This is a genomic window from Cupriavidus sp. NPDC089707, assembly GCF_044748965.1.
Classification (GTDB): Bacteria; Pseudomonadota; Gammaproteobacteria; order Burkholderiales; family Burkholderiaceae; genus Cupriavidus.
In genome coordinates, this window is the sequence record NZ_JBIVHB010000014.1 from 57,104 (window position 1) to 114,774 (window position 57,671).

Here is a 57,671-nt window from a genome sequence, read left to right on the forward strand (position 1 = left end):
GTCGGCGACGCCCTGTTTGGCCTCAAGGCGCTCGCCAGTGGCTGTGGCATGGACCTTGACGCCAACGGCCGCCAGCGCGCGGCCCGCCTGGCCGACGTCGTGCGCAGCCTGATCGACCAGATCTGAACGGCTTAGCTACAGCATCGACTCGATCGGCAGGATCGACAGGAACCAGATGCCGAGCCGGCGCCACCAGCTGGTGTTGGGTTCGGTGTCGTAGCGCACCACCTCGTCGCCGCGCCGCTCCAGCCAGTACAGCTTGCCCTGCTCGTCGAGCTTGACCTGGTAGGCCGCTTCCGGCACCACCGTGGCGAAGGTCGATTCGATGCGGCCGGCCAGTGTCGGGCTGTCGATCACGAAGCCCAGTTCGGTATTGAGGTTGGCCGAGCGCGGGTCGAAATTGAACGAGCCCACGAACACGCGGCTGGCATCGACGCCAAAGGTCTTGGCATGGAGGCTTGAGCCGGAACTGCCGAACGGGCCGGCGCGCTCCCCTTTCTTGGCCGGTGCCGCCGACCGCCGCAGTTCGTACAGGTCCACGCCTGCCTCCAGCAGCGCCTTGCGGCGCTTGGCATAGCCCGAATGGACGGCGGCGACGTCGGTTGCCTCCAGCGCGTTGGTCAGCACGCGCACGGCAACGCCCTTTTCGGCCAGCTGCGAGAAGTAGGCGGTGCCGGCGGTGGAGGGCACGAAGTAGGGCGAGACCAGGTCCAGTTCGCGCTGGGGCTCGCCCAGGATCTCGCGCAACTGGTGCGCGACCAGCGTGTCGCGCGAAGCCTGGCCGAGGGCCTTGGCCGGATCGTCGCTGACGATGCGTGTCGCGGCCCACTCGAACGCCAGCGTGCCATTGAGCATGTGCTGCACGTCAGGCACCTCGCGCAGGGCCGCCATGTAGGCGGCAGCGGCCGGGTTCTGCTCAACCGCGCGTGCGCTTCCGGCCAGCTCGTGCAGGCGCTCCACGCTGACCGGCGGCACCAGCCGGTCCACGGGGTACGCCGAAGCGCTGTTCCAGTAGCGGTCGAAGTCGTGCGTCACGTCGGCGGCGGCGGGGCCGATCGCAATCACGTCGAGGTCGGCGAACAGCACGCCGTCCGTGGCGCCGAAGTATTCGTCGCCGACATTGCGCCCGCCAATGATCGTGGCGACGCCGTCGGCGGTGAACGACTTGTTGTGCATGCGCCGGTTCAGGCGCCGGAAATCCGTCAGGAAATTGAGCGCCTTGGGCTGGCGCAGCACGAACGGGTTGAAGATCCGCACTTCGACCTGCGGATGCGCGTCCATGGCCGCGAGCAGCTCATCCATGCCGGAAAGTCCGTTGTCATCGAGCAGCAGCCGCACGCGCACGCCGCGGTCCGCGGCCTCGTGCAGCGCCTCTAGCAACAGCGTGCCGGTCAGGTCGTTGCGCCAGATGTAGTACTGCACGTCGAGCGTGCGCTGGGCCGTTCGCGCCAGGTGCATGCGCGCGGCGAAGGCTGCGTGCGCGTTGTTCAGCGGGTGGATGCCGCTGAGTCCGGGATGGCCGGCCAGCGCGGCCGCGACCGCGCGGCCCAGCGGCGTGGCTGCGGCTTCGGCGGACGTGATGGCGGTGGATTCAGTGCGGTGGTCCACCGGCGGCAGCGCGCAGCCACCCAGCAGGGCGGCGCAGCACAGCAACAGCGAACTGGCGTGCAGGCGGTGGTGGGGCACAAACGCAGCGTCTGTCGGCAATGGCATGGTGATGGTCGGCGCGGCCCGCGGGCGGGGGCCGCGCGTGGCGGCAATGTCCGCCATGTTGCCATGCCGGCGCGGCGTCTGGCGTGTCCGGGCCGTCGCTACGCCGGCACGCGGACTTCGTTGACACACCGGCCCGCATCCCGTCCCTCTCCCGCGAGCCGGAGAGGGAGAACATCAGCAGGGCCCGAAACGCTTGCGGCTTACGAAGCTGCCACCACCCCGCAAGCAATGCGCCCACCCGCATTGCCGGTCGGCTGCGTCTTGTAGTCGTCCGGATCCTTGTGCACCACCACCGAGCGCCCGATCACGCTGTTGGCGCCGGTGCCGACCGACAACGACGGCAGCAGCATCCCGACGCGCACGTTGCCGTTGGCGTCGGCGGTGATGTTGTTCATGTCGCCGGCGTGGTGATCCGGCATGGTCATCTGGCCATGTGGCTTGCCGCCTGGATTGAAATGGCCGCCGGCGCTCATCGCGTCGGGCGCGGAGCAGTCGCCCTTTTCATGGACATGGAAGCCGTGGACGGTATTCGGCGGAAGTCCCGTGATCGAGGCGCTCATCAGCACGCCGCCCGGCTGCTGCTGGAAAGTCACGGTGCCGGCGGTGTTGGTGCCGCTCTTGGGCTGCAGCGTGGCCGTGGCGCGGGCACCGCTGGTGATGGACGACGATGCGGCGGAAGCGCTGGCGCCGGTGGCGCTGGATGAGGCCGAGGCGCTCGTGCCGGAACCGGCGCAGCCGGCCAGCACCACGGTCGCGGCAACGCAGGCGGCCAGGGGGATAAGCACTTGTTTCATCGGAATCCTCTTCTCGTCGTGATTTCGGATGAAACAGTATAGGTCGCCCAACGCGCTCGCGGCTTCCGGTTTTGTCCTATGAGGCACGCTTCGGATGCTCCCGGCGCTTGCAGCTTGCGCCAGAGCGTGGATCAGGCCGCCACCGCGAGGCGCTGCTGTACCGCACCAAAGTGCGGATGGCGCGAGAACAGGTCCGCCGCCCAGTTGACGAACACCCGCACCTTGGCCGAAAGGTGCCGGTTCTGCGGATACATCGCCGAGATCGGCAGCTCGTCGGTCTGCCAGTCGGCCAGGATCTCCACCAGCCGGCCGCTGGCCACGTAAGGATCGGCCATCGCGCGCGAGATGCGGGCGACGCCATGGCCCTCCAGCGTGCAGCCCACGTAGACCTCGGCATCGTTGGTCGAAATCGCCGAAGGCAGCAGCACCTCGCCGCGTTCCATGCCGCGCGCCATCGGCCACGGCATCTCGCGCCCGTTACGGTTGGACAGGTAGTTCACTGCCTTGTGCTGCGCGAGCTCGGCCAGGTCGCGCGGCGTGCCGGCGCGGTTCAGGTAGATCGGCGAGGCGTAGAACGCCAGCTTTACGTGGCCGATGCGGCGGGCCACCATCGATTCGTCCAGCGGAATCCCCACGCGCAACACCACGTCGACACCTTCCTGCAGCAGGTCGATGGGCTTGCCGTTGATGGTCAGCTCGAGCTTCAGGTCGGGGTAGGCCTGCAGGAAATCATTCAATGCAGGGACGAGGACCATGTTGGCCAGTGGCGCTGTGGTGTCGACCGACAATGTGCCGCGCGGCGAATTGTTCTGCCGCGTGAGCGACTGCTCGGCTTCTTCCACGTCCGCCAGGATGCGCACGCAGCGTTCGTAGTAGGCCGCGCCGTCGTTGGTCACGCTGATGCGGCGCGTGGTCCGGTGCAGCAGCTTGACGCCGAGGTGCGTCTCCAGGTTCTGGATCAGGCGGGTCAGCGTGGCCTTGGGCAGGTCCAGCGATTCGGCGGCGCGCGCAAAGCTGCCGACGTCCACGACCCGTGTGAATGCCTGCATTGATACGAGACGGTCCATGATGAGGTTCCGACGATAGATCCGAACGGCGTGCCGCGCGCGCTCGTGACGCGCACGGCGTGGCTGGTTGTTGTGATTGGGGGAGTGCTGCCGGCTGGCTGGCGCCGGGTGCGCGGGGGCGCGGGGCCGGCGTGGGTTTGTCAGGGCATGCAGCGCCCGCAACGAATAAAGCAGAGAAGCAGCGTCGCGGATCGCCATGCGTGCCAAGAGCCGGAGTGAATCACATTTTCGATGACCTTGTCACGCGTGGGGTTTCGGTCATTCCGGCGTTCCGCTGCAATGCTCCCGATTATTCCAATCCCGGAACAGTGCATTGGCGATCTCTCGCTTTATCCCATCCTCGTCAATCACCATAATTCGTTGCATCGCAACACTCAAGCGCATTGTTTTTCCCGTGCGCCGGACGCCATGCCAAACAAGCCAGGCCAACGCCAGAATGCCGCTCCCGCCGCCACCGGCCAGGGCGAGGCGCGCGTGGCCGAGCATACGGTAACGAGCGACGGCCGCGAGATTGCGGTGTGCGTGTGCTACCCGCCCGGCTATCCCGCGCCGGGCGCCGAGGCGGCCACGTGGTTGCCGTGGCTGGTGTACCTGCATGCCGGCGGCTTTGTCGATGGCGGCCTGGAGCATGCGCGCAAGCTGGTGCAGGACCTGGCCAGGGCGGTGCCGGCCGTGGTGGTGACGCCGGCCTATTCGCTGGCGCCCGAAAACCCGTTCCCGGCTGCGCCCGAAGACGCGCACAGCACGGTGCAGTGGGTGCTGCGCAATGCCCGGCGCCTGAAGCTGGACAAGACCCGCTTCGCATTGGTGGGCGAGGAAGCCGGCGGCAACCTGGCGATCGCGCTGGCGCAGATGCTGCGCGACCGCGGCACCGCGCAGCCGCGCGGCCAGTGGCTGATCCGCCCGGTGACCGACCCGTGCCTGCAGCATGCGTCGTGCGCGGGCTTCGGCAGCGGGCAGGTGCTGATGGAAACGTTGCGGCGCATGGCCTGCAACTATCGCGATTACTTGCCGACGCCGGCGGACAGCGTGCATCCCTATGCCGCGCCGGCGATGGCCTCGCGCCTGGCCGGGCTGCCGCCCACACTGGTCCAGGTCGCGGAACAGGATACGCTGCGTGCCGAAGGCGAGGCCTTCGCGCAGCGGCTGGGCAAGGCCGGTGTGCCGGCCCAGGCCATGATCATGCCCGGCGCCTGTGGCGACGGCGTGGAAGAGGCCCATGACGCGTGTCAGGCATGGGTCGACGAAGGTGCGCGGTTCTTGCAGCGATGTCTGGCTGCGACCGACGATACCTCACCCCTGACCGAACGCCAGGCTGGCGCATTTGCAAATGCAGGCGCCAGCCGGCCTGGAGCCAAGCCCGCCGGCTGAGCCGCTCCAGCCAATCGCCAGCCGGCTCTGTATCGGCCAGAGCCAGGTCCGCCGTTGGCATGGGCGGCCCTAAGTCCGACCATCCAATCTGAATCGGTTCCGATCCGCCTTTCGCGGACCGGCAGGCGGCGTTCGGCCATTTGCTTTTCCGGTTGAAGAAAACCCGAACAGGAGTTTGAGAAATGCAGCAGCAGAAGCGACGTACCCTGATTGCCCTTGCCATCGTCGTGGTGCTCGGTGCCGGCGTGGCCGGTTCGGTCCTGCGCCCGTGGCACAGCGGCGAGGCCCATGCCAACACCCCGCCGCCGGCCCCGTCGATCGAAGTGGCCGCCGCGGTGGGTCAGACCATCACGGAGTGGGACGAGTTTTCCGGCCGCCTGGAGGCGGTAGACCGCGTGGAGATCCGCCCGCGCGTGGGCGGCACCATCGATGCCGTCCATTTCCGCGAGGGCGCGCTGGTGAAGAAGGGCGATCCGCTCTTCACGATCGACCCGCGCCCCTACGCGGCGGAAGTCGCACGCGCCGAGGCCGCGCTGGGCGCCGCGCAGGTTCGCGCCGCGCACGCCAAGAGCGAGGGCGAACGCGCACAGCGGCTGCTGGACGACAACGCCATCTCGCGCCGCGAGTTCGACGAGCGCATCCACGCCGCGCGCGAAACCAGCGCCAACGTGCGCGCCGCGCAAGCGCAGCTGGAAACCGCGCGCCTGAACCTGGCCTATACGCGCATCACCGCGCCAGTGTCTGGCCGCGTATCGCGCGCGGAGATCACGGTGGGCAACCTCGTGGCCCCGGGCGTGGCGACGCCGCCGCTGACCACGGTGGTGTCGGTGTCGCCAATGTACGCGAGCTTTGAGATCGACGAGCAGAGCTACCTGCGCTACACCGCTCCCGGTGCCGGCGGCGGGCAGGCCAACCTGCCGGTCTACCTCGGCCTGGCCAATGAAGACGGTCATCCGCACCAGGGCAAGATCCAGTCGGTCGACAACCGGCTCGATACGCGCAGCGGCACCATCCGCGTGCGCGCCGTGTTCGACAACGACGACGGCCGCCTGCTGCCGGGCCTGTATGCCAAGGTCAAGATGGGCGGCGGCGCGCCGCATGCGGCGGTGCTGGTGAACGACCGTGCCGTCGGCACCGACCAGGGCAAGAAGTTCGTGCTGGTGGTCGACAAGGCCAACAAGCTGGTCTATCGCGAAGTCGAGCTCGGGCCCAACTATGAAGGGCTGCGCGTGATCCGCAAGGGGCTGAAGCCGGGCGAGAGCATCGTCGTCAACGGCCTGCAGCGGGTGCGGCCGGGCGATACGGTGCAGCCCAAGGCGGTGGCCATGGCCTACCGCAGCGAGCTGGAGCCGCGCCAGGCAGCGCCTGACCGCAAGCAGGCCGCTGCCGAGAAAGCCGATGCGGACGCCAAGCCGGTGAGCTGATCCGCCTACCGACAGCAGAAAACCTCTAGCGCTCCCCCGTAGATGTGGATGGCGCCCGCCATGGCGGGCCGCCAGGGGGCGCGCTACGCCAAAGCAAGCCAACGCAGGCAGAGACCAAGATGAATCTCTCTAAATTCTTTATCGACCGCCCCATCTTCGCGGGGGTGCTGTCGGTGCTGATCTTCCTGATTGGCGCCATCTCGATGTTCAAGTTGCCGATCTCGGAGTACCCGGAAGTGGTGCCGCCGTCAGTGGTGGTGCGCGCGCAGTACCCGGGCGCCAACCCCAAGGTGATCGCCGAAACCGTGGCTTCGCCGCTGGAGGAGCAGATCAACGGCGTCGAGGACATGCTGTACATGTCGTCGCAGTCCAACAGCGATGGCCTGCTCACGCTGACCGTGACCTTCAAGCTGGGCACCGACCCGGACAAGGCGCAGCAGCTGGTGCAGAACCGCGTCTCGCAGGCCGAGCCGCGCCTGCCGGAAGACGTGCGCCGGCTGGGCATCACCACCGTCAAGAGCTCGCCGGACCTGACCATGGTGGTCCACCTGGTCTCGCCCAACGACCGCTACGACATGACGTACCTGCGCAACTACGCGGTGATCAACGTCAAGGACCGCCTGGCGCGGATCCAGGGCGTGGGCCAGGTGCAGCTGTTCGGCTCGGGCGACTACGCCATGCGCGTGTGGCTCAACCCCGAGAAGATGGCCGAGCGCCAGCTCGCCACCAGCGACGTCATCAAGGCCATCCGCGAGCAGAACGTGCAGGTGGCGGCCGGCGTGATCGGTCAGTCGCCGTCGCTGCCGGGCGCTGACTTGCAGCTGTCGGTCAATGCGCAGGGCCGCCTGGGCACGGTGGAAGAGTTCGGCGATATCGTCGTGCGCACCTCGGCCGACGGCGCCGTGACCTACCTGAAGGATGTTGCCCGCATCGAGCTGGGCGCATCCGAATATGCGCTGCGCTCGCTGCTGGACAACAAGCCGGCAGTGGCGATCCCGATCTTCCAGGCGCCGGGCTCCAACGCCATCCAGATCTCGGATGACGTGCGCAAGACCATGGAAGAGCTGAAGCAGAACTTCCCGGACGGCATCGACTACAGCATCGTCTATGACCCCACGCAGTTCGTGCGCCACTCGATCGAGGCGGTGACGCATACGCTGTTCGAGGCCATTGCGCTGGTGGTGCTGGTGGTGATCCTGTTCCTGCAGACGTGGCGCGCGTCGATCATCCCGCTGCTGGCGGTGCCGGTGTCGATCGTCGGTACCTTCGGGCTGATGCATGCGTTCGGCTTCTCGATCAACGCGCTGTCGCTGTTCGGCCTGGTGCTGGCCATCGGTATCGTGGTTGACGATGCCATCGTGGTGGTGGAAAACGTCGAGCGCAATATCGAGGAAGGGCTGACGCCGAAGGAGGCCACCTACAAGGCTATGCGCGAAGTCAGCGGCCCTATCATCGCCATCGCGTTGACGCTGATCGCCGTGTTCGTGCCGCTGGCCTTCATGACCGGGCTGACCGGGCAGTTCTACAAGCAGTTCGCGCTGACGATCTCGATCTCGACGATCATCTCCGCATTCAACTCGCTGACGCTGTCGCCGGCACTGTCGGCCCTGCTGCTGAAGAGTCATGACGCGCCCAAGGACTGGCTGTCGCGCGGCATGGACCGCGTGTTCGGCGGCTTCTTCAAGCGCTTCAACAACTTCTTCGGCCGCAGCGCGGAAAGCTATGGCCGTGGCGTGAAGGGCGTGATCCGTCGCAAGGGTTCGGTGTTCGGCGTCTATGCGGTGATGCTGGCGCTGACCTGGGGTGTGTTCCAGCTGGTGCCCAAGGGCTTCGTGCCGGCGCAGGACAAGCAGTACCTGGTGAGCTTCGCCAAGCTGCCTGACGGCGCCACGCTGGACCGCACCGAGGACGTGATCCGCAAGATGAGCGATATTGCGCTGAAGCATCCGGGCGTGGAATCGGCGGTGGCTTTCCCGGGCCTGTCGATCAACGGCTTTACCAACAGCCCGAGCGCCGGCATCGTGTTCGCCACGCTCAAGCCGTTTGACGAGCGCAAGAGCGCCGAGTTGTCTGGCGCCGCCATTGCCGCGGACCTCAACCAGAAGTACGCGGCCATCCAGGATGCCTTTATCGCGGTGTTCCCGCCGCCGCCCGTGCAGGGCCTCGGCACCATCGGTGGCTTCAAGCTGATGATCGAGGACCGTGCGGCGCTGGGCTATGACGCGCTGTTCGAGGCGACCAATGCGTTTGCCAACAAGGCGCGCGCCACGCCCGAGCTGACCGGCATCTTCAGCAACTACCAGGTCAACGTGCCGCAGCTCGACGTCAAGCTGGACCGCGTCAAGGCCAAGCAGCTGGGCGTGCCGGTGACGGAGGTGTTCGATACGCTGCAGACCTACCTGGGCTCGGCGTACGTCAACGACTTCAACAAGTTCGGGCGGACCTACCAGGTCAAGGTGCAGGCGGATGCGCCGTTCCGCGCCCATGCCGAAGACATCCTGCAGCTGAAGACGCGCAACGCCGCCGGCGACATGGTTCCGTTGTCGTCGCTGGTGCAGGTGAAGCAGAGCTTCGGTCCGGACAGCGTGGTGCGCTACAACGGCTTTACCGCCGCCGACATGAACGGCGGGCCCGCGCCCGGCTTTTCGTCGGGGCAGGCGCAGGCCGCTGCCGAGCGCATCGCCGCGGAAACGCTGCCGAAGGGCATCAAGTTCGAATGGACCGAGCTGACCTACCAGGACATCCTGGCCGGCAATGCGGGTGTGTGGATTTTCCCGCTGTGCGTGCTGCTGGTGTTCCTGGTGCTGGCTGCCCAGTATGAAAGCCTGACGCTGCCGCTGGCGGTGATCCTGATTGTGCCGATGAGCCTGCTGGCGGCGATGACGGGGGTGTGGCTGACGCAAGGCGACAACAACATCTTCACGCAGATCGGTTTCATCGTGCTGGTGGGGCTATCCGCGAAGAACGCGATCCTGATCGTGGAGTTTGCGCGAGAGCTTGAACATCACGGCCGCACCGTGGTGCAGGCCGCGATCGAAGCCAGCCGCCTGCGGCTGCGCCCGATCCTGATGACGTCGTTCGCTTTCATCATGGGCGTGGTGCCACTGGTGGTGTCTAGCGGTGCCGGCTCGGAAATGCGCCATGCAATGGGCGTGGCGGTGTTCGCGGGCATGCTCGGCGTGACTTTCTTCGGACTGTTCCTGACGCCGGTGTTCTATGTGGCGCTGCGTTTGCTGGCGACGCGGGGGGAGCGGCGTAAGTCGTCTGCGTCGGTGGAAAACCGGGCGATGGCGTCCGCTGAATAGCGCGTGTTTGCTCCCCTCTCCCTCTGGGAGAGGGGCGGGGGAGAGGGCAGCGCTGGCAGTACTGTGGCGCTTCACTTCGCGCATGCGCCGGCCCTCTCCCCAACCCCTCTCCCGCGAGCGTGAGAGGGGGGGCTACCTCGGTGGCGTTGAACCCGCCAGAGCACAGAATAGTCAAGGAAATCCCAAAATGATTGCCCACATCACAAGGCAGTTGCCCCGAATCGCCACCCTTGCCGCCGCGCTGATCCTGGCCGGCTGCTCGCTGGCGCCGACCTACAAGGTGCCGGAGACCGCCACGGTGCCGGCCTACAAGGAAGCCGAGGCCGCGCAGGCCGAAGGCGCGCAATGGAAGACCGCGACGCCGGCCGAAGGCCAGCATCGCGGCGAATGGTGGAAGATCTTCGGCGACGCCGAGCTGGATCGCCTGATGGTTGCCGCTGGCGAATCCAACCAGGATCTCGCCATCGCCGCGGCCCGGCTGAAGCAGGCGCGCGCCTTTACTGGCGCGACCGAGGCGGATCTCTACCCGCAGCTCAGCGTGGGACTGGATCCGACCCGCTCGCAGCCGTCGGCCGCGTCGCAAGGCCTGCCCGACGGTACGCGGGTCTCGCCGCAGACCGTGCTGAAGGCACGCGCCTTCGCCAGCTATGAGCTGGACCTGTTCGGCCGCGTCGCGTCCAGCGTCAATGCCGCCCGCGCCGATGGCGAGGCCGCGGAGGACCTGTACCGCTCGGTGCAGCTCGCGCTGCAGGCCGACGTGGCGCAGGCGTATTTCGCGCTGCGCACGCTCGACAGCGAACGCGATTTGCTGAACGCGACCATCCGGCTGCGCGAGGATGCGCTGAAGCTGCTGAAGAAGCGCTACGACGCTGGCGAGACCACCGATCTCGACCCGGCCCGCGCCGAGGCCGAGCTTGGCACCGCGCGCGCCGACCTGGCCGGCATCGAGCGCCGCCGCGCCAACCAGGAGCATGCGCTGGCGGTGCTGACCGGCGTGCCGCCCGCGGCGTTCTCGCTGCCGGCGCGGCCGTTCGATGCCGCGCCGATCGCGATCCCGGCCGGGCTGCCGTCCGAGCTGCTGGAGCGGCGCCCGGACATCGCCGCGGCCGAGCGCCAGATGGCCGCTGCCAATGCCCGCATTGGCGTCGCCAAGGCGGCGTTCTTCCCGCGCATCACGCTGACCGGATTGTTTGGCTTTGAATCGGCGGACCTGTCGAACCTGTTCAAGTGGTCGTCGCGCACGTGGATGCTGGGTCCGCTGATCGGATCGACCATCGCGCAGACGGTGTTCGACGGGGGGCGCAACAGTTCCAACCTGGCCGGCGCCCGTGCCGCGCATGAGGAAAGCGTTGCCGCCTACCGGCAGACCGTGCTGGTGGCCTTCCGTGAAGTCGAGGACAGCCTGGCCGACGTGCGCTGGCTGAGCCAGCAGGCGGGGGCGTTGGACAGCGCGCTGGGCGGCGCGCGCCGCGCGGCGCGGATCTCGCGCAGCCGCTACGATGCCGGCGCGGTCGACTACCTGGCCGTGATCGATGCCGACCGCACCGTGCTGCAGTCCCAGCGCGAGGCCAATGCAGTGGCCGGTTTGCGCGCTGCCGCAACGGTGTCGCTGGTCCGCCGGCTGGGCGGCGGCTGGGGGCCATTGCCGGAGACGGTGGCGGCCGCGCAGCCGGGGCCGGCGCAATGACGCACTGCATCGCCGCGCCATGACCGCGGCGATGCTGGCGCGATGCCGCGGAATCACTACACTGGAAGCATCGCGCCACGCGTCCGGCGCGCCCCGGGACAGGCCCGCGGGCGCCGGGCTCCGCCGCCATGCTTCGCTTCAGGAAACCGATCTGGGGATTGATCTTTGCCGCGCTCGCGGTGGCGCTGCTGCTGGTGCCATTGCCATGGGCCGACCGCACCAGCATCCATGATGAAGTGGTGATCGCCCGGACGCCGGCCGAGGTGTTCGACTACATTTCCACGCCGCAGCACTGGCCAGCGTGGTATCCCGCCTCGGGCGCGGTTGCCGGAGCGACGGATCATCCGCTGGGGCTCGGCGAGCGCGTGGCCGAAAGCTTCGTCGCAGGCGAGCGCAGCGCCGTGGTCATCTGGACCGTCACGATCAGCCAGCGGCCGCGCATCTGGGCGATCGCGGGCGAGGTGCCGGGCGGGCGCCGGGCCGGCACCATCACCTATAAGCTCACGCCGGCCATGACGCCGTCGCTGACGCCGTCGGCGGAAAGTACGCGTTTCGAACGGGAATTCAGCTACCAGTCGCCCACGCTGCTCTTTGCGCTGATCAATCGCCTGATGCTGCGCTCGCGCCTGCAGTCCGAGTCCGCGGAGGCCGTCAGGCGCCTGAAGGCGAGGCTGGAGGCACCGCAGGTGCCATAGCCTTGCACGGCGGGGCGATCGGCACTAAGTTGGAAACAGCGGCCGACGCCGCTGCATGGAGGATTGCCATCACCATGACGCCCCGTACCCTTGGCCTCGACACCGCAACATGGACATGGCGGCTGGCATTGGGCGCCACGCTGGCGCTGGCGTTGCAGTTCGGCGCCGGAACATCGCGCGCCCAGCCGCATGAGTCGGGCTCGATCACGATCGGCGGATCTGCGCAAGTGCAGGGGCCGGTTCGGGTCCATGGCACGCTCACCGTCGCCGGCCACGTCTATGCCAGCGGCCCGCTGACCGCGGCGTATTTCACCGGGCCGGTCAGCGCCCGCGCCGTGCCGTATCGCGGCGGCTACCTGAAGGTGTTCAAGGGCCCGTTGACCGTGCATGGCGACATGGTGGTCAATGGCGACCTGACCGTTGCCGGACCGCTGACCGTTGATGGCCCGCTTGCCGCCAGCGGCGGCATCGACGCCGACGGGCCGATGCGCGAGCGCGACTACGGTCGCTGAGGCCGCAGCCCTGCTGGGCGCCGTTTCCCTGTTGCACAATACCGGCTTTGCAGTCACTGCAATCCGGACGGGGAACACGCATGGCAAAGCAGGGCGAGGGCGCACTGGGCCTGAGGGGCATCGCAATTTTCGAGGCGGCCAAGGGCTTGCTGGTGATCGTCGCCGGCCTGGGGCTGGCGGCGCTGCTGCACCGTGATGCGCAGGCGCTGGCCGAAGCCATCATCCAGCGCCTGCACGTCAACCCCGCCAGCCGTTATCCCACCATCTTCCTGTCGCTGCTCGCGCATCCCGACAACGCGCGTTTGTGGGCGATCGGCGGCTCGGCGACGGTCTATGCGCTGATGCGCTTCGCCGAGGCTTACGGACTATGGCGCGGGCTCGCGTGGGGCAACTGGATCGGCGTCTGGTCCGGCGGCATCTATATCCCGCTGGAGCTGTATGAAGCCTTTGTCCATCCGAGCTGGCTGCATGGTGGGCTGGCGGCGGCCAACTTGCTCGTAGTGCTGTACCTTGCGCGGGGATTGCTGTTGCGGCGCGTGTCCGCTGGCTAGGGCCTTCCGGCGGTCAGGGCGAGATCGATCAGCAACGGGTCGTGGTCGGAGGAACGGTATGCATCGGGGGCGTAGTAGGCCGGCACCGAAGGCGCGCCGGGGGCCGGCGCATACGAGAACGCCGCCGGCTCGTCGGCATTGATATGCCATGCCTGCACGGCTACGACATGCCTTGCGGCAGCGGCATCGGCGAGCACATGGTCGAGGTAGCCGGCCTGCCCGTTGTAGACGTAGCTGTAGGCTTGCGCTCCCGCGAGCTTCGCCACCATGTCCGCATAGCCGCGCCGTGCCAGCAGGCGTACCGGATCTTCCATGGCATAGCTGTTCAGGTCGCCGATCACCAGCACGCCCGCGCCCGTCGGCACTGTATCGAGCCAGTCGGCCAGCATGCCGGCTGCCTGCACGCGCGCGGGATTCCAGCATCCCTGTCCATCCCCCTGGTCGGCCTGCAGGCCAACGGCATCCGCGCAGTTCTTTGACTTGAGGTGGTTGACCACCACCGTCACAGGCGCGCCGCCGGCCTTTGCCCGGAAGCTGGCGGCGAGCGGCTGCCGGCTGCGGGCGCCCAGCCACGTGGTGGCGGCACGGCCGACGATCTCCGTGGCGCGGGCGTTGTAGAGCAGGCCCACCGCGATCGCATCGCCACCGAGCCCGAGCGCGGGCGTGCCGGGATCGACGACGCGCCAGTCGGGCCCGAGCCGCGCCGCCAGTTGCCGCACGGCGCTGTCCGGGCCAAAGCCGTTGTTCTGCAACTCCATCAGCCCGATCACGTCGGCATCCAGCGCGCGCAGTGCGGCCGCCAGCTTGGCCTCCTGCCGGGCCAGCGCCGCGGCGCTCCGCGCGCCACGGTTGTCGGCCGAAGCGAGACCGCTACTGCCGCCGTTGAAGAAGTTTTCCACGTTGAATGCCGCCACCCGCAGCGTTGCGGCGGGATGGCGCGCCGGCGTGCCCGGGCGCGGATTGGCGGCCTGGAACGTCGGAGTCCGCGCGCCGCGCACCGGCTGCAGGCGCCATTGCCCGTGGCGCTTCTCCAGCACGCCGGCTACGCCGCTGACGGTGTCGCCGACACGCAGCGGATGGGTGGCGGCAAGCCGCGGCGGCGGGTAGGGCACCACTTCCGGATACTGGCGCGTCGAGCCATCGTCGAGCAGCAGCCGGTTGCGCGAATTGGCCGCCGCGGCCTGCGCTGCCGCCGCGCCCGGCAAGGCGACCTGCGTCGGCGCAAGCGGGCGCCCGAGGCTCAGCGCCAGCGTGCCGTAGCGCGCCAGTTCATGGGTATCGCTGACTGTCAGCGTCTGCGGCAGCCTGACCAGCATGCCGGCACGGGCACGCAGGTCGGCATCGCTGGCAGGCAGCGTCAGCGTTGCCGGCGTGACCGGGATGCCGCTGGCGCAGACCGTCGGCGGATCCGACAAGGTCAGCTGCGTTTGTCCAAATTTTTCCTCGACCCTTCCGGACAGGCGCACGACGTCGCCCGCGCGCGCCACTGCCCGCGGCGCATAGACAAACAGCCCTTCGGAAATGCCCGGCCGCTGCTGGCGTTGGGCGTCAGCCTGCTGCACGAAGAAGCCGCGCAGGCCGCGATCGCCGCTGAAATCCGCGGTGACCACCGCTTCGACTTCCACCGTGCGGCCGGACAACGCGCCGCCATCCTGGATCTGGGCAATGGCGGTCGCCGGCGCGCCGCATGGCTGCACGGCGCCAAATGCCGGCGCGGCACCGGGCAGGCAAAGAAGAACGGCAAGGACGGGGACGCAAAGGCCCCCGGACAGTGGTCGCGAGCGTGTTGGCATGGTAGCTCTGGCAGCGAAGTGGCAAGGTCGTCGATGCTAGCCGAGCCGTGTAACGGAATGCTTTCCGCGGCATGTGGCGCCGCGATCGTGCTAAGGTAGCAGGAACCCGCCGGCGCGCGCCGGCCTCCAACCCAAAGCACCCGGAATCGCCATGATCAAGGAAATCGCCCAACTCACCATCAAGCCCGGCATGGAGCAGCAGTTCGAACAGGGCGTCAGCCAGGCCAAGCCGCTGTTCCTGCGCTCGCGCGGCTGCCACGCCGTGCAGCTGTTCCGCTCGATCGAGCAGCCTGAGCAATACACGCTGGTGGTCGACTGGGAAACCGTGGAAGACCACATGGTCCACTTCCGCGAATCGCCCGAATTCCAGCAATGGCGTGGCCTGGTGGGCGATACCTTTGCCGCGCCACCGAATGTGCACCACGTATCCAAGGCTCTGTAAGCGCGTCGCATGAACACACGGCCCGAGCGTCCCCGCCATTTCTCGATGCTGCGCGAGCTGCAGCTTGCCGACGTGTTCACGCTCGGCAATGCGGCCTGCGGCATGGCGTCGGTGTTCTTCGCCATGTTCTACGTCGCGGACCAGCAGCTGTCGCACTTCTATACGGCCGCGGCGCTGGCGCCGCTGGCCTTTATTTTCGACGTGCTCGACGGCCGCATCGCGCGCTGGCGCCATGCGCATTCGGCGCTGGGTCGCGAGCTCGATTCGCTGGCCGACGTGATCTCGTTCGGCGTCGGGCCGGCCACGCTGGCGTTTGCCGCCGGCATGCGCGGTGGCTGGGACCTGGCCATCCTGATCTACTTCGTCTGCTGCGGCGTGAGCCGGCTGGCGCGCTTCAACGTCACCGCCGAAACGCTGGCTGCCGGCAGCGACAGCGGCAAGGTGGCGTATTTCGAAGGCACGCCGATCCCGACCAGCGTGCTGCTGACCGCCGTGCTGGCATGGTGTGCCTGGCAAGGGCAGTTGGGCGGCGACCTGCCTGGCGGCGCCTGGGTGCTGGGGCCTGCCGTGCTGCATCCGCTCGCGCTGCTGTTCGCGCTGTCGGGCACGCTGATGGTCAGCAAGACGCTGCGCATCCCCAAGTTCTGAGTCCGCCCGCGCGCGAAGATCACCGTCAATCCGGAATGGACCAGCGCCTGCGCGGAAGCCCCGCGCGGGCGCTGCCTGGCTATCCGGTTTTTATTGATGGTTTTAGGTCGGCGCGCCGAGCCAGGACCGCATGCCGCCGAGCGCACGGCGTTCTATGAACACCCCGCACCATGCGCGACGCGAAGTTTATCAATTGACAAGTCAAAAGAAAAACACTGGCGCGTGGAGTCGGGCAAACTTTCGTCGGGATCGGACCGCAATCTGGCGATTTCGGCTCGCCCTGCATCATTGGTTGCGCTGCCGATTCCGCTCAGGCTCATGCGCGTGCCGGCTCCGCAACACCGGCTGCGCGCTTGCGGCTGGCCGCTAGCGCCAGCAGTGCCGCGACCAGGCAGGCCGCGCCGGCTGCATACAGCGCCGGCGTGTAGGTCAGCAGCAGCGTGCGGGTCATCCCCGCGCCGAACGCCGCCACGGCCGCGCCGATCTGGTGGGCCGCGAAGATCCAGCCGAACACCATCGGCGCGCGCTCGCGCCCGAAGGTGGTTGCGGCCAGCTTGACCGTCGGCGGCACGGTGGCGATCCAGTCCAGCCCGTAGAACATGGCAAAGATCGACAAGCCGTACAGAGTGAAGGTCGAATGCGGCAACCAGAACAGCGACAGGCCGCGCAGCGCGTAGTACCAGAACAGCAGCTTGCGGCTGTCATAGCGGTCCGACAGCCAGCCCGACAGGATCGTGCCGACGAAGTCGAAGGCGCCCATCATCGCCAGTGCCGACGCCGCCGGTACCGGGCCCATGCCGAAGTCGCCGCAGAGCGCGATGAAGTGCGTCTGGATCAGGCCGTTGGTGCTCAGGCCGCAGATGAAAAAGGTGCCGGCCAGGATCCAGAAGGCTTGCGTGCGCGCGGCGTCGCGCAACACCACGAAGGGACCGCGCAGCGTCAGCGGTGCCGGGGGCGCCGGCGGCTGCACCGGCGTCGCGGCCGGGACTTCGCCGAACGCCGCCAGGCCCACGTCGGCGGGGCGATTGCGCATCAGGCCCAGCACCAGCGCTGCCAGTAATGCGCACGCGGCCAGCACGGGCAGCACGGCGACGCGCCAGCCCATATGCTCGATCAACCAGGCCGCCACCGGCAGGAACGCGAGCTGCCCCGTGGCCGAGCTGGCGGTCAGGACGCCGATAACCAGCCCCCGCCGCGCGCTGAACCAGCGGTTGGCGATCACGGCAGCCAGCACCAGCGCGGTCAGCCCGGAGCCGACACCCAGCATCAGCCCCCATGCGAAGAAGAGCTGCCACAGCTCGGTCGACACCGTTGCCAGCGCCATGCCGCCTGCGATCAGCGCCAGCGCCACGCAGACCACGTTGCGCACGCCGAAGCGCTCCATCAGGATGGCTGAAAATGGAGCCATCAGCCCGAACAGCGCAAAGCGGAAGGCGAGGATTGACGAGACCTCGTCGGTGTTCCAACCCATCTCTCGCGTCAGCGGCGACAGGAACGCGCCGGGCAGGCCGAGCGCGGCCGAGGTGGCAAGCATCACCAGGAAGGTAAGGGCGGCGATCACCCACGCGTAGTGGACGCCGCGCCGGTCGAGCCGGCTGGATAAGGCTTGCGCGAACATTGGTTGTCTCTGGCCTCGGTTGGGGTGGCGACAGGCGAAAGGGGGCCGGTCCGCCGGCCCGGAGGGGCCAGGGGCAAGTCCCGGCACGTGGTTGAAAGAGCGGGATCTGGGCTAGGCGGAACTGCCCAGCAAACGGCTGCGGACGGCCTCGAGCATGGCGTCGGAGATCGGATCGCCCTCGGTTGCGCGCGCCAGCGTCAGCGCCCCGACCAGCATGGCCATGCGGACCAACGCTTCTTCCTCGCGTACCTGCGGTTCATCGCTGGCTACGGTCTTCGCCATGTCACCGACCAGCACCTTGAAGCCGTCCAGGAAAGCCTGCCGCACCGGCTTGTCTGCGGGCTCGCGTGCTACGTCCACCGCCAGCGAAGCGGCAGCACAGCCGGCGCCAGGGTTGGCGCAGTGCGCAGCCGTCAGGTAAGGCTCGACCAGGCTGGCCAGCATGGCATGCCGGTCGCTACCGGCGCGCGCCAGGCGGCGCTCCCAGCGCGCGGCGGATTCTTCAAACGCGCGCTTGCAGGCCTGCGCGGCCAGCGCATCCTTGGACGCAAAGTGGCCATAAAAGCCGCCGTGCGTCAGGCCGGCGCCGGCCATCAGCTCGGCGACGCTGACGCCGTTCAGTCCGCGCTCGCGGAACAGCCGCGACGACGTTTGCTCGATCGCTTCGCGGTTCTTGTCGGCTTGTTCGCGTGATGCGCGTGCCATGTGCAGGACTCCTCGGATTTCTGCCTTGACCGCAGTTTAGATGATGCTCATACTTTATTCAATAGATGTCGATCATCATCTATATATCCAATACATCCCAACCGTCACCTTAAGGAGTCACCCGCCGTGCAAAACCTTTTCGATTTGAACGGCCGCGTTGCCGTGGTTACCGGATCCACCCGCGGCATGGGCCTGGTCATGGCGCAGGCGCTGGGCAGCGCCGGCGCAGCAGTGGTGGTATCGGGACGCGACGGCGAAGCCGCACGCTCCGTCGCCGCACAGCTGGAAGCGGAAGGCATCCGCGCCACCGGCATCGCCTGTGACATTGCCGACGTCGACAGCGTGCGCGCCTTCGCCGAGCAGGCGCTGGCCGCCTACGGCCGGGTCGATGCGCTGGTCCTCAATGCGGCAGCTGGCGCCACGCCGGGTTCCATGCTGGCGCAAGGCCCCGATGTGTTCGAGGCGGCCATGGCCGGCAACGTACGCGGCAACCTGATGCTGGTGAATGCACTGGCGCCGCAGATGGCGGAGCGCCGCGATGGTTCGATCACTTTCATGTCGAGCATCGCGGCGAAGCGCGGTTCGGCCTTCCTTGGCTTGTACAGCGTGACCAAGGCAGCGATCGACCAGGCCATGCGCAGCCTTGCGCTGGAGCTTGGCCCGTCCGGCATCAACGTCAATGCGATCAATCCGGGCCCGGTGCGCACGGAATTCTCGCGCGATGCCCTGTGGGGCGACCCCGAACGCGAAGCGCGGCTGGCCGCGGGCGTGCCGATGCGGCGCATCGGCGAGGCGGAGGATGTGGCGGGGCTGGCCGTGCTGCTGGCGGCGCCGGCCGGACGCTATATCCACGGCCAGAGCATCGGGGTGGATGGGGGCTTGTCGGCGCAGTAAAGTGATGCGCGCCCCGGAGCAGGGCGCGCGCCGCTTGCGGCGATACAACTATTCGGTCGCCGTGAACCCGGAGGCCATGATCACAGGCTTCCACCGCGCCCGCTGGTCCTGGATCGTCTGGCGCAGTGCCGTCGCCGGCTGGCCATTCAGTTCCATGCCCAGCGTCGCCATCTTGTCGCGGATGTCGCGCGCACGAACCGCCTCCAGCAGCGCTTTCTCCAACCGGGCAACGGTGGCGGGCGGCGTGCCCGCCGGCACGAACGCCGAATACCAGCCGGAGGCGGTCTCGAAGCCGGGGGCGCCGGCTTCCGCCAGCGTCGGCACGTCAGGCAGTAATGATGAGCGCCGGGTGCCGGTAACGCCGAGGAAGCGGATCTTGCCGGCGCGATACAGCTCCATCTGCCCGGCAATGGCGTCGATGCCAATGGGTAGCGTGCCACCGATTTCGTCGGTCAGCATCATCACCACGCCCCGGTACGCCGTGGGCGTCAGCGGCACCCCGATTTCCTTGCTGAGGGTGACGACGCCGAAATGAATGCTGCCGCCGAGAGTCACCAGTCCGACGCCGCCTCTCGAGGGATCGCGCTTCACCCACGCCAGGTATTCCTGCATGGTCCGGTACGGCTGGCTGACGCTGGTCGATGCCACCAACGGCACATCTGCAAGGTAGGCGACAGGGACCAGATCCTTGTCCGGGTCGTAGGGCAGTTGCTTGTAGGTCAGCGGGAAGATCGTGAACGGCGGCGCCGGCGAAATCAGCAACGTCTTGCCATCAGCGGGCGAGCGCCGGACGTTGTCCAGCGCCAGCCGAGCTGAAGCGCCCGGACGATTTTCCACCAGCACCGGCGTGTCGAGGGAGACGCGCAGCTTCTCCGCCAGCGCGCGGGCAAAGATGTCAAGGGCGCCGCCAGGCGCGAATCCAACCACGATGCGCAGCGGGGCATCGGTTGGGGCCGCGAGCGCGGTGGCCGGCAAGGCGCCGATGCCTAAGGCAAGGGAAATGCCGACTGCGAGCTTGCGCAGTGCGAATCGGACCGGCATGGTGTCTCCTTTCTGGAAGCAAGAATACTTTGATGGTCAGACCGGCTGGATCGCGGCGTGTTCGTCCAGCGGATAGATGGGACGGCGCAAGTTGCGGAAGGGAAACTGGCTGTAGTCCGAGCTGCAGACGCCAGGGCCGGCCACCAACACGATGTCCCTCGCGATGGGCTCGAAGCCGGCGCGGAAATGCTGGCGCGACTTGATCAGGACATACTTGCGGCGCGACAGGTCGATCCCGGCGTGGGTGAAGACGCCCATATCGAATGGCTCCTGCGGCTTCTCGCAGACCACGACCAGCGTGCCGTCCACGTCAAGCACCGCTGTCCGGCCCAGGCTGAGCCGCATGCCGGTGAACATCGGCCCAGTGACCTGGTAGGCGCCATCGGTGATGCAACGAACCTGTCCGGTCAGGCGCAGCGGCTTGCCCTTGAGGCCGAGCGCAGGCATGTCGGTCTTTCCGCCGACGTCGACCGTCACGGTCTTGCCGACACCCGCCTCGATCATGCGTGCCACGGCACCCGGATCCCAGAAGGGGCCGGCGACAACATCCTTCAGCCCCTGCCGCAGCACTTCACCAAGGACCGTCATCTCGTCGGTCGGACCGCCCGCGCCGCAGTTGTCGCCGTGATCGACGAGGATCACGGGGCCCGCTTCGGCATCGCGTGCGCGCGCAATGGACGTTTCCATGGGTTCGAGTGGGAACACGAAGTCGGCGCGGCGCTCCCAGGCGGCGGCGCTGAGTTCGTCGAGCAACTGCGCGCCCGCGTCGGCATGGGCCGCATCGGCTACCACGACCACCGTCAGGCCGACATGTGGAATATCCGCAAGCGGAAAGCCGCCAAAGATCGAGACGTTCAACACCTCGCCGTCGCGCTCCGCGGCGATGGCCCGATCCATGATGTCCTTCATCGGCTGCTCGCGCGGCGTCTGGCGCAGCATGTGGGTCAGCATCGGCAGCGTGCGCCACAGCATGACCGGGCGGACTTCGCCGCGAAGCGCCGCCATCAGCGTGTGCGCCGCGCGCGCCCCGGTCTCGTACACGTCGACGTGCGGGTAGGTCCGGTAGCCGGCAATGACCGTCGCGTTTTCCACCAGTGCCTTGCTGAAGTTGGCATGGAAATCGAGCGATACCGCGATCGGTACCTCCGGCGCGGCGGCGCGGATCCGCGCAAGCAGCTCGCCTTCGGCATCCGCAAGGCCTTCGGCCACCATGGCGCCGTGCAGGTCGAGCATGACGGCGTCGCAGCCTGCTCGCACCGCTTCGACAATGGTGGTCGACATCGATTCGAAGGCTTCCCGCGTCACCACCCCGCTCGGTACGGCATTGGCCATCAGCGGCATCACGAAGTCGTCGCCCTGCGCGACGACCAGATCCATGAACGCCGCCGCGGCACTGTTGGTGCCCTGGCAGGCGCGCACTGCGTCGTCGCCATATAACGGGCCATCGGTGCTGCTGCCGCGGCTGAAGGCGGAGAGCGGCGTCGGAATCGGCGAGAAGGTATTGGTCTCATGCCGCATCAGGGCGATGACGAAACGCATTAGCGGGCTCCAGGAAAGGTGTCGGACGTCATGTCAGTTGGATTCGAGATTGACCGTGCGAGCGATGGCGCCGTAGCGCACGGTCTCGGCCTGGATCAGGCGCCGGCTCTCAGCGGGGGTGGTGAGGACCGGTTCGTAGGCGAGCGACTGGAGCCGTTCGATAAAATCAGGCTCCTGCACGCTGGCGCGCACCTCCCGGTACAGCCGCTCCACGATGGCATCGGGTGTGCCGGCCTTGGCGACGAGCGCCAGGTTGGCGCGAATGAGCAGGGCTTCCTTGCCGTCAGCGGCCTGCCGCTCCAGCTTGGGGAATTGCGCGACGGTCGCCGTTTGCAGCACTGCCAGCGGCTTGACCTTGCCGTCACCGACGTAGCTGATGGAGGAGCCGATGACATCCACATGGGCATCGGTCTGGCCGCCGATCAGGTCCGACATGGCTGGCGGAGAGCCGCGATACGGCACGATGGTGAAGTCCAGGCCGTTACGGCGCTTCCAGTCCGCAAGGCCGAGATGCGCCGCGCCGGCGACCGCATTGATGCTGATCGAGACCCTGCCCGGGTGCTTGACGATGTAGTCCCTGAGTTCGGTCAGGTTCATCTGCTTGCGGTCCACCCGCGTGACGATCCAATGCGGCACGGTGTTCACGATGGTGACGGGCGTGAAATCCCGGTCGGGGTTGTAGCGCAATCCCTTGACGGTATGCGGATTGATGTTCAGCGTGCCGTCGCTCGCGAGCAGCAGGGTATTGCCGTCGGCCTTGTCCTTCAGTACCGACATCACGCCCGGCACGGTGGCGCCGCCGGCGATGTTCTCTACCACGACCGGCTGCCCGAGCCGCTGTTCCAGCTTGCGGGCCAGGGTGCGGCCCACGATGTCGTAGGAGCCCCCGGCGGGAAACGGCACGACCAGCCTCAGCGGCCGATCCGGCCAGGCCGCGGCGGCGGCGGGATTCGTCGCAACAAGCATGGTGCCCACCATGGCGCCAGCCATCACCCCACGTGCGATCCTGGCAAAAGTGTTCGATGTGATCATCGGTCCTCCTCCTGAGGTCTTCCGCCTCGTTTGTATTGATGGAATGGCGCCGACTATAAGGGAGCGGTGTCTCTACCAAAAGCGAATAAAAGTCTTGGTATGTCAACCAAACGGTTAACTCTTAGAATGCCGCTAACCCACCGATATTTGTCGTTCACCCATGTCGAATGATCCTGCCCGCGCCGTCCGGGAATCCGCACAGTCCATGCTTGGCCGCCTGAAACTGCGTCATCTCCGCCTCGTCCTCGCACTCAGCGAAGCGGGTACGGCCGCGGCGGTGGCTGAGCGCCTGCATGTCAGTCCGGCTGCAGTGTCGAAGGCTTTGGGGGAAATCGAGGACATTGTCGGCACGCCGCTCTACGCCAGAGGCCGACGCGGCCTGGTGCTGACCGAGCCAGGCCGCGAGATGGCGGCGCACGCCAAGGTGATGCTGGCGCAGTTCGAGCGACTGGCGGAATCGCTGCACGCGGTGCGTGCGGGCAGCCAGGGCGAATTGCGCATTGCCTTTCGTACGATCTCGGTGCAGCCGCTGCTGGCGCAGGCGATGACCGATTTCCATCGCGACAATCCGCGCGTGGAAATCAGCGTGATCGAGGGCGGCATCGGCGAACTGACGGAGCAACTGATCGACGGCTCGCTCGACCTGCTGTTCGCCTACGACGATCCTCGCCTGTCTCGGCCGGCATTGCGGACCACGCCCGTGGTGCCAGCCCAGAATGTTGTCATCGTGGCCAGCCGCGACCACCCGCTGCTGGCGCGCCGCAAGATCGCGGCACAGGCCTTGTCATCCGAGCGGTGGTGCATACCAGCAGCCGGATCGCGCATGCTCCACCTGCTTCACACGGCCTTCCACGCCTTTGGCGTCGCGCCGCCGGCATCGGGCATCCGCACGAGCGATGTTGCCGCGACCGCAAGCCTGATGCAGACGGGACATTACCTGGCAGTCTTCCCCGAGCGGATCGCCGCGCAGCTCTGCGAGGCCAAGGTTGCACGAATCCTCCGCTTCGACCTGTGCAGCCACGTGGAGCCGGTGGTCGTGGTCTGGAATGGCGAGGTCACGCCGCGGCCGGCTGCGCAGCGCTTCCGGGACCTGGTCGTGGAACGGGCCAACCTGGGTGCCTGGCGGCACGAAGACGTGCCGGTGCTGGGCGCGCGTGCCGTGGCTGCGGCGGGCATGGTGGACCGGAAACCGAAGCCGTCAGCGAAATCGTAAGCAACGCGGGGCCAACGCATGCCCGATCGTTGCAAAGATGTGGTGGCGCCGTACCGCATGAGCCCGAAATCCGAGCGTGTCACGGCGTAGGCAGCGCGCACGAACTCGCCAAGGTCGACATCATGGGCGTGGGGACGGCGTTGCCGCCGCGCATCCGTCCCACCCTGGCGGAAGCGGATCGCCGGCAATGGCTTGCACTTCGTTATCGACATGCGGATGCAAAGAAGAGATAGACCTCTATTAGGCAGGCACACGTTACGGTTATACTCCGCGCTTCACAATTAACGGGTAATCGACAATGGTCGCTGCAACGAAAGCAACGAAGGTCAGGGCAGTTTCGAAGAACAAGCCTGCCGCAAAGAAGGTGGCCGTGCCAACGAAAAAGGCCAGCGTGCTCGCACGTGAGGCTCAGGCAGCGAAAAAGCGCTTGCTGAAGCTGCGCGCTGACACGAAGAAGGCCATCGAGGCGGCAAAGAGCGAAGTTGCACAGGCGGTGGACGCCGCAAGGTCCGCGCTGCGCTTCGAGAAGCAAGCCGCAAAAGACAAGCTGGCGGCGAAGAAGGCAAAGGCTGCGGGCGCCAAGAAAGCCACAGGTAAAACAGCCGCCACGAAGGCGGCCCCGAAAAAGGCTGTGGCCGGTAGCAAAGCCTCCGCAAAAGCTGCGCCGAAGAAGGCCGCAGTGAAAGCCGTGACGAAGAAGCGGACTCCCGCAAAGAAGGTGGTTCCGACCGTAGCGACACCCGAAGTTTCGGCGTAATCGTTGCCTCGGCTGGTACGGTACTTCGGCAGCCGGTCGATGACGGAACATGGGCGCACAGCTTGCGCCCAGCCTAACGCTCAGCGGAACCGTGCATCGAGCCAATTGTCTTCAGCAAATCGCACCGGCATCGATCAACCGCTTATTCCGCCTGGGTCATAGTGGATGAGGCACAGCTTATTGGTTCCACGACCAGTGCGACGAGATTTATGCACCACACCGACGACTCTCTTTTGGAGCACGAAGCCTCTGCAATCCACGAGCCCCGACTTTGGCGAGACAAGGGCTGGACTGCCCGGATTATCAAGAACGAGGATGGCGATGGCTGGGCCGTCGAGATGATCCGGGATGGCAGCGCCGAGCCCGCACTTGTCGGTCCCTGGACCATGGGTCGAAACAAGGTCGATCCGAAGCCGCTCGATGCCACGGCCCACCAGGTGCTGGTCAAGACTGCCGCGGAAGTCATCCGACGGCATGAGCAGCAACTGCACGCTCAACTCAACAAGCAGTGCAATCTCGAAACCGATTCCGGAACCGTGACCGTCAAGCTTGTCGTCACGCCAGATGAATTAGAGCCCTTCGGTACGCTCACGGCCGCGGATCCCTTCGGTGAAGTGATTGCAACCGTCAAGGTACCGCCCGACTTTCGCCTGACGCGCGATAGTGCCGCCCGCTGGGCGGCTGATGGCTTTGGCAAGATCCGCTAATGCCGCACAAGGCGGAGGCTGCAGCCCATCCCGGCAGTTTGCTATCGTAGCGACGCCTGTCCGCATCGATCAACGCCCGGTGCGGTTTGGGTCTGGCACACCGGGCTCAACGAGCCACAGGTGTCATGCATCATGCATCGACCAAGTCAGAATAACGTGGTTGCCGCCGCTGTCCGTCGACCGCAATTCCATTTCGTTGCCTATCCGGCCGAAGCGAACAAACGGCGCCACCTCTGCCTGCCGGCATGCTTGGAGGTGTTGCAGCAATGCCCAGCCGACGTATAGTGAAAACCTGGCTTACCCTGGCGCACTGGCATTGTTGCCACTGCCAGAGCCAGCCGGTCAGGTCGGCTGCATGCCACGTCGTGATCGGGAGCAAGCCTCCTGGCAGCAAAGGATCATGCGCGTTTGGCATTCTTCGGAGGCCGCATGCTGTATCAGCTTGCCGAGTATCAGCGCGCACTCCTTGCGCCGTTCACCGCGTGGGCGGCGAATGCGGCAAAGTCGTTGGTTGCTCCTGACAGCCCCCTGGTACGAGTCCCGGGCGCCGCGTACTTCGCCGCTGGCTATGACATCTTGTACCGGCTCGGGAAAACCTGGGAGAAGCCTACGTTTGGTATCGCCGCCATCGAGCACGATGGCCACGCCATTCCCGTGGTTGAACAGGTCGTGTTGGAGAAGCCGTTCTGCCGCCTGCTGCGTTTCGCCCACGATGCAGTCGAGCTTGACGCCACCACCCGGCGGCCGACACCAACGGTACTGGTCTGCGCGCCGCTGGCGGGGCATCACGCCGTCATGCTCCGTGACGTGGTGCACGCATTGCTGCCCGAGCACGTCGTGTATGTGACGGACTGGAAAGACGCGCGCGGCGTTCCGCTTGCCGAGGGGCCGTTTCACCTTGATGACTATGTAGCCCAGCTGCAAACCTTTATTCGCTGGATTGGGGCGGAGCCGCTGCACGTCCTTGCCGTTTGCCAGGCCACGGTGCCGGCCCTGGCAGCGATTTCGTTGTTGGCGAGTGCGGGTGAGCCGACCCCGGCGAGTCTAATCCTGATGGGAGGACCGATCGATGCCCGCCGCAACCCCTCGGTGATCGACCGGCTGGTTGCGCGCCACCCTCTGGCGTGGTTTCAATGGCACCTGATCCAGACGGTACCCCATCCCTACCCCGGCGCTGGTCGCAAGGTGTACCCGAGCTTTCTTCAAATGGCCGGCCTCTTGGGGGCACAGCCGTGCCGTCTGGTGGAGGTCCAGCGGGACTACTTCCTGGATCTCGTGCAGGGCGAGGTCGAACTTGCCGAGATGCACCGGCGCATCTACGAAGCGCATCTCGCCTTGCTCGACTTGGCCGCCGAGTTCTATCTGGACACCGTCCAGGTCGTATTTCACGAGTTCCGTCTGGCGCGCGGCAATTGGCGCATCCAGGGGCAGGCGGTGCGACCGCAGGATATCCGCACTACCGCGTTGCTGACGATCGAGGGCGAGCGGGACGCCATTTCCGCGCGCGGCCAGACCCAGGCTGCGCACGATCTGTGTCGAAGCATCGCCGCACGCGACAAACGGCATGTGACAGTGCGCCGGTGCGGTCACTACGATCTGTTCTGTGGGCCCAGGTGGCGCACCGACGTGTTCCCTGACATCTGTGCGCTGACCCGGCGAGGCACTTGAGTGTCGCATACCCGTGGGTAGGTGGTGGCCGGTTACCGACCCCATATCCGTGGAGCGACTCGTGCGATTACGCCGGCGCTGACGGGCGATGCCTTTCGCTGCTATGAATGACGTCCCTGACGAGTGGATATACTTGCGTCGCCCAGTGCCGTCCCGCAAAGACGCCATAGTGCCCGACCGCGGTCTGCACATAGTGGTGCTTCAGGTAGGGCGGCAGGTTGCTGCACAGGGCGTGGGCCGCCGCAGTCTGCCCGACCGCACAGATGTCGTCGTCTTCTCCTTCAATGGTCAGCAGCGCCGTGTGCCGGATGGCCCGCAGATCCACGCGACGGCCACGTACCATCAGTTTCCCGCGCGGCAGCGCGTGCTGCTGGAAGACCTTCCTGACGGTGTCCAGATAGAACTCCGCCGGCACGTCCATGGTCGCAAAGTAATCCGCATAGAAGGCACGGATCGCCGCCGCTTTCTCCGTATCGCCCTGTGCCAGGAGCTGATAGCAATCCATCAGCGAGCTGGCGTGCCGCTCCGGGTGCATGGACAGGAAAGCCGCCACCTGCACGAAGCCGGGGTAGACGCGTCGCCTGGCTCCGGCGAAGCGCAGCGGGACCACATCGATCAGATTTTGCTCGAACCATGTTAGCGGTGTGCTTACCGCCAGCTCGTCGACGCGGGTGGGCTGGACGCGCGTATCGTTCGGGCCAGCGATCAGCGTCATGCTGCGCGGTGGAGCGGGGTGTCCATCCTCGGCCATCAGGGCAACCGCCGCCAAGGTGGCCACGGTCGGCTGGCAGACTGCCACCACGTGTACATCCGGGCCCAGCAGCCCAAGAAAGTCAATCAGCAACGCGATGAAGTCGTCCAAGCCGAACGGTCCGTGCGAAACCGGCACGTCACGCGCATTGTGCCAATCGGTGAGGTAGACGTCATGGTCGGGCAGCATGGTGGCGACCGTCGGTCGCAGCAGCGTGGCGAAGTGCCCCGCCAGCGGCGCGATTAGCAGCACGCGCGGTTGGCGCATTGGTACCGCCTTTCTAAAATGCACAAGTGAGCAGAAGGCTGTGCTGCGCTCCACCACTTCGTCGACCGCGACCGTCTCACTGCCGATCGGCACGCTGTGGATACCAAATTGCGGACGCTCGTGACGAAGACGCACCAATGTTAGCCATTCATAAAGCGCGCAAATTTCCCGTGCCCGGCGCCACGAGGAAGCCGCGTCAGGTGACGCGTGGCAGGTGGCGGCTGCGAAACCGGCCACCGCGCGCAGCGGGGCCAGCAGGTCGGATACCGCTTGATATGTCTGGTACATCATGAAGCACACCAATCACAGCTGGTCGACGATGCCAAGCGAAATCCGATGTGGGCTCCAATTGCCACGTCGAGTTCGCTTTGTCTATCGTGAGACACTTTCACCTGAAGGAAGTTCGCCATGGCAATAGCGACCCTGACCATCAACAGCCGCAACTACGGTGCCTGGTCGCTGCGCGGTTGGCTGCTGGCAAAGTTCAGCGGCCTGGAATTCGACGAAGTGCTGGTGCCGCCGGAAGACCCGGACAGCCGGGCAGAACTGCTGCTGCTTTCGCCATCGACCCTAGTGCCCCGGCTGGACCACGATGGGGCAAAAATCTGGGACACGCTGGCCATCGCCGAGTATCTGAACGAGCTGCGGCCTGACGCTGGGCTGCTGCCCGCCGACCGCATTGCCCGCGCGCACTGCCGCGCTATCTGCGGGGAAATGCATTCCGGTTTCAGTGCGCTGCGCGCCGCGCTGCCGATGAACCTGCGCGCCCATCATCCCGGCTTCCAGGTCTGGTCGCGTGCGCAAAGTGACATCGACCGGATCACGGCCATTTGGCGCGAATGCCTGGCCACGTACGGGGGCCCCTACTTGTTTGGTACCCGCTCCATGGCCGATGCGATGTACGCGCCGGTTGTCACCCGCTTCCAGACGTACGACGTGCAGCTTGATCAGGCCTGTGCCGCCTATTGCCGCACCATCCTGGCGATGCCGGAACTGCAGCAGTGGATCGAAGCTGCGCGGCAGGAACCCGCGGAGATCGAGGAGTTGGACGTGGAGTTTTGAGGCGGCCAGCCCTCGCCCCATGATCGCCTCGCTGGCTCGGCCCCAAGCGCCGCGATACCGGTCGTGCCGACCGGTTACTACGCGCGTAGCGATGACCCGTTGTAGGTAGGCGGCGATGCTCGCTTGGCGGAGCCCTCAAGGAAGAAGGCGGATGGAACTGCGATGAAGGAGATGCCCACACAACCAGCCAGCACAGCATTTTCGACCGGCGGGCCAGCCTGGTCGTCGGGCGCGCTACACTGCGCGAACGACCAGCCGGCTTCCCTGACAGCCACCGCCGGCGACCGGCTCGACTGCATCGTGCGCGCCACCGTCGCTGCCGCCACCGGCGGTGTCTCGCCGGCGACGCTCTGGCTGGCCAGCCTGGACTGGGCAGCGCATCTGGCGGTATCTCCGGGAAAGCAATATGCGCTCATACTGCAGAGTCTGTGGCACGTCCGGGATGGGATGACGGCCGCGGCTTCGCCGCTGGCCCTCGGCGCGGAGCCCGACCCGCGCTTTGGCCATGCGGACTGGGGTCACTGGCCTTTCCGCTGGCTACGTGACACGTTCCTGGAAATGCAAGCATTCTGGCAGGAAGCGACCACGGGCCTGCCGGGCGTGTCTTCGCACCATGAAAACATTGTCAATTTTTTGGCCCGGCAATGCACCGATATGCTTTCGCCGAGCAACTTCTGGTGGCTCAACCCCGAAGTCCTGCACGTGGCCGCCGAAACGGGCGGCGCCAATTTCGCCGCGGGCGCCGGGCACTGGCTGGAGGACCAGCGAGACATCCTGGCCGGCTATGCCCCGGGTACCTCGCGTCGGCGGTGCGCGCCCCAACGCGTCGGCAAGGACGTGGCCACGACGCCGGGTAACGTCGTTTTTCGCAACGCATTATTCGAGTTGATCCAATACGCGCCACAGACAGCGACGGTCTGGCGCGAGCCAGTGCTGATCGTGCCCTCGTGGATCCTGAAGTACTACATCCTCGACCTTTCGCCCCACAACTCGTTGGTGCGCTATCTGGTGGCGCAGGGGCACACGGTCTTTATGATGTCCTGGCGCAACCCAGGCAAGGAAAGCCGGGACCTCGGCCTCAATGACTACCTGGAGCGTGGGCTGTTCGATGCGATCGAACAGGTACGTGGGATGGCTGCCAACGCGCCCGTCCATGCCGCTGGCTATTGCCTCGGCGGGACGCTGCTGGCCATTGGCGCCGAAGTCCTGGGCCGCGACGGGGGCCCGGATGCAGCCGCACTCAAGACCGCGACGCTGTTTGCGGCGCAGACCGACTTCAGCGACCCCGGCGAACTGGGGCTGTTCATTGATGCCAGCGAACTCGCCTATCTGGAGGCGCTGATGTGGGAGCAAGGCTATCTGGACGGGCGCCAGCTGGCAAACGCGTTTCAGCTGCTGCACTCGCGTGATCTCATGTGGTCCCGGTTGGCTGGTGAATACCTGCTCGGCCAACGGGCGCAAGCGACGGACCTGATGGCCTGGAACGCAGACACCACACGCCTGCCCTCCCGGCTGCATAGCGAAACGCTGGAGTATCTGTACCTCAACAACCGCCTGGCCGAGGGCAAGTACTGCGTGCATGGGCGGCCGGTGGCGCTCGCCGACCTGAGGCTGCCGATGTTCGTGGTGGGCACCGAGCGCGATCATGTGTCGCCCTGGCCATCGGTCTATCAGCTACACCTGCTGACACACGCCGAGATCAGCTTCCTTCTCAGTTCAGGCGGACACAATGCGGGCATTGTGTCTGAGCCGAGTCATGAGGGGCGCCATTACCGCTTCGGTACGCGCAATGAGGGCACCCCCTATCTAAGTCCGGGCGAATGGTTTGCGCAGACGCCGGTCACTGATGGCTCGTGGTGGCCGCGCTGGCAACACTGGCTGGCTGCGCACTCCACTGAGCGGATCGTCCCGCCTGTCCCGGGCGCGCGTTTGGGGGAAGCACCGGGCACCTACGTCCTCGAATCTTGAGAATGCGACGTCGGACCGTTTTGGTCAGTGCTTGCCGGCGAGCCTGTCGGCACGCGGCCGGATCAGCGTTTCCGGCCGCAACGCCTCGTCGAGCGCTTCGGCGGTCATCAGGCCCCGCGCCAGCACCACTTCGCGGATGGTGGTGCCCCTGGCATGGGCCTCGGCGGCGACGGCGGTCGCGTTCTTGTAGCCGATCACGGGATTGAGCGCTGTCACCAGTGCGATCGAGCGCTCGATGGTTTCTCGCAAGCGTTCAGGGTTGGCGGTAATGCCGTCGACGCACTTCTGCGCCAGCGTCACGCAGCCATTGGTCAGGTGCCGGAAGCTGCGTAGCAGGCTGGCGGCAATCACCGGCTCGAAGGCATTGAGCTGCAACTGGCCGGCCTCCGCGGCAAAGGTGATGGTGGTGTCGTTGCCGAACACTTCGAAGGCGATCTGGTTGACCACCTCCGGAATGACGGGATTGACCTTGCCCGGCATGATCGACGATCCCGCCTGCATCGGCGGCAGGTTGATCTCGCCGAAGCCCGCGCGCGGCCCGCTCGACAGCAGCCGCAAGTCGTTGCAGGTCTTGGACAGCTTGACCGCAATGCGCTTGAGCACGCCGGAGATCTGCACGAAGGCGCCGCAATCCTGCGTGGCTTCCACCAGGTTGGGGGCGAGACACAGGTCGATGCCGGTGATCCGCCGCAATGATGACAAGGCCTTCGGCGCATAGTCGGGGTGCGCGGTGATGCCGGTGCCGATCGCGGTGGCGCCGAGGTTGATCTCGCGGATCAGCACCGCGGTTTCGCGCAGGCGCGCCATGTCTTCTTCCAGCATGACCGCGTAGGTGGAGAACTCCTGGCCGAGCGTCATCGGCACCGCATCTTGCAGCTGGGTGCGGCCGAGCTTGAGCAGGCCGGCGAACTCCGCCGCCTTGCGGTCGAACGCGGCGCGCAGGACTTCCATCGCTTCGAGCAGGTGCCCGATGGCGAAGTACGTGGCGATGCGCAGGGCGGTGGGATAGACGTCGTTGGTGCTTTGCGCCATGTTCACGTGCTCGATAGGGTGCAGGAACTGGTATTCACCCTTGCTGTGCCCCATGTGCTCGAGCGCGCGGTTGCAGATGACTTCGTTGGCATTCATGTTCGTCGACGTGCCGGCGCCGCCCTGGATCGTGTCGACAATGAACTGGTCGTGCAGCATGCCTTCGCGCACGTCATGGCAGGCGGCCAGGATGGCGTCGCGCAGGTTGGCGGGCAGCAGGCCGAGATCGGCATTGGCCTCGGCGGCGGCCTGCTTGACGGAGGCCAGCGCAATGATCAGCTCGGGCCAGGAGGAGATGGGGGTGCCACTGATCTGGAAGTTTTCCCAGGCCCTGAGGGTGTGGACGCCGTAGTAGGCGTCGGCCGGCACCTGGCGTTCGCCAAGCAGGTCGGCTTCGGTGCGATAGGTATTGGTCATGACGCGATCCGATAAGAGTTGATGCCGCCGGTCAGCATCGCAGGTGCTCCCAGGCCGCCCGCACTTCACCAGCCAGCTCCTCGGCACGGCCGCGGTAACGCGGCGAGAAATGGAATGGCGTCACCGCGCCAGCGCCGATGCAACATGCGATCCGGCCAGCCTGGGCAGCGGTCAGGTGGTTCTTGCGCAGGGCGTGGGTGCGGTCTGCATCCAGGAACACACTCTCGATAAAGAGATGGTCGACGCCTTGCATCAGGTTCGACAGCGCTTGCACGTTGTCGCTGGTATCGCGCAGGTCGGTCGCGTAGCCGATGCGCTGGCCAGGCTCGGCGTCAAGGATCAGGCGGCTTAGTTCGCCGACCGTTCGTGTCACCGCACGGTCGCCGCTTCGGTCGCGCCATTGCACGAGAATCGGCGTGTCCACGGGGGCACCGGTCAGGACCGCATGCTTCAACTCGCGCAGCCACGCGCCTTTGGTCATGCCCGATGCTCCCAGGCGCTCCTTGTTGATGCCGAGACGGGCTTTCTCTTCGACCATGTAGGACAGGCATGGAATGCCGTGGTCGACAAAGCAGGCGCGCACACGGAACGTCGTCTCGTCGTGCACGATATCGTCGCATTGTTCAGTCGTTGCCGCATCCATGCTGGCAAAGCGGTCCCGGCTTGAAAAGCGGGCGCTGCGCATGTGGCCGTCCAGTGCCAGTTCAAACGCCTCAACCACCAACTCCATGTCGTAGCGATGCACGACATTCCAGGTATAGGCACGCAGCTTATGCCCGACCTGCGCCACGAACCCTGGCCCGCCGTACAGCGCGATGAACGGCTTGCGCCCGAGCAGTACCCGCAGCAGATGGTCGAAGCCGGAGAAGTGATCCATATGCGTATGCGTGACAAACACGTGCGAGACGCGCATCAAACTGCGCGGCATCAGCGCGGTGATGTCGCCCAGGTCGAATAGCAAAGCGCGCCGTTCGTCCAGGAAGTCCACGAACAGGACGGGGTCGCCGAAGGCGTCATTGACGAGGCGGGCTTGCAGCAGAGGCCGCATGGTCACTCGCGCGCGGAAGTCATGGAGGCAAGGTGCCTGTCCGGGCACATGGGCCGGTTGCCGGCCCTTGTACTCAGAATAGGACGCAGCGAGCGATTCCTGCAGCTGATGACGTTTCGCCGTGGCGCCGCTACGCATGCCGGCCCGCTGCATCGCGGAGACAGCGGCCGGCGCGGCAAGGCTAGGCGGTCACGCGTTGCAGGGAGGCCAGGCGCTCAATCGCGTCCTGCAGTTCTGCCTGCAGCCGTTCGACGAGTTCAGCCGCCGGCAGCGATCGGGCCAGCGGTACCGCCTGTCCCGCCCACTGGGCCGCATAGTCGGCGCTTCCCCTGGTCTTGGCGGCAGCGTGGAGCGCCTTGCCGGCGTCATAGGCGATCGGATAGTCGGGAATGGCTGGCGCGTCCGGATGCTCGCCGATTTCCGTGAAGCGGTTCGTGAAGCCCCGGGCGGCGCGGCCGGAGATGGCGCGCGTGAGCGTGGTGGGGCGCTTGCTGTCCGCCGCGAGCGCGCTGCGATAAGCGGCGTCCACCGACGTCTCGGGGCAGGCGATAAAGGCGGTGCCAAGCTGCGCCGCTTGCGCGCCCAGCGCCAGTACTGCAGCAATCCCCGCGCCGTCCATGATGCCGCCCGCTGCAATCACCGGCAAGCCGGTGTTCTGCACCAGGACGCGCACCAGTGCCAGCGTCCCGAGCCCCTCGTCGTATGCGCCCGGATCGAACGCGCCACGATGGCCGCCAGCTTCGATGCCTTGCGCGACAATGGCATCGATGCCCGCGGCTTCGACCTGGCGAGCCTCCTCCAACGACGTCGCGCTGGCCAGCAGCACGATGCCTGCATCGCGCAGCGCATCGATCTTTTGCTGCGCGGGAAGGCCGAAATGGAAGCTCACGGCGGCGGGCTTTTCTTCCAGCAGCATACGGAACATATCCTCGTCTTCGACGAAGCTCTTGTAGATCTCGCGCAGCGTGGCGGGGGCCGTGCCGCCGTGTTCCGCGAAGTGCGGGGCGAGATAGTCGAGCCAGGCCTTCTCGCGCGCGGGATCGGACTGGGCCGGCGCGTGGCAGAACAGGTTGACATTGAACGGCTTGCCGGTCAGGGCTCGGGTCTCGCGGATCGCCTTGCGCGCGCCCTCGGCGTCCATGGCGCCGACGCCGAGCGAACCGAGGCCGCCGGCCTCGGACACGGCAGCCGCCAGCGCGGGCGTACCGACGCCTGCCATCGGCGCCTGGATGATCGGCGTGGAAATATGGAGCCGCGCGAGCAGGCCGTGGCGGTTGTCCAGAGGCTTCGATGTTTCCATGATGCAGTCCTTTGTTGATTCGCCAGGCGCCTGAACGCACCGGGCATAAAGCGGTTGCGGCCTGCAATGGCGCGCAAGCGGGTATTGGTCAATCATGGCGCAGCGCCCGCACGAAGGCTTCGTATGCCGACGTGCTGAAGCCGGATCGCCTGACCAGGAAGGTATGGACCGGCCTGACCGGCACCGTGTGAAGTTCCGCCGCATCCGGGTGCATTGCCAGCAGGGAGCGCGGCACGATGCCGACGGCGGATCCCGCCAGGACGTAGGCAAGGATCGCATGATAGGAAGGCATTTCGACCACGGAGAGCCGGCGGCGCATCTCCTCGCCGCCTGACTCGAGCCATGTCTCCGCGCACTGCCGATAGGTGCAGCCTCTGCTGAAGGCCGCAAGCTGCCGCAGCGTAACGTCCCTGGGCTGGCGTACCTTCGGATGCGTGGCGGGCAGCACCAGCACCAGCTCTTCGGTCCGCAGGAAAATACCGTCAAGCCCCTCACCCAGCGCGGCGACGTCGAGGCTGCGCGGTGTGCCCGCGCCCGGATGGGCTACCACCGCGCAGTCCAGACGGTGCGCCAGTACGGCGTCGACCAGAAATTGCGTGGTGCCCGTTGTGACGGTCAGTTCAACATCCGGCCAGGACGCGTGATAGCGCCCCAGCAGCTTTGGCAGCACCGTTGCCGCTGAACTCTCCATCGAGCCCAGGCGCAGGGTGCCGCTCGGCGCATTGGTGCGCATGGATTGCCGGGCTTCCTCGGCCAGCGCGAGCAGTTGCTCGGCATAGCTCAACAGGCGCTGGCCTTCGGGCGTCAGGATCATCTTCTTGCTGTCGCGCTGGAACAGCGAAACGCCCAGGCTTTCCTCCAGCTGCTTGATGCGCGTGGTGACGTTGGATTGCACCCGTTCGAGCGTCCTGGCCGCCCGCGTGATGCTTTGTTCGCGTGCGACGGCCCGGAAGATTTCAAGTTCAGCAAGTTCCACACCGGCTACGCACCTTGCGGTGTCGTTCTCAAAATAAGAATAAAATATTATTTAGTATTGTAAATTGAGAATGCGATGTCAAGGCGGGATTCATCGCGAGGTCGAACACCGCTCGCAGGCCGCTGGGCATCATCACGTCCGAGTGCCGCGGCGATGGCTGCCCCTGCCTGCGTGTTGTAGCCGCGGCCCTTATTCCGATCGCGATGCGTGCGGCCCGCGTTCCAGGATCTTGTACAGGTGCGAGCGGGAGATCCGCAGCTGCTCGGCCGCGCGTTTCTTGTTGCCGCCATGCCGCGCAACGGCATCCATCACCGCGGCGTAGGCAAGCTCCCTCATGCCCGCGGCGGGCTCGCCTGGCGATCGAAGTGCGGCAGAGGCCGATGGCAGGTCGTCCGCCGCGGAAGGGTCGTACGGATACGCTGGTTCGGCCGCATGCACAGGGGGCTGGCTTTCCAGCCCCGAGAGCCCGCGCGCCGATTCGCCGCGAGCGAAGTCCGCCACGCGCAGCGTCCGGCCATCGCAGAAGACCAGCGCCTCCTCGATGCGCTGGCGCAGCTGGCGCACATTGCCGGGCCATGGCTGGCCGGCGAGGTAGCGCGCCACATCGTGGTCGATGCCTGGCGCCGGCATGGCGTTGCGCGCGCAGAAGGCGTCGACGAAATGCTGCAGCAACGCCGGGATGTCCTCGCGCCGCTGGCGCAGCGCGGGGATGCGCAGCACCACGCCGCTGAGCCGGTAGTACAAGTCAAGGCGAAAGCGTCCGGCGTCGATCAGCTCGGGAATGTCGCGGTTGGTGGCCGAGACCAGCCGGAAGTCGACCCGCTGCGCGCGGCGGCTGCCAAGCCGCTCGACCATGTGGTCTTCGAGCACGCGCAACAGCTTGACCTGCATCTCCATCGGGATATCGGCGACCTCGTCGAGGAAGACCGTGCCGCCGGCTGCCAGTTCGAGCTTGCCCGCCTGCCCCTGGCGCTGGCTCCCGGTGAAGGCGCCGGGCGCGTGGCCGAACAGTTCGGACTCGATCAGCGTGGCGGGCAGGGCAGCCAGGTTCAGGCTGACCAGAGGCCGTCCGCTGGCCGGCTCGGCTCCGGCGCCGTGGATGGCGCGGGCCACCAGTTCCTTGCCAGTGCCGCTTTCGCCCAGGATCAGCACCGGCACGTCAAGGCGTGCCACGGTCTGGATTTCGCGGCGCAGGCGCTGCATCGGCGCGCTTTCGCCGATCAGGCCGAACGTTGGCTGCCTCTCGTGCATGCCGTCGCGCAGGTCACCGAGCTTGCGCTGGTAACGCGCCACTTCCGAGCGCAACTCAACCAGCTCCCTGTGCATGCGGACAAGGGCTTCCGGACCCTTGAACATGACCTGGCCGATAGCGCCCACCACCTCACCGTCCTGACGGATCGGCATGCGGTTGACCACGCGGGTGGCGCCGTCAAGCTGCTGCAACTGGCCGATCTCGGCCTTCCCGCTGGCCACCACCTGCGGCAGCCGCGAATTGGGGATGACGTCGGCCGCCGGGCGGCCAATGCCGGCGCCGGCGTCGAGACCCAGGAATTTTTCGTGGATGGGGCTGATGAAGCGCACCCGTCCCTCCTTGTCGACCACCGTGATGGCCTGGTACGGGTCGTTCAGGAAGTAATCCAGGATCGCGCCGGCGAAGGGCACCGTGCCCAGGAAGTCGAGCAGCACGGCCTGGGTGTCGGCGCGATGCAGAAGGATCAGCTGGTGGTCGCCATCTTCCAGGCACAGGCCGATGTATCGCCGGGTGCCGGCCTCGACGGGGAAAAGCCTGCGGCCCGGGGTCGGCGCCCGCGCATGTGCGCATGCAGTGAACGCCGCGTCGGCAATGGCGGGGTCGGTGCAGGCTCCGATCGCCGCCACCCGGGAGCCGTCGCGAGAATAAACCAGCACGCCGAGCGCGTTCCTGTCGGTGTCTTGTGTCGTCAATGAGGACACTTGAGGTCTCCATGCGTGCCTCTGGTGCGGACACGTTTGTGTAGTCGTTGCGGACATCCTAACGGCGGCCCGGAAATTGTTCAATGAAATCAATGCGTCATTGAGCGTCCTGTGGCTGGCACGGCTCCTGCGGAGAGTTTGGGTGCATGTACCGCGCAAAGACACAGGAGAGGACAGTGAGCTGGCAGCCCGAAATCGATGAACTGGCCTACCGTCGGCGGCTTGCCGCCCGGATGGGCGGCGAAGGCAAGGTGGAGCGCCACAAGGCGGCCGGCAAGCTGACGGTGCGCGAGCGCATCGATGCGCTGGCCGATCCCGGCTCGTTCCGCGAGGTCGGGGGGCTGACCGGCAGCGGCCGCTATGACAGCAACGGACGGCTGGTGGACCTGATCCCGTCGAACCTGGTCATGGGCCGCGCGCAGGTCGGCGGCCGGCCGGCGGTGCTGGTGGGAGACGACTTCACCGTGCGCGGCGGGGCCAACGAGGGCGCGGTGGGCGACAAGCTGATCCACGCTGAAAAGATGGCGCACGACCTGCGGCTGCCGATGATCCGGCTGGTCGACGGCACCGGCGGCGGCGGTTCGGTGCGCAATATCGAGATCAAGGGCCATACCCTGATCCCCACCATGAAGGTCTGGCAACACGTGGTGGAGAACATGTCCGTGGTGCCGGTGGTGTCGCTGGCACTGGGTTCCGTGGCGGGCATGGGCGCGGCACGCGTGGCCGCCAGCCACTACTCGGTGATGGTCAAGGAAACCTCGCAACTGTTTAACGAGGGCCCGCCATCGGTGGTGGCCCGCGTCGGCGAGGCACTGAGCAAGAACGAGCTGGGCGGCAGCCAGATCCACACCCGCAACGGCGTGGTGGACGATGAGGTCGGCACCGAGCAGGAAGCCTTCGCGCGCGCGCGCCGGTTCCTGTCCTATTTGCCGCCTTCCGTGTTTGAACTACCGCCACGGATCGAACCCGGCGACGATCCGGCGCGCCGCGACGAATGGCTGCTGTCGGCGATTCCGCGGGACAACCGGGCCGACTACAAGATCCGGCCCATCGTGCAGGCGCTGGTGGATGCCGACTCCTTCTTCGAGATCGGCATGCACTGGGGCTGCGCCATCATCACCGCGCTCGCCCGCCTGGATGGCTGGCCGGTGGCGGTGATCGCCAGCGACCCGTCCTTCCATGGCGGCAGTTGGGACAGCGCCAGCGCCGAGAAATTCACGCGCTTCGTCGACATGGCGCAGGCCTTCCACCTGCCGGTGGTCAACCTGGTCGATACCGCCGGGTTCCAGGTCGGCCTGGAGGCCGAGAAGGCAGGGATCATGCGCTGCGGCGTGCGCGCGCTGGCGGCGCTCTACCAGGCCACGGTGCCGTGGTGCTCGGTGATCCTGCGCCGTGCCTACGGCGTGTCGGCAGCCGGCCACCAGCACATGGGGCGCTTCAACTTCCGCTATGCCTGGCCATCCGCCAATTGGGGCGCGTTGCCGATCGAAGGCGGCCTCGACGTCGCGTACAAGGCCGAGATCGAAGGCGCCGACGATCCGGTGCAGAAGCGCGCCGAGATCGAGTTGCGCGTGCGCAGCCTGACATCACCGTTCCGCAGCGCGGAAGCTTTCGTCATCGAGGACATCATCGACCCGCGCGAGACCCGCACGCTGCTGTGCGAGTTTGCCAACCTGGCGGCACCACTGCGCGAAGCCGGGGTCAGCCGGTTTGGCATCCGTCCCTGATTGGCTACGCCTGGCGGCCGGGGCCGGCACAGACATCGAAATACAAACGAGGAGACTGCATTGAAGAAGCTGTTGATCGCCAATCGAGGGGAGATCGCGCTGCGCGTCCTGCGCGCCGCACGCGATCTCGAGATCGGGACCGTCGCGGTCTATTCGCAAGACGACCAGGGCGCGTTGCACCGGATCCTGGCCGACGAGGCCGTCGCCCTCGACGGTACCGGGCCGGCTGCGTACATCGACATTGCGGGCATCGTTGCCGCGGCGAAAGCCTCCGGCTGCGATACGATCCATCCGGGCTATGGCTTCCTCAGCGAACGGGCCGATTTTGCCCAGGCCTGCCACGACGCCGGCATCCGCTTTATCGGCCCCACCGTCGAGCACCTTGCGCTGTTCGGCGACAAGGGGCGAGCGCTTGAGCTGGCGGCCGACAGCGACGTTCCGGTCATGCCGGCGACACGTGGCGCAGCGTCGCTGGAGGAAATCACCAGCTTCTTCGACAAGCAAGGCGGCGCCGGCGTGGTGATCAAGGCGGTCGGCGGCGGCGGCGGCCGCGGCATGCGCGTGGTCCGGCGGCGCGAAGAACTGGCCGAAGCCTATGCGCGCTGCCGGTCCGAGGCGGGCTCGGCGTTCGGCATCGATGCCGTCTACGCCGAGCGGCTGGTTGCGCGCGCGCGCCATATCGAAGTGCAGATCGCCGGTGACGGCGCGCACGTCATTGCCCTCGGCGAACGCGACTGCACCTTGCAGCGCCGCTTCCAGAAGCTGGTGGAAATCGCCCCCAGCCCGGTACTCAAGCCGCAACTGCGCGAGCAGATCATCAAGGCGGCGCTCAGGCTGGCGCGCCGCGTCAACTACCAGAGCCTGGGCACCTTCGAGTTCCTGGTGGAGGAAACCGAATCCGGCGAGCAGAAGGATTTCGTTTTCATTGAAGCCAATCCCCGCTTGCAGGTCGAGCACACCATCACCGAGCAGGTCACAGGCGTCGACCTTGTCGCGCTGCAGATCGGGCTTGCCGCGGGGCGGACGCTCGCCGATCTCGGCCTGGATCCCGCGGCGCCGCCGCAACCGCGCGGATACGCCATCCAGGTGCGCATCAACGCCGAAATGACCGACGCACAGGGCCTGGCGCGTCCGGCACACGGCCGCCTGGAGCGCTTCGACCCGCCTTCGGGCCCGGATGTTCGCGTCGATTCCCATGGCTACACCGGCTATGAACCGTCGCCCAATTTCGACACCTTGCTGGCAAAACTGATCGTCAGCAGCGCAACGCCGAAATTCGACGCGGCCGTGCGGCGCCTGCAGCGCAGCCTGGCGGAGTTCCGCATCGCCGGCGTGCCGACCAACCTCAACCTGCTGCGCGCGCTGGTGCAGCGCGACGACTTCCTCGCGCAGGATGTCCATACGCGGCACTTCGAGGCGATCGTGCAAGAGCTGACCGCATCGGCAGAGAGCATTGCGCAGGCCGGACGCGCGCAGGAAGCCTTGCTGGGCGGCGCGGCCCGTCCATCGCAGTCACACGCGCCGCACCACGCCGATCCGGAAGAGGCGATCAGCGAGGGCCTGGTGGCGATCCGTGCACCGCTGACCGGCAGAGTGGTGGAGATTGCCGTCGCGCTGGACCAGATCGTCAAGCCCGGCCAGACGGTCGCGGTGCTTGACGCCATGAAGATGGAGCACGCCATCGTCGCGGAATGCGGCGGTCGCGTGGTCGACCTGCGGCTGGAGCCGGGCGCACTGGCCTCCGAAAACCAGGTGCTGATCGTGCTGGAACAGCTCGAGGCCGATGGCATCTCCGTGGCTGCCGCGCAGCAAGTCGATCCCAATGCGATCCGCGCGGACCTGCAGCGCGTGCTGGACCGGCATGCTTATCTCGATGACGCCGCGCGCCCCGATGCCGTGGCCCGGCGTCGCTCGCGCGGGCAGCGCACCGCACGCGAAAACCTCGCCGACCTGTGCGATCCGGATACCTTCGTCGAGTACGGTGCGCTGGCGCTGGCCGCTCAGGCGTCGCGCCGCGGCCAGCAGGACCTGATTGCCAACACCCCTGCGGATGGGCTGATCACGGGCATCGGCAATATCAACGGCGATCTGGTCGGCAAGGAGCGGGCGCGCAGCGCGGTGATGGCCTACGACGCCACGGTGCTGGCCGGCACGCAGGGCAAGCGCAACCATATCAAGACCGACCGCATCGTGGAGGTGGCGCTGCGCGACGAACTGCCGCTGGTGCTGTTTGGCGAAGGCGGCGGCGGCCGGCCCGGTGACGTGGATTTCCCTTCGGTGTCCGGGCTGTACCAGCCGTCGTTCGCCGCGTTTGCCGAGCTGAGCGGCAACGTGCCGGTGGTGGGCATTGTCTCGGGGCGCTGCTTTGCCGGCAACGCGGCCTTCCTCGGCTGCTGCGACGTCATCATTGCCGACAAGTCGGCCAACATCGGCATGGCGGGACCGGCCATGATCGAAGGCGGCGGCCTCGGCATCTTCAGCCCTGAAGAAGTCGGGCCCGCATCGGTGCAGTTTGCCAATGGCGTGGTCGATGTCCTGGTCGACAACGAGGCCGAAGCCGTGCAGGCAGCCAGGCACTACCTGTCCATGTTCCAGGGGCGCGTGGCGCACTGGAGCGCGCCGGCGGCCATGGCACTGCGCCAAGTCGTCCCCGAAAACAGGCTGCGTGTGTATGACACCCGCAAGGCCATCGAGGGCATTGCCGACGTCGGCAGCGTGCTGATGTTGCGCGGCGGCTTCGGCGCGGGCATCCACACCGCGCTGGCCCGCGTGGAAGGGCAGCCCGTCGGCATCATGGCCAACAACCCTTATCACCTTGGCGGCGCTATCGACGCGGATGCCGCGGACAAGGCGTCGCGCTTCATGCAGCTGTGCGATGCACACGGGCTGCCGATCATCTCGCTGATCGACACCCCGGGGTTCATGGTCGGGCCGGAAGTCGAGGCCCGGGCACAGGTGCGGCACGTGTCGCGCATGTTCCTGACGGCCGCCAAGCTGCGGGTCGCGTTGCTGGCGGTGACGCTGCGCAAGGGCTACGGCCTTGGCGCCATGGCCATGGCGGGCGGCGGCTTCCGCTCGGCAAGCTTCACCGTGTCGTGGCCGACCGGCGAGTTCGGCCCGATGGGCCTGGAAGGGGCGGTCAGGCTGGGCTTCAAGAAGGAGCTTGAGGCGGTACCGGATGGTCCCGAGCGCAAGGCGCTGTTCGACCAACTGGTCGCCCAATCCTACGAGCGCGGCCACGCGATCAACACGGCGGCTGCCGTCGAGATCGACGCAGTGATCGACCCCGCGCAGACACGGAAGTGGATCGCACAGGGCATTGCCTCCGCGGACGTGCGCAGCCGCAGGGAGCGCCGCGGTTTCATCGATGCATGGTAGGCGCCGTGTCTGACGAGTCCATACACAGAGCCAGGAGGTTTCCATGACCCAGCATGGGTTTGACCCGGCGCAGCTGGCGCTGCATGGGTTGCGTGTGCTCGAAGTCGGCAGCGGGCCGGCGCTGGCGTACGCGGGCAAGCTGTTTTCTGATTTCGGCGCCGAAGTCATCAAGGTGGAGAGCCTGGCTGGCGACGCTTGGCGGCAGATGCCGCCCCTGGTCAGCGCAGCGGGCGCCGCGCAGCCGGAAAGCGCCCTGTTTGCGTGGCTGAACACCAACAAACGCAGCGTTACCGCGGATGACGGAAACGCCGAGGACGGCGCATGGCTGGCCCAGCTGGCGCGAACGTGCGACGTGGTGCTGGATGGCCGTGCCCTGACTGAAGGCCCGGGCATTCTCGGTACGCCGGTCTGGCAGGGTGCGGCCGACGAAACGCGGGAGCACGAGCCGATCGAGGTGGCACTCACCTGGTTCGGCGAGAGCGGGCCGTACAGCCATTACGCTGGCGCCGAAGCCGTGTGCCGCGGACTTGCCGGGGCCGTGCACGGCAGTGGCCCGGCAGATGGGCCGCCACACATGCCGCACGACGTGCAGTCAGCGATCGTGGTGGGGCTGAGCGCATTCTCGGCCGCCGTCGCGGCGCTGATCGGGAGCGGGCAGGGCAGCCGGCGCTATGTGCTGAGTGCCCACGAGGCCATCTTCGGCGTGGTCGAGATGGAGGCGGGCATGGTGCAGGACGGGCGCCATCCGCTCCAGCGCCTTGGCGTCAACCGGTTCTGCGGCACGCATCCGGCCGGGATCTACCAGACTGCCGAAGGGTGGATCGGCATCTTTACGCACACCCTGCCGCAGTGGAAGGGCCTGTGCGAGGCCATCGGGCGTTTGGACCTTGGCAGCGATCCGCGCTACGCGAGCGGCCCGGAGCGGATGGCACGAGCGGACGAGATCGACGCGTTGCTTGTGCCTGCGTTCCTGACGCGCACAGCCCAGCAGTGGTTCGAGAGCCTGGGCGACAAGAAGCATCCGGCCGTGATCGTGCCGACCATGGAGACCTTGCTTGGCCAGGCAGTGCATCGGCAGCGGGGTGCCTTCGTACCGGTCGGCGTGGGCGGCGCTTCTTTTGAAGCCCCGGTGGTGCCGCTACGGCTCGATGCGGCGGGTCCGCTGCCCGGCGGCACTGCGCCGGAAAAGGGCGCGCACGACCTGCACTATCGGACAGCGGGACTGGATCATCGCCCCCGTCGGCAGCTCAGGCGAGTGCCTGAAGCGTGCTTGCCGCTGCAAGGACTTCGTGTCGTCGACCTGACGATGGGCTGGGCAGGGCCGCTTGCGGCGAGGACGCTGGCCGACTTTGGCGCGGAGATCATCAAGGTCGAAAGTACCGGCTATCCCGACTGGTGGCGCGGTGCCAATTTCACCGAGGCGTTTTACCGGGACAGGCTGTACGAGAAGAACTCGAACTTCAACCTGATGAACCGCAACAAGCTGGGGATCACGCTGGATCTCACACGCCCGGAAGGCAAGCAGTTGCTGCTGCAGTTGGTCGAAAGCGCCGACGCAGTCGTCGAGAATTATTCCGCCGAGGTCTTGCCAAAGCTGGGGCTGGACTACGAAGCACTGCGCGCCAGAAACGAACGGCTTGTCATGCTGTCGATGCCGGCATTCGGGCTCGGCAACGCCTGGAGCAATACCCGCGCTTACGGCGGCACGCTCGAGCAGGCCAGCGGGCTGCCGCTATACACGGGGCATCCCGATGGTCCGCCGGCCATGACGTCATACGCCTATGGCGACCCGATCGGCGGCCTGAATGGTGGCGCGGCGATCCTCCTCGCGCTGTTTGCCCAGCAAGCGACCGGACAGGGGCGGCACATCAACCTGTCGCAGGTGGAGGCCATGTTGCCGATGGCCGCACCGTTCATGCTGGAGCAATCCATCTCAGGCGCCGTATCGGCGCGGCAGGGCAATCGCCATCCGATGTACGCCCCGCATGGGTGCTTCCGTTGCGCCGGCGACGATGCGTGGATCGTGCTGACGGTGACCGACGCGGACTGGCCCGCGCTGTGCCGGGCAATCGGCCGGGCAGATCTCGCGGCCGATCCCCGGCTGGCGCAGGCATCGGGGCGGCGCGCCGAGGAGGACAGGATCGAGCAGGCGATCAAGTCCTGGTGCGTGGACCGGGACGCGGAAGAGGTCATGCACGTGCTGCAACAGGCCGGCATCGCCGCCGGCGTGGTGCGCCCCATGTCGCAGGTGCTGCAGGACACCCATCTGCGCGCGCGCGGATTCTGGCGCGACGTCGAGCGCGCCCACATCGGCACCTACACGGCCAGCACTGCCTGGTTCAGGACCGGCCCAGACCCCGTGCCTATCCGCCATGTCGCGCCAACGCTCGGCGAACACACCGATGCGGTGTTGCGCCGCGTGCTTGGGCTGAGCGCGGACCAGATCGCAAGCCTGGCGCGACAGGGCATCACCGGCACCGTGGCGAAACCAAAGCACGCGAAAGAAATGCCATACGAAACGCCATAGCCCGGCAAGCATTCAGAACACCACTATTACGATACGATACGGAGACGACATGAACAAACCGACATGGATCCAGCGCTGCCAGGCAAGCGCAAAGGCCAGCCAATTCAGCCTGGCGGCAGCCGCGCTGGGTATCCTGGCCACGACGATGGCCGCGCCGGCTGCGGCGCAGAATGCCGGCTGGCCCAACAAGCCGATCCGGATGATTGTCCCCTTTCCGGCAGGGTCTTTTACGGATACCGTGGCGCGGGTGCTTTCGGAGCGCCTGACCAAATCCCTTGGACAGCCCGTGGTCGTGGAAAACAAGGCGGGCGCGAACGGACTGATCGGTGTCGCCGAGGCCGCCAAGGCTGCGCCCGACGGGTATACCTTGCTGGTCACCAACTCCAGCAGCATCACCATCAACCCACAAATCTACAAGAAGGGCACTTACTCGCCGAAGGACTTCACGCCGGTCACCCTGGTCCTTGAGGCGCCATTCATCCTCGTCACCAACCCGGACTGGTCGCAGAAAAACGCAGTCGGCTCCGTACCGGAGCTCGTACGCTACGCCGCGCAGCATCCCGGCAAGGTCAGCTATGGCTCGGCCGGGCCGGGCAATATCGCGCATCTCAGCTTCGCCATGCTGAACAACCGGGCGAAGATCAAGACCACGCACATTCCGTACAAGTCCGCTGCGCAGGCGCAACTGGCCGTGATCAGCGGCGAGCTGGATACGGCCTTCGACACCTGGACGGCGCTGCCTCAGATCAAGGCAGGCAAGCTGAAGCCCATCGCCGTCAGCGCATCGAATCGCATGACGCAGTTGCCGGATGTGCCGACGCTGGAGGAGCTTGGCATCTCGCCCTTCAACGTGACTTTCTGGATCGGCATGCTGGCACCGGCCGGCACGCCGCCGCAGATCGTCCAGAAGCTCCATTCCGTCACGCAGGGGCTTCTCGAAGACACTAAGGCGAAGACAGCGCTCGGCCAGCAAGGCGATGTCGTGATGATCGATCCGGCAAGTTTCGCGAAGCGCGTCGAGAAAGAGGAGGCCAGTTGGACGGCGGTGATCCAGCGCGAAGGCATCACGCTGGATTGAATCTGGGAAGCGGCACGGCCGGGACATCGCCGCATCAGCTTGCGGTGACGCCCGGCCGCTGCAGCCCGTAGTGGCCGCGCAAAGTGCGGGCGTCATATTCATGCCGGAACAGCCCCTTGCGCTGCAGGATGGGCACCACTGCTCGACGAAATCGTCGAGGTGCGCGGGCAGCACAGGTGGCATCACGTTGAAGCCGTCGGCGGCGCCGCTGGCGACCCAGTCTCCGATCGTATCGGCAATGCGCTCCGGAGAGCCGGCTATCGTGTAATGGCCACGCGCGCCAGCCAGCTTGTGGAGCAGTTCGCGCAAGGTCGGCCGTTCGCGCTCCACCAGTGCGGTGATGACCACGGCGCGGCTCTGCGGGCGAACTGCTCAAGCGTGTCGCCAACATCGACATCCGTCATGTCCCGAAAATGTGCATACATATGAAGGCATCTTCAGCACGCTGAAGCGTTTTCCCGTATCGTGTCGGTCTGGTGCCCGCCTCTGGCGGCACCGGTAACCGGCAACGACAGTGTCCAGCACAGCGCCCCTTCCATCCGCGTCTGCCGCCGCCGCAGACAATGCCATGACCGCGCGCGAGCGCCGCGGCATGGCTGCCATCCTGATCGCCGTCGCCCTGGCGACCCTCGATACCGCCATTGCCAATACGGCGCTGCCATCGATCGCTGCCGACCTGCGCGCCACGCCGGCGGCGTCGGTATGGGTGATCAATGCATACCAGTTGGCCATGGTTGCCACGCTGCTGCCGTTCGCCGCGCTGGGTGGCATCCTGGGGCACCGGCGCATCTATCTTGGCGGTGTCGCGGTGTTCACCGTCGCGTCGGTCGTGTGCGCACTCGCGTGGTCGTTGCCGACGCTGGCGGCGGCACGTGCATTGCAAGGCATCGGTGCGGCCGCGATCATGAGCGTCAACACGGCGCTGATCAGCGCCATCTTTCCGATGCACAGGCTGGGGCGCGGGCTGGGATTGAATGCGCTGGTAGTGGGCGTGTCGTTCGCGGTCGGGCCGACCGTAGCATCGGTGATCCTGTCGTTCGGCACGTGGCCGTGGCTGTTTGCCGTCAACCTGCCGATCGGACTGCTGGCATTAGGGATCGCGCGCGGCGCGCTGCCGCAGACGCCGCGCGGCACGCAAACGTTCGACCGGGTCGCGGCGCTGCTGAACGTGGTGGCCTTTGCCGCGCTGATCTTCGCGCTGGGCGAGGGCGCGCAGCGCGCGCCGCTGCACGAGTCGCTCGCGGCCGCCGGCGTGTTCGTGATGGCGTTCGGCCTGCTGGTCTGGCGCGAGCGCGGCCGGGCCGCGCCGATGCTGCCGCTGGACCTGTTCCGCCGTCCGATGTTCGCGCTGTCGACGCTGACCGCGGTGTGCTCGTTCGCGGCGCAGGGGCTGGCGTTCGTGTCGCTGCCGTTCTACTTCCAGCATGTGCTTGGGCGCGGACAGGTCGAGACCGGGTTCCTGCTGACCCCATGGTCGGTGGTGGTGGCGCTCATAGCGCCGCTGGCCGGCAGGCTTTCCGACCGCTATCCGCCAGGCCTGCTTGGTGGGGTGGGGCTGGCGGTGCTGAGTGCGGGCATGGTCTCGCTGGCGCTGCTGCCCGCCGATCCCAGCGCGCTGGATATCGGCATCCGCATGTGCATCTGCGGCGCCGGTTTCGGCTTCTTCCAGTCGCCCAACCTGAAAGCCCTGATGGCCAGCGCGCCGCGCGAGCGCAGCGGCGGCGCCAGCGGCGTGATTGCCACTGCGCGCCTGCTCGGCCAGGCCACGGGCGCCGCGCTGGTGGCGTTGTGCTTCGGCATCGGCGGAACGCATGGCCCGGCGCTGGCCCTGGCGCTGGGCGCGGGGTTCGCCGCCGTGGCGGCGGTTGCAAGCTGGCTGCGGCTGGTCGCGCCAGACCCGCTGGCAACGGCTTGACTCATGCGTGCCACGCCGCGGCCTGGCGCTGGGCACGATCTTCGTTGGGCTCGGCTTGATCGCCGCCTCGGGCACGCTCGTGTCGAGCTTGCTGCAGTTCGGCTGCACGAGGCCTGGCCTGGCGCGGTGGCGCTCGCGTTGCGCGGGGCCGGTGAGCGCCGCGCGGCACCGTGAACGCCGCCGGCAGCAATCCCGGCATCGGCCTAGAATCCAGATTCCCCCGGCCCCTGCGACGGGCCGGCAAGACCTGCAAGGAGCAGCCACGCATGAGCCATCTGTTTGAACCGCTGGATATCGGCAATCTCCGGCTCGCCAACCGCATCATGATCGCGCCGATGTGCCAGTACTCGGCGCAGGACGGCAACGCCGGCGACTGGCACATGATCCATCTCGGCACGCTGGCGCTGTCCGGCGCGGGCATGCTGATCGTGGAAGCGACCGCGGTCTCTCCGGAAGGGCGCATCACGCCGCAAGACCTGGGCCTGTACTCGGACGACAACGAGGCGGCGCTGAGGCGCGTGGTGCAGGCGATGCGTGCGCATTCGCCCATTGGCATCGCGATCCAGCTCGGCCATGCCGGGCGCAAGGCCTCGAGCCACACGCCGTGGGACGGCGGGCAGCAGATCGCGCCGGGTGCGCCCGGCGGCTGGCATGCCGTGGCGCCGTCGGCGGTGCCGCATGGCGACGGCGAAGTGCCGCCGGCCGCGCTCGACCGCGCCGGCATGGACAAGGTGCGTGACGACTTTGTCGCGGCGGCGCGGCGCGCGGCACGGCTTGGCATGGACGGCATCGAGATCCATGCCGCGCACGGCTACCTGCTGCACCAGTTCCTGTCGCCGCTGGCCAACCATCGCGACGATGAATACGGCGGCAGCCTGGAAAACCGCATGCGCTTCCCGATCGAAGTCTTCGACGTAGTGCGCGACGCGTTTCCCGCGGAGCGGCCGGTGTGGATGCGCATCTCGGCCACCGACTGGGTGCCGGGCGGATGGGACATCGAGGGCACCGTGGCCTTGTCCAGGGCAGTGAAGGCGCGCGGCTGCGCGGCCATCCACGTCACCACCGGCGGCGTCTCGCCGCAGCAGGCGATCAAGCTCGGCCCGGGCTACCAGGTGCCGTACGCACAGCGCGTCAAGGCCGAAGTCGGGCTGCCGACGATAGCGGTTGGCCTGATCACCGAGCCGGAGCAGGCCGAAGCGATCGTTGCCAACCGGGAGGCCGATGCCGTCTCGCTGGCGCGTGCCATGCTGTACGACCCGCGCTGGCCATGGCATGCGGCCGCGCGGCTCGGCGCCAGCGTCCATGCGCCGAAGCAGTACTGGCGCTCGCAGCCGCGCGAACTGAAGGAACTGTTTGCCGGCGCCGCCTTCGGGCAGCGCTAGGCCCACCACAAGTGCAGGAGGGTAGTGCCATGAAGCCTCGCATCACACTGATCACGCTGGGCGTCGACGACCTGGAACGCGCGGTGCGCTTCTATCGCGATGGGCTGGGATTGTCCACGCCAGGCATTGTCGGCCAGCAGTTCGAGCACGGCGCGGTCGCGTTCTTCGACCTGCAGTCCGGGCTGAAGCTGGCGCTGTGGCCGCGCGCGAGCCTGGCGCACGATACCGGGCTGACGGTGACACCGCGGGCAACCACCGATTTTTCTCTGGCGCATAACGTCGGCGACAAGGCGGAAGTCGATGCCGTGATGGCGCAGGCGAGCGCTGCGGGCGCCAGCATGGTCAAGCCCGCGCAGGACACGTTCTGGGGCGGCTATGCCGGCTATTTCCAGGATCCCGACGGGCACCTCTGGGAGGTCGCGTGGAACCCGGAAATGCTGCCCGCCGACTGACCCCCCGCTCCCGTCTTGCGGCGGGGCACCAGTCGTGGTGCGCCGCCGCAAAGGGATTTCCATGATTGCCACGCCCGCGCGAACTCCCGACTATCCTTGGTAACAGACAGCCATAGCACGGCGGCGGAGCGCCCCCACGCATTGCCTTTGCATCACGCTTCGTCCGCAGACCACCGAAGTAAAGCAATAAGAACAATGGCAAGGGAGACATCCATGCAAGTCTATGACAGCCTGCTGTATGTGACTGCGATGGTGCTGGTGTGCTTGTATGTGTATCTGGGCGTGCTGTCGCGCAGTACCGCGATCCGCCTGGGTTCGCCGGCGATCGTGGCGGGACTGGTGCTCGCTTATTCGCTGTCGCCGCTGCATTCGGGCGGCTGACGCCCGCAGCGGCGTGCGGCCTTCCGGCTTGATGCGGGAGGGCCTCCCTACTCAGCCTCGGCCTGTGCCTGGCCGGGGCGTGTCCCGCCCTGCGCGCTCTGCGTGGGAGCATCGCGCAGCAGCGTGTCGATCGCCGCGTGCAATTCCTGCGGAACCACCGGCTTGTGCAGCAGCAAAGTGCCTGCCGCATGGGCGGTACGCAGCCGGTCCGCCGCCGTATCTCCCGTGATGATGATCGCCGGCACATGGCGGCCCAGTTGCTGCCGGATTGCGTCCAGCGCTTCCTGGCCGGTGCGGTGGCCCCGCAAGCGGTAGTCAGCAAGCACCAGTGCAGGTTGGAACGCCGCAAGCATGGCCAGTGCCTCGTGCTCGGATTCGGCCGTGCGGCAGTCGCACCGCCATGTCCCTAGCAGCTCCGACATGGCGGTGCGGATCGCTTCGTCATCGTCGATCACCAGCACGCGCAGCCCGTCAAGGCCGCGCGGCACCACCGGGCGCGGCGTGTCTTCCGGCGTGCTCCACGCCAGCGGCATGCCGAAGCGGAACACCGATCCGCGCCCCGGCCGGGAGCCCAGCGTGACGCGCGTGCGCATCGTCCGCGCCAGCCCCCCGACGATGGCCAGCCCGAGCCCCAGCCCCTTGCGCTGGTCGCGTTCCGGATTGCCGAGCTGGTGGAACTCGCGGAAGATCTCGCGATGCTGCGCGGCGGGAATGCCGATGCCGGTGTCCCATACCTCGATCACGCCATGCAGGCGGCGCTGGCGGCAGGCCACCAGCACGCCACCCTGCTGGGTATAGCGGATCGCATTGGCGATCAGGTTGCGCAGCACCAGTTCGACCAGCGTGGGATCGCCGTACAGCATTGTGGTGGTATCGCGCGTGCGGTACACCAGCCCGCGCGCATCGGCCTGCGGCGCGAATTCGTTCTCCAGCTTGCGCAGCAGCGGCTGCAGCCGGAACGGCCGCGGCCGTGGCGTGATCACGCCGGCTTCGAGCTTGGAAAAGTCCAGCAGCGAGTTCAGCATCTCGCGCGCGGCGCCGGACGATGCCTCGATATGCGCCACCAGCTGGCGCTGGCGCGCATCCAGCGCAGTGCGGCCCAGCGACACCAGGAACAGGCCCATCGCATGCAGCGGCTGGCGCAGGTCATGGCTGGCCGAGGCCAGGAACACTGACTTGGCGCGGCTAGCTTGCTCCGCATCGTGCTGCGCGGCCTCGGCACGCACGGTCTGTTCGCGCAGTTGCGAGATCAGCTCGAAGTTCTCGAAGCGCAGCGCGATCGAATGCCGCGCCACGCGCGAATAGTTGCGCGCGAACATGATCAGCACGAACAGGTACAGCGGTGTGCCGAGGAACATCGGCAGATATTCGATATCGCCGGTGGCCAGGAACACGATCCAGACCGGTACGATCGACGGGACAAAGAAGCCGATCGCCACCGGCAGGCAGGCGGAGAACACCGCCAGCGCCGCCGCGCTCATGCCGGCGATCAGCGACAGCACGCAGATCACCACCGCCGGCATGCGCACGTCCAGGTAGAGCCATGCCACCAATCCCCACAGCGCGCCGATCAGCGCGAGCATGGCGGACATGCCGCGCGCATAGCGGCCCGCACCTGCCTCGGTCAGCCGGGCGGGCAGCGCCAGCCGTCCGAAGTACGCCACCGCGCAGGCCACTGCCATCGCGCAGGCCCAGGGCAGGGCGCCGGGGCGGTCGCCCGACAGCGTCAGGCCCGCGGCGAGGATAAAGGCCGCCAGCGAGCAGCCCATCATGGCGATGCCGAAGCTCTGGTCGATCAGTGCCATCTGCGCGGCCAGCAGACGCGGCTCGTCGAAGCGTGGCAGCAGCCGCAGGCCTTGCGCGCGCGGCGGCGCCTTGTCCGCGATCATCGCGCTGCCTGCACCAGCCCGCGGCGCTGCGCTTCCAGGATGGCTTCGACGCGGCTGACCACGCCGAGGTGGTCGAGGATGGCGGCCACATGGACGCGCACGGTGTTTTCGGACAGGCCCATATGGTAGGCAATGACCTTGTTGGAGCGGCCCAGCGTCAGCTGGTGCAGCACCTCCAGCTGGCGCGGCGTGAGCGCGCTGGCGGCATACGGCGCCGGCGCGGCGGCGCGGCCGTCCGAACTGGCGTCATCGGAGAAATGCGTGCCGCCAGCCAGGCAGCAGGCGATCGCTTCCTCGATCTCGCGCGCATCGGCCGACTTGGGCAAGAAGCCGGCGATCTCGCGCCGTACTTCGGCCGGAATGGTTTCCAGGCCGGAGGTGCCGGACACGATCAGGATGCGCGCCGCCGGGAAATGCCGCCGCAATACCCTGACGCCTTCAAGGCCGTTCAGGCCGGGCATCTGGATATCGAGCAGCAGGATATCGACCGCGGCGCCGGCATGGTCCTGTACCGCCTGCATGACAGCGCCGGCTTCGATGATCGGGCCGACGCTCGGGCTGTCGGCCAGGACCAGGCGCAGGCCGGTGCGGAACAGGGTGTGGTCGTCGATCAGCAGCAGGCGGGCTTGGGGCATAGGAGCAGGCACCGCGCGCAGCCGGTGCAGGACAGTCTGGATGCCCTCGCAGCGGGCACGGGCGACAGACATTGGACAAGAATCCGAGGCACTTGTCCATGCACCAGAGGCGTGAGCGCGCCTAGTCCGGAAAGATTATTGGCCCTGCGCGGCGTCAGTGCGAAGATCCGTGCGGTGGGCAGTTCCGCGACATGTCCACAACCACTTTTCGTTACCCACTACCACCCGGCTGTGGGTATTTTTTTGCTCATTGCCGTCTGCGAATCCGCCGCTCGTCGTTCTTTACCGAGCCACACATGCAGCTTCTGCATGCAAGCGCCCAGGAAAACGTTCGATGAGGACCCCCGCGAGCTATCTCGCCGGACAAAAAAACACCAACCGTTTCCGGTTGGCGTCAGATTGCTGACAAAGGGAGAATTCCAGGTGGTTTGCTCCCCTCTCCCGCTTGCGGGAGAGGGGCCGGGGGAGAGGGCAGGCGCATGCCAAGCACCGTGGCGCCTCACTTCGTGGTAACTCCTGCCCTCTCCCCCGCCCCTCTCCCATAAATGGGAGAGGGGAGACAGTATTCGCAGCCTTTGACTCTGTCAGCAGCCTAACGCCAACCGTTTCCGGTTGGCGTTTTGCCTGGGGTATGACTGCTGTCAGAACTGGTTCATGGTGTTGTCTTTACCCGCTGCCTTCAGGGCCGCTTCGCCGCTGAAATACTCCTTGTGGTCGTCACCGATGTCCGAGCCGGACATGTTCTGGTGCTTGACGCAGGCGATGCCCTGACGGATTTCCTTGCGCTGCACGCCTGCCACATAACCCAGCATGCCCTGGTCGCTGAAGTATTCCTTGGCCAGGTTGTCGGTCGACAGTGCGGCGGTGTGGTAGGTCGGCAGGGTAATCAGGTGGTGGAAGATGCCGGCTTCGCGCGACGCGTCGGCCTGGAAGGTCCGGATCTTTTCGTCGGCGAGCTTCGCCAGTTCGGTCTGATCGTATTCCACGCTCATCAGCTGGGTGCGGTCGTATGCCGACACATCCTTGCCCGCGGCCTTCATCGCGTCATACGCCTGCTGGCGGAAGTTCAGGGTCCAGTTGAACGACGGGCTGTTGTTGTACACCAGCTTGGCGTTCGGAATGACCTTGCGGATCTCGCTGACCATGCCGCCGATCTGGGCGATATGCGGCTTTCGGTTTCGATCCACAGCAGGTCAGCGCCGTTTTGCAGTGCGGTGACGCAATCCAGTACGCAGCGCGCTTCGCCCGTGCCGGCGCGGAACTGGAACAGGTTGCTAGGCAGGCGCTTGGGACGCAGCAGCTTGCCATCGCGCTTGATGATGACGTCACCATTGCCCAGTTCGTCAGCCGACAGTTCCTCGCAATCGAGGAAGGAATTGTATTGGTCGCCCAGGTCGCCCGGCGTGTTGGTCACGGCGATCTGCTTGGTCAGGCCGGCACCCAGCGAGTCGGTACGCGCCACGATGATGCCGTCGTCCACGCCCAGTTCCAGGAAGGCGTAGCGGATGGCGCGAATCTTGGCCAGGAAGTCCTCGTGCGGCACGGTGACCTTGCCATCCTGGTGGCCGCACTGCTTCTCGTCAGACACCTGGTTTTCGATCTGAATGCAGCATGCGCCCGCTTCGATGAACTGCTTGGCCAGCAGGTACGTTGCTTCGGCGTTGCCGAAACCCGCGTCGATGTCCGCGATGATGGGCACAACGTGGGTGACGTGGTTGTCGATTTTTTCCTGGATGGCGGCCTTGGCAGGGCCCTCGGCAGCGTCCAGCTGGCGGAACAGGCCGCCCAGTTCACGGGCGTCGGCCTGGCGCAGGAAGGTGTACAGCTCGCGGATCAGCGCGCTGACGGAGGTCTTCTCGTGCATCGACTGGTCCGGCAGCGGGCCGAACTCGGAGCGCAGCGCGGCCACCATCCAGCCGGAAAGGTAAAGGTAGCGGCGCTCGGTGCTGTTGAAGTGCTTCTTGATGGAGATCATCTTCTGCTGGCCGATGAAGCCGTGCCAGCAGCCCAGCGACTGGGTGTACTTGGACGAGTCCGCATCGTAGGCGGCCATGTCGGCGCGCATGATCTTGGCGGTGTACTTGGCGATGTCCAGGCCCGTCTTGAACTTGTTCTGGGCCCGCATGCGGGCGGCATATTCGGGGTTGATGGCATTCCACGCGCTGCCGTGGTTCTCCTTCAAACCAGCAACTGCCTTGATGTCGTCTTGATACTGAGCCATGGGAAATTCCTAAGAAGAAAGCGCGTTTGAACAAAGGGTTGCGTGTGCCGCTACGGAGATCGAAGCAAGCAGCGTGGACTCATTGTATGGCGTTTTTGAAGTATCGAGGTTATGTCTTATATAAGATATAAGAGTTAATTTATCCTTATTTTTCAATGAGATAGATGGCAAATTTTGCGATGTGGAATGGATTTTCAAAAAACGGGAAGGCGACCTTGGGGAAGTTCGGAGCGAATTTCACAATGTGAAAGCCGCTTTCAGCGGTCGGGTTCCGTCAGAAACAAGTGGCTCATGCAGGCCCTGCCAATAGGGGTGGCTGGCCCGCCCCTGTGGGCGCGCGTGTGCGCGAACGAAGGGTTTCCAGGTAACCCGCGTTCTGGTTATTGACACATCAATAAGACATAGATTGGCAGCCGGCGCCGCCAACCCTTGGCCGCTACAGCTCGGACAGCCCGTAGCTGCGCAACCGCGGCAGGTCGGTCACGCGGATGCTCTGATAGGACAGGTGCACCATGCCGGCTTCGGCCAGCCGGCGCAGCGCCTGGTTGACGCGTTGCCGCGACAGCCCGGTCAGCAGGCCGATTTCTTCCTGCGACAGCTCCAGCACGGGGCTGGTGCGCGGATACAGGTCGGGATGGAACAGCTGCGCGATTGCCTGCGCCACACGCGCATCCGCACCGAGCAGGCGGTCGTTCTGCACCGTGGCGATGAACTGGCCCATGCGCTCGTTGAGCTGGCGTACGACAAAGCTTGCAAACGGCAGGCTCTGCGCCAGAAGCGTGTTGAAGACCGGCTCTGGCACCAGCAGCACTTGCGAGTCGCGGATGGCGATCACGTCGTAGCGGCGGTCTTCGCGCTTGATCACGCTGCCTTCGCCGCACCAGCCGCCTGCCGGCACGCCGGAAAAGGTGCAGCCGCGCCCGTCCGGCGTGTACACCGCCAGCTTGATCAGGCCGCTGTCGACCCCGACCCAGTAGCGCGAAGGCTCGCCGCGCCGGGCAATGAAGGCGCCCGCGGCAAAGGACTGCAGCAGTGTTTCGCGCGCGGCCAGCGCCTGGTGTTCCGGCGCGAGCGCGACGTACCACGCATGGCTGGCCAGCATGCTATCCGGGGCGCGGGCAGGGTTCTGGGACGCGGTCATGACATCGGCGCGAGCGGCTGCGCGGGACTTTGTAAGATTGGCGTAAGCCTTGACTGGCGCGGGTTTGCGGGGAGTTTGTCATCCGGACGACAGTGCGCCGGGCGTGTGCGATGATAGCCTTGCCCCAGAAAAAGTGCGACAAGCGGAGACACAGCAATGCCAACTGATTTCGACAGCGGCCTGGGCCGCAATGCGGCCAATTTCGTACCGCTCACGCCCATCGACTTCCTGGTCCGCGCCGCCGAGGTGTACGGCGACCGGCTGGCCATCGTGCATGGCCCGGTGCGGCAGAACTGGCGCGACACCTATGCGCGCGCGCGCCGCATGGCCAGCGCGCTGGCGCGTGCCGGCGTGGGCAAGGGCGACACCGTGGCCGCGCTGCTGCCCAACACGCCGGCCATGGTCGAGGCGCATTTCGGCGTGCCGATGGCGGGCGCGGTGCTCAATGCGCTCAATATCCGGCTCGATGCCGCCAACCTCGTCTTCATGCTGCGCCATGGCGAGGCCCGCGTGCTGCTTGCCGACAGCGAGTTTGCCGATCTGGCGCGGCAGGTCGCGCTGGAAATTCCCGGGCTCAAGGTGATCGCGGTCCACGATGCATTGGGGCCGCAGGCCGAGCCATTCGGCGATACCGACTATGAATCCTTCCTGGCTGCCGGGGACGCGGACTATGCGTGGCGCATGCCCGCTGATGAGTGGGAGGCGATTGCGCTGAACTACACCTCCGGCACCACCGGCGATCCCAAGGGCGTGGTCTATCACCATCGCGGCGCCGCCATCAACGCCATCTCCAACATCCTGGAATGGGACCTGCCCAAGCATCCGGTCTACCTGTGGACGCTGCCGATGTTCCACTGCAATGGCTGGTGCTTCCCGTGGACCATCGCGGCGCGCGCGGGCGTCAATGTCTGCCTGCGCAAGTTCGAACCCCGGCTTGTCTTCGACCTGATGCGCGCGGAAGGCGTGACGCACTACTGCGCCGCGCCGATCGTGCATAC

Annotated in this window: 44 protein-coding genes and 1 pseudogene (2 of these 45 running past the window's edge); 26 read left to right on the forward strand and 19 right to left on the reverse strand. The window is 66.6% G+C overall.

The genetic code is table 11. The features are described from left to right. A protein-coding gene (locus ACIP1U_RS21370) for a hypothetical protein (protein ID WP_400318996.1) crosses the window boundary here: on the forward strand, positions 1-126 show its 3' end. It extends 138 nt beyond the left edge of the window; the window shows 126 of its 264 coding nt (coding positions 139-264); its start codon lies beyond the left edge, outside the window; it ends in the stop codon at positions 124-126. Between the two features lie 9 nt (positions 127-135). Here the strand turns inward: ACIP1U_RS21370 and ACIP1U_RS21375 are convergent, their stop codons facing one another. From ACIP1U_RS21375 to ACIP1U_RS21385, 3 genes are all read right to left on the reverse strand, one after another. After that, complete coding sequence (locus ACIP1U_RS21375) at positions 136-1,713, reverse strand: phospholipase D family protein (protein ID WP_400319270.1); 1,578 nt, start codon at positions 1,711-1,713, stop codon at positions 136-138. Positions 1,714-1,913: 200 nt separating this feature from the next. Further along, the gene (locus ACIP1U_RS21380) at positions 1,914-2,507 is read right to left on the reverse strand and encodes a superoxide dismutase family protein (protein WP_400318998.1); all 594 of its coding nucleotides are present in this window, start codon (positions 2,505-2,507) and stop codon (positions 1,914-1,916) included. A 131-nt stretch (positions 2,508-2,638) separates the two neighbouring features. After that, positions 2,639-3,574, reverse strand: a complete 936-nt coding sequence (locus ACIP1U_RS21385; protein ID WP_400319001.1) for a LysR substrate-binding domain-containing protein — start codon at positions 3,572-3,574, stop codon at positions 2,639-2,641. Between the two features lie 408 nt (positions 3,575-3,982). On the opposite strand from ACIP1U_RS21385, the gene ACIP1U_RS21390 reads away from it, so the two are divergent. The 7 genes from ACIP1U_RS21390 to ACIP1U_RS21420 all read left to right on the forward strand — a co-directional run bounded on the left by ACIP1U_RS21390 (position 3,983) and on the right by ACIP1U_RS21420 (position 13,119). After that, the gene (locus ACIP1U_RS21390) at positions 3,983-4,945 is read left to right on the forward strand and encodes an alpha/beta hydrolase (RefSeq protein ID WP_400319004.1); all 963 of its coding nucleotides are present in this window, start codon (positions 3,983-3,985) and stop codon (positions 4,943-4,945) included. A 182-nt stretch (positions 4,946-5,127) separates the two neighbouring features. After that, a complete protein-coding gene (locus ACIP1U_RS21395; RefSeq protein ID WP_400319006.1) occupies positions 5,128-6,369 on the forward strand; it encodes an efflux RND transporter periplasmic adaptor subunit in 1,242 nt (413 codons plus the stop codon). 119 nt (positions 6,370-6,488) lie between these two features. Then, positions 6,489-9,674 (forward strand): efflux RND transporter permease subunit, encoded by a 3,186-nt coding sequence (locus ACIP1U_RS21400; protein WP_400319009.1) that lies wholly within the window; start codon positions 6,489-6,491, stop codon positions 9,672-9,674. Between the two features lie 187 nt (positions 9,675-9,861). Beyond that, on the forward strand, positions 9,862-11,361 hold the full coding sequence (locus tag ACIP1U_RS21405) for an efflux transporter outer membrane subunit (RefSeq protein ID WP_400319011.1): 1,500 nt from the start codon (positions 9,862-9,864) through the stop codon (positions 11,359-11,361). A 128-nt stretch (positions 11,362-11,489) separates the two neighbouring features. Further along, positions 11,490-12,056: an SRPBCC family protein gene (locus ACIP1U_RS21410; protein ID WP_400319014.1), complete on the forward strand. Its 567-nt coding sequence runs from the start codon at positions 11,490-11,492 to the stop codon at positions 12,054-12,056. A 74-nt stretch (positions 12,057-12,130) separates the two neighbouring features. Beyond that, complete coding sequence (locus tag ACIP1U_RS21415) at positions 12,131-12,568, forward strand: hypothetical protein (RefSeq protein WP_400319017.1); 438 nt, start codon at positions 12,131-12,133, stop codon at positions 12,566-12,568. 80 nt (positions 12,569-12,648) lie between these two features. Next, entirely contained in the window at positions 12,649-13,119 is a 471-nt protein-coding gene (locus tag ACIP1U_RS21420) for a DUF2127 domain-containing protein (protein WP_400319020.1), read from the forward strand. Here ACIP1U_RS21420 and ACIP1U_RS21425 read toward each other — a convergent pair. Beyond that, entirely contained in the window at positions 13,116-14,912 is a 1,797-nt protein-coding gene (locus tag ACIP1U_RS21425) for an ExeM/NucH family extracellular endonuclease (RefSeq protein WP_400319023.1), read from the reverse strand. The genes ACIP1U_RS21420 and ACIP1U_RS21425 overlap by 4 nt on opposite strands. Positions 14,913-15,063: 151 nt before the next feature. On the opposite strand from ACIP1U_RS21425, the gene ACIP1U_RS21430 reads away from it, so the two are divergent. Beyond that, complete coding sequence (locus ACIP1U_RS21430) at positions 15,064-15,354, forward strand: antibiotic biosynthesis monooxygenase family protein (protein ID WP_400319026.1); 291 nt, start codon at positions 15,064-15,066, stop codon at positions 15,352-15,354. Positions 15,355-15,363: 9 nt separating this feature from the next. Continuing rightward, the gene (locus ACIP1U_RS21435; protein WP_400319029.1) at positions 15,364-16,002 is read left to right on the forward strand and encodes a CDP-alcohol phosphatidyltransferase family protein; all 639 of its coding nucleotides are present in this window, start codon (positions 15,364-15,366) and stop codon (positions 16,000-16,002) included. A gap of 316 nt (positions 16,003-16,318) precedes the next feature. Here the strand turns inward: ACIP1U_RS21435 and ACIP1U_RS21440 are convergent, their stop codons facing one another. Continuing rightward, positions 16,319-17,620: an MFS transporter gene (locus ACIP1U_RS21440; RefSeq protein WP_400319031.1), complete on the reverse strand. Its 1,302-nt coding sequence runs from the start codon at positions 17,618-17,620 to the stop codon at positions 16,319-16,321. A gap of 111 nt (positions 17,621-17,731) precedes the next feature. Next, complete coding sequence (locus tag ACIP1U_RS21445) at positions 17,732-18,325, reverse strand: TetR/AcrR family transcriptional regulator (protein WP_400319034.1); 594 nt, start codon at positions 18,323-18,325, stop codon at positions 17,732-17,734. Between the two features lie 126 nt (positions 18,326-18,451). Here ACIP1U_RS21445 and ACIP1U_RS21450 point away from each other — a divergent pair, with 126 nt between their 5' ends. Further along, a complete protein-coding gene (locus tag ACIP1U_RS21450; protein WP_400319037.1) occupies positions 18,452-19,219 on the forward strand; it encodes an SDR family NAD(P)-dependent oxidoreductase in 768 nt (255 codons plus the stop codon). Positions 19,220-19,267: 48 nt separating this feature from the next. On the opposite strand, the gene ACIP1U_RS21455 is transcribed toward ACIP1U_RS21450, so the two are convergent. Genes ACIP1U_RS21455 through ACIP1U_RS21465 form a run of 3 tightly spaced genes read right to left on the reverse strand, consistent with a single transcriptional unit; the run spans position 19,268 to position 22,831 of the window. Further along, a complete protein-coding gene (locus ACIP1U_RS21455; RefSeq protein ID WP_400319040.1) occupies positions 19,268-20,260 on the reverse strand; it encodes a tripartite tricarboxylate transporter substrate-binding protein in 993 nt (330 codons plus the stop codon). 36 nt (positions 20,261-20,296) lie between these two features. Beyond that, the gene (locus tag ACIP1U_RS21460) at positions 20,297-21,799 is read right to left on the reverse strand and encodes a M81 family metallopeptidase (protein WP_400319043.1); all 1,503 of its coding nucleotides are present in this window, start codon (positions 21,797-21,799) and stop codon (positions 20,297-20,299) included. Between the two features lie 33 nt (positions 21,800-21,832). Beyond that, a complete protein-coding gene (locus ACIP1U_RS21465; protein ID WP_400319045.1) occupies positions 21,833-22,831 on the reverse strand; it encodes a Bug family tripartite tricarboxylate transporter substrate binding protein in 999 nt (332 codons plus the stop codon). A gap of 205 nt (positions 22,832-23,036) precedes the next feature. Between ACIP1U_RS21465 and ACIP1U_RS21470 the strand changes: the two genes are divergently transcribed. From ACIP1U_RS21470 to phaZ, 4 genes are all read left to right on the forward strand, one after another. Further along, positions 23,037-24,044, forward strand: a complete 1,008-nt coding sequence (locus tag ACIP1U_RS21470) for a LysR family transcriptional regulator (protein ID WP_400319048.1) — start codon at positions 23,037-23,039, stop codon at positions 24,042-24,044. 298 nt (positions 24,045-24,342) lie between these two features. Continuing rightward, on the forward strand, positions 24,343-24,801 hold the full coding sequence (locus tag ACIP1U_RS21475) for a fumarate hydratase (protein WP_400319051.1): 459 nt from the start codon (positions 24,343-24,345) through the stop codon (positions 24,799-24,801). Between the two features lie 209 nt (positions 24,802-25,010). Beyond that, on the forward strand, positions 25,011-25,508 hold the full coding sequence (locus tag ACIP1U_RS21480; protein WP_400319053.1) for a hypothetical protein: 498 nt from the start codon (positions 25,011-25,013) through the stop codon (positions 25,506-25,508). A gap of 429 nt (positions 25,509-25,937) precedes the next feature. Then, positions 25,938-27,176 (forward strand): polyhydroxyalkanoate depolymerase, encoded by a 1,239-nt coding sequence (gene phaZ / locus ACIP1U_RS21485; protein WP_400319056.1) that lies wholly within the window; start codon positions 25,938-25,940, stop codon positions 27,174-27,176. A 67-nt stretch (positions 27,177-27,243) separates the two neighbouring features. Here the strand turns inward: phaZ and ACIP1U_RS21490 are convergent, their stop codons facing one another. Then, positions 27,244-28,485 (reverse strand): polyhydroxyalkanoate depolymerase, encoded by a 1,242-nt coding sequence (locus ACIP1U_RS21490; protein WP_400319059.1) that lies wholly within the window; start codon positions 28,483-28,485, stop codon positions 27,244-27,246. A gap of 117 nt (positions 28,486-28,602) precedes the next feature. Between ACIP1U_RS21490 and ACIP1U_RS21495 the strand changes: the two genes are divergently transcribed. After that, a complete protein-coding gene (locus ACIP1U_RS21495; protein WP_400319062.1) occupies positions 28,603-29,256 on the forward strand; it encodes a glutathione S-transferase family protein in 654 nt (217 codons plus the stop codon). A 162-nt stretch (positions 29,257-29,418) separates the two neighbouring features. Continuing rightward, positions 29,419-31,224 carry a PHA/PHB synthase family protein gene (locus tag ACIP1U_RS21500; RefSeq protein ID WP_400319064.1) on the forward strand — a complete coding sequence of 602 codons (1,806 nt, stop codon included), beginning with the start codon at positions 29,419-29,421 and terminating at the stop codon, positions 31,222-31,224. 24 nt (positions 31,225-31,248) lie between these two features. Here the strand turns inward: ACIP1U_RS21500 and aspA are convergent, their stop codons facing one another. The 5 genes from aspA to ACIP1U_RS21525 form a co-directional block, all read right to left on the reverse strand. Beyond that, positions 31,249-32,670 (reverse strand): aspartate ammonia-lyase, encoded by a 1,422-nt coding sequence (aspA, locus tag ACIP1U_RS21505; protein WP_400319067.1) that lies wholly within the window; start codon positions 32,668-32,670, stop codon positions 31,249-31,251. A 31-nt stretch (positions 32,671-32,701) separates the two neighbouring features. Further along, complete coding sequence (locus ACIP1U_RS21510; RefSeq protein ID WP_400319070.1) at positions 32,702-33,718, reverse strand: MBL fold metallo-hydrolase; 1,017 nt, start codon at positions 33,716-33,718, stop codon at positions 32,702-32,704. Between the two features lie 181 nt (positions 33,719-33,899). Continuing rightward, a complete protein-coding gene (locus tag ACIP1U_RS21515) occupies positions 33,900-35,018 on the reverse strand; it encodes an NAD(P)H-dependent flavin oxidoreductase (RefSeq protein WP_400319072.1) in 1,119 nt (372 codons plus the stop codon). Positions 35,019-35,106: 88 nt separating this feature from the next. Beyond that, on the reverse strand, positions 35,107-35,994 hold the full coding sequence (locus ACIP1U_RS21520; protein ID WP_400319075.1) for a LysR family transcriptional regulator: 888 nt from the start codon (positions 35,992-35,994) through the stop codon (positions 35,107-35,109). 189 nt (positions 35,995-36,183) lie between these two features. Next, positions 36,184-37,947 (reverse strand): sigma-54 interaction domain-containing protein, encoded by a 1,764-nt coding sequence (locus ACIP1U_RS21525; protein WP_400319078.1) that lies wholly within the window; start codon positions 37,945-37,947, stop codon positions 36,184-36,186. Between the two features lie 176 nt (positions 37,948-38,123). Between ACIP1U_RS21525 and ACIP1U_RS21530 the strand changes: the two genes are divergently transcribed. From ACIP1U_RS21530 to ACIP1U_RS21565, 8 genes are all read left to right on the forward strand, one after another. Continuing rightward, the gene (locus ACIP1U_RS21530) at positions 38,124-39,674 is read left to right on the forward strand and encodes an acyl-CoA carboxylase subunit beta (RefSeq protein ID WP_400319081.1); all 1,551 of its coding nucleotides are present in this window, start codon (positions 38,124-38,126) and stop codon (positions 39,672-39,674) included. A 60-nt stretch (positions 39,675-39,734) separates the two neighbouring features. Further along, positions 39,735-43,052, forward strand: coding sequence for a carboxyl transferase domain-containing protein (locus ACIP1U_RS21535; protein WP_400319084.1), 3,318 nt, complete (start codon positions 39,735-39,737; stop codon positions 43,050-43,052). 43 nt (positions 43,053-43,095) lie between these two features. Further along, positions 43,096-45,579 carry a CoA transferase gene (locus ACIP1U_RS21540; RefSeq protein WP_400319087.1) on the forward strand — a complete coding sequence of 828 codons (2,484 nt, stop codon included), beginning with the start codon at positions 43,096-43,098 and terminating at the stop codon, positions 45,577-45,579. 49 nt (positions 45,580-45,628) lie between these two features. After that, complete coding sequence (locus ACIP1U_RS21545) at positions 45,629-46,657, forward strand: tripartite tricarboxylate transporter substrate binding protein (RefSeq protein WP_400319089.1); 1,029 nt, start codon at positions 45,629-45,631, stop codon at positions 46,655-46,657. Between the two features lie 568 nt (positions 46,658-47,225). Beyond that, the gene (locus ACIP1U_RS21550) at positions 47,226-48,572 is read left to right on the forward strand and encodes an MFS transporter (RefSeq protein WP_400319091.1); all 1,347 of its coding nucleotides are present in this window, start codon (positions 47,226-47,228) and stop codon (positions 48,570-48,572) included. Between the two features lie 266 nt (positions 48,573-48,838). Then, positions 48,839-49,954: an NADH:flavin oxidoreductase/NADH oxidase gene (locus ACIP1U_RS21555; RefSeq protein ID WP_400319094.1), complete on the forward strand. Its 1,116-nt coding sequence runs from the start codon at positions 48,839-48,841 to the stop codon at positions 49,952-49,954. 29 nt (positions 49,955-49,983) lie between these two features. Next, a complete protein-coding gene (locus ACIP1U_RS21560; RefSeq protein WP_400319097.1) occupies positions 49,984-50,406 on the forward strand; it encodes a VOC family protein in 423 nt (140 codons plus the stop codon). Between the two features lie 213 nt (positions 50,407-50,619). Further along, positions 50,620-50,787: a hypothetical protein gene (locus ACIP1U_RS21565; protein WP_010812488.1), complete on the forward strand. Its 168-nt coding sequence runs from the start codon at positions 50,620-50,622 to the stop codon at positions 50,785-50,787. Between the two features lie 47 nt (positions 50,788-50,834). Here ACIP1U_RS21565 and ACIP1U_RS21570 read toward each other — a convergent pair whose 3' ends face one another. The 4 genes and pseudogenes from ACIP1U_RS21570 to ACIP1U_RS21585 form a co-directional block, all read right to left on the reverse strand. After that, positions 50,835-52,676, reverse strand: a complete 1,842-nt coding sequence (locus ACIP1U_RS21570; RefSeq protein WP_400319102.1) for a hybrid sensor histidine kinase/response regulator — start codon at positions 52,674-52,676, stop codon at positions 50,835-50,837. Then, on the reverse strand, positions 52,673-53,311 hold the full coding sequence (locus tag ACIP1U_RS21575) for a response regulator (RefSeq protein WP_400319105.1): 639 nt from the start codon (positions 53,309-53,311) through the stop codon (positions 52,673-52,675). The genes ACIP1U_RS21570 and ACIP1U_RS21575 overlap by 4 nt, the downstream gene beginning before the upstream one ends. A gap of 641 nt (positions 53,312-53,952) precedes the next feature. After that, positions 53,953-55,532 (reverse strand): annotated as a pseudogene (locus ACIP1U_RS21580) (isocitrate lyase). A 436-nt stretch (positions 55,533-55,968) separates the two neighbouring features. Next, positions 55,969-56,673 (reverse strand): Crp/Fnr family transcriptional regulator, encoded by a 705-nt coding sequence (locus tag ACIP1U_RS21585; RefSeq protein ID WP_400319108.1) that lies wholly within the window; start codon positions 56,671-56,673, stop codon positions 55,969-55,971. A gap of 156 nt (positions 56,674-56,829) precedes the next feature. Here ACIP1U_RS21585 and ACIP1U_RS21590 point away from each other — a divergent pair, with 156 nt between their 5' ends. Then, positions 56,830-57,671, forward strand: the 5' portion of a protein-coding gene (locus ACIP1U_RS21590; RefSeq protein ID WP_400319111.1) for an acyl-CoA synthetase. The gene runs 793 nt beyond the window's last position; 842 of the gene's 1,635 nt are visible here — the first part of the coding sequence; the start codon lies at positions 56,830-56,832; the stop codon falls past the right edge of the window.

Excerpts from the sequence above, each read along its gene's own strand:
- ACIP1U_RS21465 (WP_400319045.1), bottom strand. The coding sequence starts at position 22,831 with ATGATCACATCGAACACTTTTGCCAGGATCGCACGTGGGGTGATGGCT.
- ACIP1U_RS21475 (WP_400319051.1), top strand. The coding sequence starts at position 24,343 with ATGGTCGCTGCAACGAAAGCAACGAAGGTCAGGGCAGTTTCGAAGAAC.
- ACIP1U_RS21510 (WP_400319070.1), bottom strand. The coding sequence starts at position 33,718 with ATGCGGCCTCTGCTGCAAGCCCGCCTCGTCAATGACGCCTTCGGCGAC.
- ACIP1U_RS21435 (WP_400319029.1), top strand. The coding sequence starts at position 15,364 with ATGAACACACGGCCCGAGCGTCCCCGCCATTTCTCGATGCTGCGCGAG.
- ACIP1U_RS21385 (WP_400319001.1), bottom strand. The coding sequence starts at position 3,574 with ATGGACCGTCTCGTATCAATGCAGGCATTCACACGGGTCGTGGACGTC.
- ACIP1U_RS21565 (WP_010812488.1), top strand. The coding sequence starts at position 50,620 with ATGCAAGTCTATGACAGCCTGCTGTATGTGACTGCGATGGTGCTGGTG.
- ACIP1U_RS21405 (WP_400319011.1), top strand. The coding sequence starts at position 9,862 with ATGATTGCCCACATCACAAGGCAGTTGCCCCGAATCGCCACCCTTGCC.
- ACIP1U_RS21515 (WP_400319072.1), bottom strand. The coding sequence starts at position 35,018 with ATGGAAACATCGAAGCCTCTGGACAACCGCCACGGCCTGCTCGCGCGG.
- ACIP1U_RS21480 (WP_400319053.1), top strand. The coding sequence starts at position 25,011 with ATGCACCACACCGACGACTCTCTTTTGGAGCACGAAGCCTCTGCAATC.
- ACIP1U_RS21395 (WP_400319006.1), top strand. The coding sequence starts at position 5,128 with ATGCAGCAGCAGAAGCGACGTACCCTGATTGCCCTTGCCATCGTCGTG.
- ACIP1U_RS21540 (WP_400319087.1), top strand. The coding sequence starts at position 43,096 with ATGACCCAGCATGGGTTTGACCCGGCGCAGCTGGCGCTGCATGGGTTG.
- ACIP1U_RS21495 (WP_400319062.1), top strand. The coding sequence starts at position 28,603 with ATGGCAATAGCGACCCTGACCATCAACAGCCGCAACTACGGTGCCTGG.
- ACIP1U_RS21420 (WP_400319020.1), top strand. The coding sequence starts at position 12,649 with ATGGCAAAGCAGGGCGAGGGCGCACTGGGCCTGAGGGGCATCGCAATT.
- ACIP1U_RS21560 (WP_400319097.1), top strand. The coding sequence starts at position 49,984 with ATGAAGCCTCGCATCACACTGATCACGCTGGGCGTCGACGACCTGGAA.
- ACIP1U_RS21445 (WP_400319034.1), bottom strand. The coding sequence starts at position 18,325 with ATGGCACGCGCATCACGCGAACAAGCCGACAAGAACCGCGAAGCGATC.
- ACIP1U_RS21430 (WP_400319026.1), top strand. The coding sequence starts at position 15,064 with ATGATCAAGGAAATCGCCCAACTCACCATCAAGCCCGGCATGGAGCAG.
- ACIP1U_RS21380 (WP_400318998.1), bottom strand. The coding sequence starts at position 2,507 with ATGAAACAAGTGCTTATCCCCCTGGCCGCCTGCGTTGCCGCGACCGTG.
- ACIP1U_RS21545 (WP_400319089.1), top strand. The coding sequence starts at position 45,629 with ATGAACAAACCGACATGGATCCAGCGCTGCCAGGCAAGCGCAAAGGCC.
- ACIP1U_RS21440 (WP_400319031.1), bottom strand. The coding sequence starts at position 17,620 with ATGTTCGCGCAAGCCTTATCCAGCCGGCTCGACCGGCGCGGCGTCCAC.
- ACIP1U_RS21455 (WP_400319040.1), bottom strand. The coding sequence starts at position 20,260 with ATGCCGGTCCGATTCGCACTGCGCAAGCTCGCAGTCGGCATTTCCCTT.
- ACIP1U_RS21555 (WP_400319094.1), top strand. The coding sequence starts at position 48,839 with ATGAGCCATCTGTTTGAACCGCTGGATATCGGCAATCTCCGGCTCGCC.
- ACIP1U_RS21570 (WP_400319102.1), bottom strand. The coding sequence starts at position 52,676 with ATGATCGCGGACAAGGCGCCGCCGCGCGCGCAAGGCCTGCGGCTGCTG.
- ACIP1U_RS21490 (WP_400319059.1), bottom strand. The coding sequence starts at position 28,485 with ATGATGTACCAGACATATCAAGCGGTATCCGACCTGCTGGCCCCGCTG.
- ACIP1U_RS21500 (WP_400319064.1), top strand. The coding sequence starts at position 29,419 with ATGAAGGAGATGCCCACACAACCAGCCAGCACAGCATTTTCGACCGGC.
- ACIP1U_RS21575 (WP_400319105.1), bottom strand. The coding sequence starts at position 53,311 with ATGCCCCAAGCCCGCCTGCTGCTGATCGACGACCACACCCTGTTCCGC.
- ACIP1U_RS21585 (WP_400319108.1), bottom strand. The coding sequence starts at position 56,673 with ATGACCGCGTCCCAGAACCCTGCCCGCGCCCCGGATAGCATGCTGGCC.
- ACIP1U_RS21460 (WP_400319043.1), bottom strand. The coding sequence starts at position 21,799 with ATGCGTTTCGTCATCGCCCTGATGCGGCATGAGACCAATACCTTCTCG.
- ACIP1U_RS21410 (WP_400319014.1), top strand. The coding sequence starts at position 11,490 with ATGCTTCGCTTCAGGAAACCGATCTGGGGATTGATCTTTGCCGCGCTC.
- ACIP1U_RS21415 (WP_400319017.1), top strand. The coding sequence starts at position 12,131 with ATGACGCCCCGTACCCTTGGCCTCGACACCGCAACATGGACATGGCGG.
- phaZ (WP_400319056.1), top strand. The coding sequence starts at position 25,938 with ATGCTGTATCAGCTTGCCGAGTATCAGCGCGCACTCCTTGCGCCGTTC.
- ACIP1U_RS21470 (WP_400319048.1), top strand. The coding sequence starts at position 23,037 with ATGCTTGGCCGCCTGAAACTGCGTCATCTCCGCCTCGTCCTCGCACTC.
- ACIP1U_RS21425 (WP_400319023.1), bottom strand. The coding sequence starts at position 14,912 with ATGCCAACACGCTCGCGACCACTGTCCGGGGGCCTTTGCGTCCCCGTC.
- ACIP1U_RS21390 (WP_400319004.1), top strand. The coding sequence starts at position 3,983 with ATGCCAAACAAGCCAGGCCAACGCCAGAATGCCGCTCCCGCCGCCACC.
- ACIP1U_RS21375 (WP_400319270.1), bottom strand. The coding sequence starts at position 1,713 with ATGCCATTGCCGACAGACGCTGCGTTTGTGCCCCACCACCGCCTGCAC.
- ACIP1U_RS21550 (WP_400319091.1), top strand. The coding sequence starts at position 47,226 with ATGACCGCGCGCGAGCGCCGCGGCATGGCTGCCATCCTGATCGCCGTC.
- ACIP1U_RS21400 (WP_400319009.1), top strand. The coding sequence starts at position 6,489 with ATGAATCTCTCTAAATTCTTTATCGACCGCCCCATCTTCGCGGGGGTG.
- aspA (WP_400319067.1), bottom strand. The coding sequence starts at position 32,670 with ATGACCAATACCTATCGCACCGAAGCCGACCTGCTTGGCGAACGCCAG.